This window comes from Antribacter sp. NEAU-D49, from assembly GCF_057158775.1.
The window spans coordinates 1-56,497 of the sequence record NZ_JBXTSN010000010.1 but is presented as its reverse complement, the minus strand read 5'-3'; the positions used below and the strand labels follow the sequence as shown (position 1 = coordinate 56,497).

Genomic DNA, 56,497 nt, shown 5'->3' with positions numbered 1-56,497 from the left:
GACCGGGTGGCGCGGTGGTCGGAGAAGTACCGGCAGGTCGCCTGCACGATCGTGATGCGTCGCGGCGACCCCGCCTCCGTGCTGCTGTACGGGCTCACCCCGGACGATCTGGTCATCGTGGGCGGGCGTCGGCACCAGCCGCTGATCGGCCGGATGCTGCGCAGCGTGGCTGACGCCGTGCTCCGGTCGGCACCGTGCCCGGTCGTGGTCGTGCACGCCCACCACGACGCGCACCGATGATCCCCGACGAACATGAGGAGAGGATCCCCATGAACCAGACGGGGCAGCAACCCGTAGTGGTCGGCGTGGACGGCTCGGCCTCGGCCACGCAGGCAGTGCTCTGGGCGGCCAAGGAAGCTGACCGCCGTCGCGCTCCATTGGTGCTGGTCCACGTGTGGACGCCGATCCCCGTCGCACCTCTGCACGTGGGATCGCTCGTCCCGTATCACGACGCGCTCGTGGAGCAGGGTGGCCAGTGGCTCAGGGAGGCTTCCGCGGCGGCGCGGGAAGTGGCGCCCGGCGTCGTCACCAGCACCCAGCTGGTCAGTGGATCGGCGGCCGGCCAGCTGATCGCGAGCTCGGCCTCGGCCGGACTGGTGGTGCTCGGCTCACGTGGTCTCGGCGGGTTCGCCGGGCTCGTCGTCGGATCGATCGCCGTGGCGGTCGCCACCCACGGGCACTGCCCCGTCGTGGTCGTACGAGGAGCCGATCCGGATACCGCGCCCCGGCAGGACGGGCCGGTAGTGGTCGGTGTGGACGGATCGCCGAACAGCCGAGCCGCGCTCGACTTCGCGTTCGAGGCGGCAGCCCTCCGCGGTGCACCCCTGACAGCCGTGCACGCGTGGAGCGACCTGCCTGTCGTGACCGTCTGGGAACTGACGACGGACTGGCACCTGGTCCAGCAGAACGAGTCGGAAACGTTGAGTCAGTGGCTCGCCGAGGGCCGCGCACACCACCCGGACGTTCCCGTCGAAGAGGTGGTGGTCCGCGACGGCCCGGCCCACGTGCTTCTTGAGCACGCCAGGACCGCCCAGCTGGTCGTGGTCGGATCGCGCGGACGCGGTGGATTCCGTGGGCTCCTGCTGGGATCGACCAGCCAGGCCATGATCCAGCACGCCGCCTGCCCGGTGGCCGTCGTCCCACCGTCGCGAGCGCTGTGAGCTGGGCATCGACGTCGGTGTTCTCGGAGGAGTCGGTTCACGATCACCTAGCGGTTTTAGCAAGTGCTAAAGTCACGGGGTGGATACGCAGCCGCTGTATGCGATCAAGGCAGAGCTGTTCAAGGCCCTGGCCCATCCGGTCCGCATCCGGCTGCTGGAGGTGATCGCGGCCGACCCGGACCTGGCCGCCCCGGTCTCTCGCCTGCTGGACGTGACAGGTGCTGAACCCTCTGCGCTCTCCCAGCACCTGGCGGTCCTCAAACGCGCGGGAGTCGTGGACTCGACCCGCACGGGCAATGCCGTGCTGTACCGGCTGACCGAGCCCTTGGTCGCAGACCTGCTCGTCGTCGCCCGCGCCTTCTTGCTGCGTCGCCTGGCCGGCCACGACACGGATGCCGACCGGCTCGCGGCCGCGCAACATCTGCCGACACTGCCCGGCGCAAGCGCCCGGGCCGTGCTCGAAGCCGCCCTGGCCAAGAGCCCCACGGCCGAGAGGACGGCGAAGCCGTGACGGTCCGCGACGTGCTGTTCCGGCTGGACGTGCGCGACCTGCTGCCTCGGCGTGACGACTACGACCCGCGCCCCCGGGCGATCGGGGCCGACCTGCTCGCCGGGTTGACCGTCGGCGTAGTCGCACTGCCACTGGCCCTGGCGTTCGGTGTCAGCTCCGGTGTCGGGCCGGCCGCAGGGCTGGTGACCGCTGTCATCGCGGGCGTGGTCGCGGCCGTGTTCGGCGGTTCTCGGTTCCAGGTCTCCGGCCCGACCGGCGCGATGGCCGTCGTCCTGGCGCCCGTCGTGGCCGCGTACGGGCTGCCCTCTGTCGCCCTGGTCACGATGCTCGGCGGGCTGATCGTCCTGGCTGCCGGGTTACTGCGGCTCGGTCGGGTGGTCACCTTCATCCCGTGGCCGGTGGTAGAGGGGTTCACCCTCGGGATCGCCGCAATCATCTTCCTGCAACAGGTCCCCGCCGCCATCGGGCAGGCCGCCACCGTCGGTGGCAACACCCTGGTGACAGCAGCCCGCGCAGTCGCCGACGCCGCCGGAGCCCTCGATGCGCTTGCCCTGGACGCGACCACGTTGTGGTCGCTCGCGACGGTGGCGCTGGTCGCCGCACTCATGCTCGCCCTTCCCCGGCTGCATGCCGCGATCCCCGCCTCGCTGGTCGCTGTCGTGGCCGCCACAGTGCTCGCCGAGGTCACCAGGACGCCGGTCGCCCGCATCGGGGCCCTGCCCGACGCGCTCCCGGTCCCGGCAGTGCCCGGCGTCAGCGCGACCGGGCTGGGCGACCTGCTGGGCGCGGCCGTCGCGATCGCGGCACTGGCCGCCATCGAGTCCCTGCTGTCCGCCCGGGTCGCCGCGTCGATGGTGCCCGGAGGCTCCGTCTACCACCCGGACCGGGAGCTGGTGGGTCAGGGCCTGGCCTCACTCGCCTCCGGCCTGTTCGGCGGCATGCCGGCCACCGGCGCCATCGCGCGCACCGCCGTCAACGTGCGTTCCGGAGCCCGTACCCGCCTGGCCGCGGTCATCCACGCGCTGGTCATCCTCGCCGTGATCTACCTCGCCACCGGGCCCGTCAGCCGCATCCCGCTGGCAGCGCTGGCCGGTGTGCTCATGGTGACCGCGTTCCGCATGATCGGCGCGAGCACGATCCGCGCGGTCGTGCGCTCCACGCGCTCAGACGCCGCCACGTTCATGGTCACGGCCGCCATCACTGTCGCGTTCGACCTCATCGAGGCAGTCCAGATCGGGCTGGTCGTCGCCGCGTTCTTCGCGCTGCGGCGCCTGGCCCACGCCTCGTCCGTGCACCGCGAGCCGCTGCCCGGCGTCGCACACGAGGGTGACGAGCACATCGCGCTCTTCCGGCTGGACGGCGCCATGTTCTTCGGAGCCTCGGACAGGATCCTCACGGAGGTCACCGATACCTCGGTACGGGAGAACGTCCTGGTCGTCATCCTGCGCCTGTCCCAGCTTGGCATGGTCGATGCCACCGGAGCGCGGGCGCTGGCAAAGCTTGTCGCCGCCCTCGAGCAGCGCGGCATCACGGTCCTGGTCAAGGGCGTGCAGCCCCGGCACCGCAAGCTGATGACCACCGTCGGGGTGCTGGACGAGCTCCGCCACGAGAGCCACCTGTTCCTCACGCTGGACGACGCCGTCGCCCATGCCCGCTCCCACGCACGACGCGCGGACGAAGGCACCGACGTCCCGCAACCGGACAGACCACACTGACGCGGCGCGGGTCCGCACCCCGACCGCCGCCTTGGTTCGTCCGGACCCGCCGTTACCTGTCGAGACGTAGGTCGCCGACCACCTCTACGACGCGGGCTCGCTGATTCTCGCCCAGGCCAGCCAACCGTTGAAGCAGGACGTCCGCAGTCGATGCCGGTGCCGTTCTTTGTTGCATTCTGTAGCTGATCCCCGTGGAGACGTTCCATGGAAGCGACGCGGCTACGACCGTGGGCTTGGCAGGTCGCAGGCGGTGTGGCAACGATGGCCGCTGGGTCCTTTGCGTTGGTCCTGCTTGCGTTGGTCGCGGCCTGCATCTCGCCGGCAATACCGTTGCACTGGAACAACTGGTTCGAGGGGCCGTTCCGCTTGCGCCTTGGTCGGTGCGAGCCATCGGCCTCCTTGCGTGGAGCGGGCCTCCACGCGCGCTCAAGAGACTGAGTGGTCTGAGATCGCCCTCACGACGGGACTGTGACACTGGGAGCGGCCCGCGCGGAAACGAACAGCAACCCATCGGCACGGCCGGGTGATGTTGCTTTGGGGCCGCGAGCGGATCGCACTGGATCAGCGATGCCCGATCTTGGCAAGACTAGATCGAACCGTTCAGATCGGGATGACCGCTTGAACGGGTACACCGATCTCCTGGGCGATTGGCGTATAGATGTCGATGCCGGTTCCCCGAGTACGTAGCGAGACCACGAGCCCGTAGCGTACGGGCACGTCAAGGCGGTCTCTGAGATTCTGGTATTTCCACCAGCCGCCCACGGGATAGACGGCGAGCGCGTCGCTTCGGGCGAGCTCACGTGCGGTACCCACCCAGATATCTTGATGCAGCGACCCATGATGGCGATTGGTGCTGCCAACAATCCACTGATCGCGGCCGGTGCTCCGTCCCGGGCGGCCTGTCTCGTCGTCGAGAGCAGCGGTGTTCATCCGGTCCAGGAAATCCCTGCGGCTTTCCGTTGGCGCCTGGAGGTCGAACCGGAGACCGTGCGACTGATAGGAGAACTTGTGACGCCAGCCCCGACGGGATGCTGACGGCTCGATGTAGTAGGAGAGCGTCACTCGCAGTTCGACCTCTTCATCTCCTAGTTCGTCGAGTGCCTCCATCGGCCACGGGAGTGAGTGCATGCGAAAGGTTCGCATCGCGTATTTGGAGTCGAAGGGCTTGAACTCGTCTTGCGTCACCAAGGTCACCGCTTGGCGAGTCGAGGAGATGACGTTCTCGATCGTCGGCACGCCCCACCCATAGCGTCGCAGCGTGGCCAGCTTCGCCTTCGTACGGCCGTCCTGGGGAACGATCGCTGAGCGCATCGCGGGAGTCCAGTCGGCTGCGTGAACGATAAGAGCCCGGATTGTCTCTGGCCAGTATTCGGGGTACCGCGCCATTGCGAGAGCGCACAGGCGAGCAGCTTGAGCAGTCGCCGCACTGGTCGCGTGGGCGCGCCCCAGGCTCTGATCACTCCGAGCATCCGTTGTCAGGAGAGATAGCATTGGGTGGTTGCTCGCGAAATTCCCATCGCTTAGAGCGTTACCTCCCTCCATGCAAATATCGGGCTTGTTGGGCCATTTAGATGGGAACATCACAGCCGTGCGGCTATACGGAGAGAGTTCGCCGGCCGCCGCCACCGGCTCGAAGCCCGCAAACTGCGGATCGCTGGGCACATCCTGCAGCTCGGTGTAGGCCGCAACAGTGAGCGCGTTCCACGCCTGGGCAGGATCTTCGATCGGTGACGTGTCCGACTCATCGAGGTGATTCGTGACAGCCGCCGCAATGTTCCCCGCAGCGATCACAAAGAGTCGCCTCGCTGAACTGTCGGGACGCGAAATCAAGCGGATATCACCGCCGTCCCGAACGACGTCGGTTCCTACAGCAAGCGCGTCTACAGTCGCAGACCAGAGTGTTGGCTCACCTGATGAATCTGGCGGTGTCGAGACTGGCATGCAGAAGACACGTGGCCTGTTCGCCGCGATCTCCGGTGCCAACGCAGCAGCTGCAGTCACCGATCCGTAATCGAGCGGATTGTGAGCACGTTCGCCAGGCCCAGGGAGGATTCGGACAGACTCCAGCCGATGCTCCAGGCGTATCTGGGCAGATGAGAGCAGGGGAACGTCGAGCGGGCCGTGTAGTGCCAGTCCAGCCATCATCGTGCCGTGACCATGGACGTCTGCCCCCGATACGCCCACTACGTCGTGGAGATCTCCAGGCGCCAGCGAGTCCCTCAGCAGCAAGTGTTCTCGCAAGACGCCGCTATCAAGATGGCAGACCGCAGGAGCGTGCTCTGGAGCCGGCTGAAGCCGTTGTGCCAGATCATGGACGTACTCGGCCTGTTCACTGTCGGACAGGTCATCGATCGCTTCGACGAACGAAGGACGACGAATCTCGGTCACGGGAGCTTTGGTGAACGGCAGCGCCTCCATATCGGGGAGTCGAGCCTCGATCCAGACCACGATGCGCCCGCTGACCTGAAGGGAGCGCTCTAGCAATCGCAGTCGTCGCACGGCGGCGAAATCTTGCACCTCAGCCAGTGCGTCTTCTGTATCGCGTAGCCACACCTCCCACCAATGAGTGCCGGACCGGGGAAGGTCGTCCTCCGACTGCCACAGATCTTCGAGTACTGTGTCGCGAACTCGGCCGATGTTTGCAACCAGGCCCTGATTCTTTGGTTTTCCGCCCTTGGTGTCCTCGTTCAGGTAATCCTCGAACAGTTCGAGGAACTCGGAGCGAGCGTTGTCGGAGACCCACACGACAGCGCGTTCCGGACCCTCGTTGGTTCCTGGGTGTGCGGTCGCCATGAACCACTTGCGGTCGATCGCCGACGACTTAGGTGCCTTGCGCTCCAGCCTCTCAATCGCCAGGAGATGCTGCGCCTCCGCGCCTTCTACGGTCACGAAGACGCCGTGAGCACGGAGGGCAGGTTCGATCGCCTGTCTCCTGTCGTCGGCGACGGCAAGCGCGGAATGGGACTGTCCGACGAGGGTAGAACCATGTGCACGCCGGTCAACGTTTCGTGTTCCACCATCACGGGCGTTGGACTTGCGCGAGTATGGCTTGTCCTCGGCTCGACCAGCGATCCAGATATGCGGGAGCCTCTCGCCCGTGTCAGGCAATGCTTGCTGCCCGTCTCACGTCCAGTGAATGTGCCAGGTCACCGGCCGTTACCTGGGTGTCACCGCGCATCAGGGCCGTCTTTGCGGCCGACTCAGCAGCTTTGACAAGGTCCGCATGGCTCAGTCCGACCGCGCTCGACCGCAGTTCTTCCCAGTCGATCGCGGGCATCAAGGCCCCCAACCGTTGCCGGACAACCGCGAGAGCCTGATCCGGTTCCGGCAACTTGTACGAAAGGACGGCGTCGAATCGGCGAAATAGCGCACGGTCGAGCAACCCGCGGTGGTTGGTCGCGGCGACCACGATGCTGTCAGGGTCAGCGTCTTCAAGGAAGACGAGGAAGGAGTTCAGGATCCTCCGGGCCTCCCCGACATCGTTGGACGATCGATCTGCACCCAGCGCATCAAACTCGTCGAAGAGATACACCCCGCGCCTCTCGGCGACGCTCTCGAAGACGGCTCTCAGTTTCACAGCCGTCTCACCCATGTATTTGCTCATGAGCGCATCGAGCCGGACCACGAGGAGCGGCATCGACAGTTCGTGCGCGATGACCGAAGCGGTCATCGTTTTTCCCGTCCCGGGCGGCCCCTCGAACAGCAAACGGTGCGCCGGGACAAACCCGTGCTCACGCAGCCGTTGCCCTTGCCTGTGCTCAGCAAGAACCCGAGCCACTTGCTGTGCTAGCGGCGTCGGCAGGACGATGTCGCGCAACGAGACTTCCGGATGGAGTGCGATGACAAGGTCGTCCAGGTCGCGTCGCGGCCTGACTAGCTGAGTAACTGTGCCGACCGGCTTGGTCTTGCGTGACGCGTCGACGGCTCGTTTGATCTCGGCCGCTGCTTGGTGATGGCCTTGTCGTGCTTCTCGTGCCGCGACCTGGAGCGCGACCGAATAGAAGGCGGCGTCGTCGCCGCCCGCATGTGAGCGGACGAGCGCCGAAATGTGCTCGCTCGTGCCAGCCATCGCCCCTCCTTCGCGCGCACGGTACAGGTCACGGCCATCGTAGGCTCAAGAGTGCGGTCGAAGCGGGTGATTCGAGGGCGATCCGCACCACAGGTGGCGGATCCGACTCCAGATCGAATGCCGCCACCGAACTCAGGCATCAGTGCGTGCGCATGTGTCCGGAGCTTCTGACGCTCGCTCCCTGCCTCGGTGTCTGGGGTTCTGAAGGCAGCTCGCGCTGATGTCTCGCAACAAGTCGAATACCGCCCGATCGAGGTTCAGCAACGTCCTGCACGGCTACCGTTCCCTCCCCCCACTGGAGCACCACTTCTACCAGTCACGGCTGATTACACGCTCACGTTCCCGCTCGGCGTGGTCACGGCGAGCGTATTCGTCGACGTCGCGGCGGATCTGGGCGGCGCGGGCTCGCGCGTCGTCCAGGACCACCGGGACACGCTCCATCGGACGCAGCCCTGAACGACCGAACTGTCGTATCCCGGGTTCCTGGTTGGTCGTGATGGCTTCTAGGGCACGAGCGGCAGCTGTGTATGCCTCGCCGCGCTCCCTTTCTGACACCCGCTGTCCGAGCGGGTTGGTGGGATCGGTGACCTGGTAGCGGTCTCGGAATGCCACCACCTGCCGCATCGCCGCGCGCCATGACTCCCGTGCAGGACCGTCCGGGGGTGGAGGGTCGATGCTCTCCATCCACAGCTGCGGGTTGATCACCGCATCGTCGACCAGGGCGTCCAGGCGGGTGGCGATCAGGTCGGCGTGCCGCGCGAGCCATCCCCGCACCAGCCAATCGGTCACTGGTCGATCCCCCCGGACTGGTGCCGAGCCGAGCTCGGCGGCGCGATCGGCCCCGGTGCCGGCGTCGGTCTGGGCCTGGTTGGTGATGCGGTCGGCGAGGTGGTCGGTCATGACCTTGCGGACCGAGCCGACATCGAGCTGCTCAGGGTTCTCGGCGCCTGGTGTGTGGCCGACGGTCCGGGCGACGTGCTCGATCAGGGGCCACCACTGGTCCAGCTCGACGCGCCCGTAGAGATGGTCGACCAGCGCACGCAGCATCGGGATCTGCCGCTCGAAGTGGTCCAGACCCCGGATGGTCTGCAGGTTGGGTTCCATCGCGAACCACGCCAACGGAACGGTCTCTGCCAGCGCGCCCGCCAGGGCATCGGGATCGTTGGTCGCAGTCTGGGCGGGATCAGTTGGCAGGTCCAGTGCTTGGGCGTGGGCGGCTTCCTCGGGGGTGAGCATGGCCCAGACCCGGGCGGCGGCAGTGCGCCCGGCGGTGTCGGGGTCCAGGGCGACGATCAGGTCAGTGAGATTCCGGCCGGTCGCGTCCCGCAGGGCTTGCAGCTGCTGTGTGGTGATGCCGGTACCGCCCGCGGCGACCGGCACGATCTGGACCCCGGTCTGCTCCGCGAGACGGGAAGCGGCCAGGTGCAGGGCGGCGTGGTCGGTCGGACCCTCGACCAGGACCGGTCGCGCCCCCGCCGCGAGACGCATGACAGCGTCGGGGTCCAGGCCGTAGACAAGCTCGCCCTTGCGGTACGCCGCTGTCTCGGGAGTGTTCAGGTACTTCGGGGCACGCCCATCGCCCGTCTCCGCCTCGGCGGGGTTGATGCGCCCGGTGACGCCGACGACCTGCCCGGTCTGATCGCGGTAGGGGAACACGATCCGGTTGCGGAACTTGTCGATGATCCGCCCTGTCTTAGTGCGGGTCGCGACTCCTGCGATGACGAGCTGGTCGGCCGTGTACCCCAGGGACTGCAGATGGTCAGTCAGGCTGGTCCACGTGCCGGGAGCAACACCCCACTCCGCGTCAGTCAGACCGCGGCGGGACATATATCGGGTCGCCCAGTGCTGGGTGGCCTTCTGCTGAGTCCACCAGATCCAGGCGCGGCCGGTGATCTCGACCACCGGGTCCCGCTCCCCCACGTCAGCGGCCATGGGCTCCTGGGCGTCACCGACCCCGCTCGCTTCGCGATCCGTGCCGGCCGGGACGCTCTGTGCATGCGTGGCGCCGCTGTCGATCCCGGCCTCGCGGGACGATGCGTCATGCGACGGCGTGGTCGCGACCGGGGCGCCAGGGCCGTCCGCGCCAACCGTCGGCGCGGCAGTGGCCCAGAGAATCTTGTCCGTGATGTCGGGCGCGGTCGTGACCCAGGCCGGCAGGCCCCGCTCGTCGTTGTCATGGGTTCGGGGCAGGCCGATGCGGTGGTGCAGGACCTTCGCGATCGACCGGGCGTCCCCGAACCCTGTCCCGGCTGCGCGCCGGACCACGGCCGCGGGGTCGGCACCCGCGGCCTCATGCATGGACAGCCGCTTGGCCAACACCGGCCAGACCTCGTCGGCCAATACCCGGTCCGAGACCCGCTCAGGAAGCACCGACCGCACAGCCTCGGCAAGACGCCCGCTACGGTCCGGCTCGAGGAACGTCATGTACGCGTCCTCGTACTCCGGGACCAGGCGCGCCAGCGAATGCGCGTAGTCCCACTCCTCCTCGATCACCCGCGAGGCGGACTTCTCCTCGCCATCCCGGTCCAGCACCCCCTTGAGCGCGTTCAGCACCGCCCGCTCCAGGTCCGGCTGCCGGTGCGGGTCCAGGTCCAGAACGTCGTCGGTCTCGACGTACACCCGGTTCGAGACCCGGCCGCGGGTGATCGCGGTGTAGAGCTCGTTACGGGTCATCCCCACCCCGACCATCGCGTGCGAGGTGTCCACGGTCATGCCCTGCACACGGTGGATCGTCGCCGCGTACCCCAGCTCGACATGCGCCGCGACGTAGTCGCCCGGAAGCGCCACCGTCGCCCCAGACTCCATGTGCCGGGCCTGCAAGACACCGTCCTCACCACGAGCGACGACGCGCCACAAGTCGCCGTTGCGGACCCAGTCCCGGCCCCAGTCGATGTGCCCGTCGTCGTGCTCAGCGCGCAGGTGGCGGTTGTTCAGCCGGGTCACGATCACGTCGCCGATCCCGGCCCGGTTCTCGTCGTGCAGGGTCACGCCGTCGTCTTCGACCTCGCCGCGCGTGACGCGGTGCAACCGAGCCCTAGCCGAGAGCTCGGTGACCAGGGTGTTGGTCGCGGCGATCATGACCGTCCCCAGGCCCTGGTCGGAGTCGGTCTGCCAGTTCGCGAACATCTCCTCCGCCATCTGCGCCGCCGACCCACCCTGGGTGCGGTGATGGGTGATGTAGAAGTCCAGACCCCGGTGGTCACCGTCACGGATCTGGAGGGAGGCGTCTGCTTCGCCTCTGGTGTCGAAGCGGTGGATCTGCGTCAGCTCGACCGCACCCGCCTGCTGCGCAATCAGGCGCAGCGCACCGCCAGCGGCGACAGCGCCGAGCTGGGCCGGGTCCCCCAGCAGCCGAACGCTCCCCCCGGCGGCATGGGTGATGGCCAGGACGTCGGCCAGGGCTAGGGTGCCGGCGAGACTCGCCTCGTCCACCAGCACCACCGTCCCCGGCTCAACCGTGAGGCGTTCCCGGAGCCGTTCCCCGCCAGCGCCTTGGTTGGCCAGGAGGAACATGTCCAGGGTCTCTGCGGCGATTCCTTCGCCGAGGTCGGCGCCGAGGACTTCCGCGGCGGCGGCCGACGGGGCGAGCGCGATGAGCTTGCCACCCGACTCCAGGACGGCGCCCGCGAAGGCGCGCATGGCGGTGGTCTTCCCGGTCCCGGCCGGGCCGATCCCTGCAGCCAGAACCGTGCACGTCGCGAAGTGCGCCACCAGGTCCCGCTGCCCACGGTTCAGCACCTGGCCCTTGTCCACCCGAACCTGCTCGATCGCGCCCTCCACCACGGCTGGGTCGGTGACCAGGCCACCGGGTGTGCGGGCGGCGGTCAGGAGCTGGTCTTCGGCTTCCAGGACGGCCAGGGACGTGTACCGGGTCGAGCCGTGCACGAAGTACACGCTCTCGCCGTCCTTGCGGCGCATGACGTCCGGCGGCTCGTTCAGGTCCGGGGGCGTGATCACGAGACTGTCGGCTTCGGCGTGCCCGGCGATTGTTGCGGCCAGGGCGAGCAGGTCAGTTCCCTTCGGGGCGTGCTCCCTGGCGAGGCGCGTGGCCTCGGCCTGCAAGTGGTAGGTCGTCCATGTCGCCCGCCTCCCCGCCACATTCGTCAGACAGGCATGCACCAGGTCGCCTCCGGCCAGTACCTGCGCGGCCAGGTCCGCGAGCACGGTCTGGCGGCCGGTAGTTGTCCTCCGCCGCAGCGGCCGGAAGACCTGAGCGTGCGGCGACGCCGCTGCGAGACGCTCGACCGCGTCCCTCACGTCCTGCATCGCCCACCGAGCGATCCCACGCCCAGTTAGGTCCTGCGCGACAGCCCGCCGCAGGTCACTCGGCTCGTTGACCACGACCTGTCCGGTGCTCGGGTGGGGGTTGAGTGCGCGCGCGAGCATCCGTGTCACCGCCTCCAGGTCGCCCAAGACCGCGGCTGCCATCTGCGCCCACTGTGGGAGCCGATGGCTCAGCCCGACGGGAGAGCCCTTGCCCTGCCGGGTGTCCAGGTTGGCCTGCTGCGTCAAGCTGTAGGCGGCCTTCGTGCCCGGCTCGTGCCCGTACTTCGCGCGGTAGGCGGCTCGGAGGTTCTCATAGGACTCCACGATCACGGCCCGTCGCCGGGAGAACGCGTCGCGGAGAGATTTCGGGATACCGACAATCTCGCGCACGCCTTGCTTGCCCCGGCCCCGGGACTCGGTGTGGAACGCGACCCCGAGACGCTCGACCAGGAGCTGTTCGATCCGGGTGTTGTACCGCTCCGACGCCGCGACCTTCAGCCCCAGCAGCACCCGACCGTCCAGGGAACGCCAGATCCCGTCCACGCCGAGAACCTTGGTGGAGACCGCGACGTGGGTGTGCAGATTCGGGTCACCCGCCCGGGAGTCCAGATGGTCGAACGCCACGGCGGTCAGGCCGTGGGTGTCGATCTGCCTCACCCCACCCGCGCCGCCACGCGTGAGCGCTCCCTCGGTCTCGATCCACGCCAGCGTGTCCCGCCAGGCCTGGGTATGCGCATTCGTGATCGCCTCACGCGTGGCCGCGTCACCCAGACCCCACAACACGCTGATCGACTTCGACGGCGTGAACACCAGGTCATACCCCGCCACCGCCTTGCGGGGCTGCTGCCCGCGCTTGGCCAACCACGTGGCGACGTCCTGGTCCGAGAGCTCGCCCGAGGCGCCCTTGTCGGTGTGCTCCCGCTGAGCGAGAGCGCGGGCGACGTTCCAGCGGATCAGGTCCCGCTCGATCCCCGCCTCTGGCGGACGATCGTTCTCGGCAGCGAACACGGCGAAAGCGGCCTCCAGCGCCTGCCGGTAGCCGTCGTCGGGCGGGGCCTTGAACTCCGGAAATGCTCGCCCCAGGCGGCCGGCGCGCTCCGCATCCTGCTTCGACAAGCCACGGGCCAGCGCCTCGACCTCGAGCCGGTCCGCGTCGGGGTGCCGGCCCTGCCCGAACAACGACTTCATCTGCTTCTCGAGCACCTGACCCGAGACCCCGAGCTGCTCCAGCCCCGACCCGACCCACTGCCCAGGCGGGTTGCCGTGCTGCATGTAGTAGTCCGTCAACGACATCCCGCGACCGCGTGGCACGTCCCCGCTGGCGACCTGCTGGTTCAGGTACGTGTAGCCGCTACCAGCGCTAAGCACATGGGCCGTCATCACGTCCCCCACCCCTCCCGGTCACGGCTGGGAGCGGGTCAACTCGGGTTGGCACAGGACCGCTCACAGCGCTGTGCATTAGGTGTGTTGCCCTTACCAGGGCGGTCCGCGGAACCTGCCGTCCTCTGCTCGCCTGCCCTAGCTACGCAGCCGCGTCCGTCGCGCCGCTGTGTCCGTCGCGCGTGCGTCGTCGCGTGCGTGTCCGTCGTCGCGTGCTCGTCGGCCGTGCGCACGTGCTGCCTGGCGGCGGAGGAAACGCGGGTGTGGGTCCCCGAGCATGCGAAGAGCCGCCCATACCCGAAGGGATGGGTGGCTCTTGGTGTCTGCCTGCCAGACACCGCCGGTCAGGTTCGCCCTGGGCCCGACCTAAACCGGTCGAGCCTGCGATCGAATGGCCGATGACGGCAGCGCCCGGACCGCAGTCAATGTGCGACACGAACGCCACAAAGGTGCAGCAGTGATGCTCTGGGATGCCTGTGTGCGGGGCGGTTGGATCGGAATCGGGCAGGCGTGGCGCCTGCTGGTCGTCGACATGGGAGGTACCTGATGGAGATGTTCGAGCTGCCGCGTAAGCCTGACCTGGGCTTCGAGACGCTGTTCTGTTCTCGGTCCGTGCGTTTCGTGCAGTCCCCCGAGGAAGCGCACGACTACAAGAAGGTCTCCGGGTCGTCCGACGGCGCGAAGACCTACGACACCACGGCCGTCTGACGAGAGGGGCCGAATCTCATGCTGCGGATGCGTATCGATACTCGTGCTGCCGGTCCCTTGATGTGGACCGGCACGAGCTACCAGAGCCAGGACGGAGCGACCCGGATCACTCCGGTCGTGAACCCCGCCGTCGAGCAGGTGGCCGTGACCGACCGGACCCGGACCCTGGTCGTGGTCCGCGAGAGGGCCTCCGGAACCAGGGCAACGTCGGCGGCCGTCGAGACCGTGACGCATGCGGTCTTCGAGCGCATCCGCAGCCTGGCCGTGCAGTGGCCCCTGGACTTCGTCGCGATCGAGCTGGCCGACGGCGAGCCGGTACGGGTAACGGCCGGGGCCGCTCGAGTCACGCCCTTGTATCTCGCCCATGACGCCCACGTCCTTGCCGGGTCGTGGGACATGGCCGACCTGGCCGGCTACGTGCGCGGGGTCAACGTCCGCGAGGCCGCACGGCTGCTGGTGTACCGGCCGCGCTACAGCACCGACACGTTCTTCGCTGGCATCTGGCACCTGACCGAGCGCGCCACCGCGTACTTCGCCGGCCACCTGGTGATCCGCTACCCGGAACCCGCGTTCCACCTCCGCCCCCGCGAACTATCCCAGGACGCAGCGGTGATCGACGCCTTCACCAGCACCATCGACGCCGTCCTGGACAAGCGCCCCCTCGACCCCGAGAGAACCTTGTTCCACCTCACCGGAGGCTTCGACTCCGGCACCATCGCGGCCCGCGCCGCCGCGCGCTGGCCCGGCCGCCTGACCACCGCGGCACTCCTGATCGGTGGCCCCGGCCGCGACTCGCAGATTCGACGTCGGACCGAGATGCGCACCGCCATGTCGTACGCCGAGACCGACATCCTGGTCGACGCGATGCAGCACCAGCCCCTGGCCGCCGACTGCCTGCGCACCCAGGGCGCGCGTATCAGCCCGGCCGAGGAACCCCTGCACCACCCGTTCACCCTCATGGCCCGCGCCACGGCCCAGTCCGGGGCGACCAGCGTCGTCACCGGCCTGGGCGGGGACGAGATGGTCGCCCTGTCCGTCGAGGAGTACCCCGACAAGAAGCTCCCACCCCTCGCCACGGCGGCGGATCTTCCGTGGATCGGAGTGCGAACCCGGGCTGCGCTGGAGTTCGCCGACGATGGCATCGCGCCACCGGCTCAGATCAACTCCATGACGCTCCTGTCCCTGGAGACCACCGCACCCGTCCTGCTCCGCGAAGGACTCTGGCCCGTCCACCCGTTCGCCGACCCGGACATGGTCGCGCTCGGCGAACAACTCCCCTACGACTGGCGGATGCTGAAGCAGCTCCAGCGCCAGCACCTGGCCTCGCACGGCATGTCCGGCGACGTCACCCACCCCACCGCGCGCGAGTCGTTCGCCGAGGTCGTCCAGCACGCTCTGACCACCCAAGGAGTCGCCTTGCTCAAGGAGATGCTCGACGAGGGATCACTCCTGTTCGAGGAGAAGTTCGTCGACCCCGACGGCATCACCTCTGCCGTGGACCGCCTCCAGTCCGGCACCTACGGTGAGGACCACGACGCCAAGCTCCTGGAAGTCCTCACTCTCCACCACGCAACCACTGCCTACTGCTGACCGCCCATGGCACTGCAAGGAGTCCCGACCGTGTTCACGATCCGACCCAGCACCACAGCCGACCGCCCAGGAGTGCGGGACCTCATCCTGGCCCGCTCGGACTGGCTCGAACAGCGAGGACTGGAGAGCTGGCGCGACGCTGGTGAGTCGGTCGCCAACCTGGCCGGCGAGGACGGAGGAGGGATGTGGGTCGTGCAGGCCGACCAGGAGATCATCGGGACGACCACCTTGCAGGACCAGGCTCCGCCGGAGTGGACAGCCGACGAGGCCGCACAACCAGCCCTATATCTGTTCACCACGGCGACCCACCCGGACTGGCGGGAGCACCGGGTCGGCACCCAGATCGCCTGGTGGGCCCTCGACCACGCCGCACGACGTGGCCTCGACTGGGTGCGCCGCGGGTGCTACTTCGACGGTCTGGCGAACCTCTACCGCGAGCAGGGCTACACCCTGGTGCGCACGACCCAACGTAAGACCCGCACCCTGCACATGTTCCAGCACCGCGCACAGTTACGCGGCGACGTCACCCTCACCGAGACCGCGAACGTGCCAGCAGCGAGCTGATCGCCGCCACTACCCATAGATCAACCGCGCCCGAGCGGTACGTCGGCGACCGTCTCCCATTCATACATCTGGTTGTCGCGGTTGAGGCGGATGAGCTGGGCGGCAGCGATCGGGATGGTTACGGGCTCGGTCTCGCGCAATGCTGCGACGCGCTCGCGGACGGGGCCGGGCGGGACGTCGGCGTTGCTGTAGGCGATCGAGACGTGCGGGTGGAACTGGGGGTCCTCGGGGACCTCGTCCCAGACCTCTGCGATAGCTCGGCGGATGCCGTCACGAACCTCCGTCACGGCTGCCCAAGGGCGGACGAGCAGGCCGGTCGCCTCGTCATCGGCTTCGATCGGACCAAGTGTCAGGTCGAAGGCGGGGACGGTGGCCAGGTGCTTGGTCGCGGCACGTGTGATGGCGTCCACGTCGGCGTCGGAGACCTCGTCGGTGAAGCCGAGCCCCTGCATCGTCAGGTGCAGCCACCTTTGCGGTATGAGGTCGAGTCCGTCGACGCCGGCAAGCCCGTCGTGGAGACGGTCGACGAGATCGTGCAGCGGCGCTGCCGAGGTGTCGTCGAACGTGAGGTGCCACGTGTAGAACGATCGGCCGACAGCCCATCCGGGCCGCCACCACCAGTGGTCGACCAGCCGCTCCAGCCGACCGAACTCGTCCCAGCGAGCAGTGAAGCTGTCCAACTCAGGTGTCGGCATCCATACCCTCCAAGGTGGTCCGTCCAGAGACGAGTTCTCGGACATCGCGGATCGCGGGCAGAGCCTCCCACGGCGCCGCGACTTCGACGAACTCCGCCACACGCTGCCGCACCGGGAACAAGGCAGCCCCACCGATCCGGAACGCATCGGCAACCAGGCTCGCAGCACGTTCGACGTCACCGCCGGCCGGGTTCAGGAGTGCTGTAGCGACATCGATTCGCGTCATGGCCTGCGGCCCAGCAAAGCCTTCAGCGTCAAATGTGTCCAGTGCGAGATTCGCATACTGCTCGACGCGCGCGGTGTCCCCAAGAGCGAGGTAAGCGGTGGCGGCGTTGCCTGCGGCGCGGGGCTCGCAGTAGACGACCGTAGTCAGGCTCGCAGTGAGAGCTACCTCCGGGTCGGGATGTTCGCTGCGGACGGTCCAGGCGTGACCAACGGCGTGGTCAACACCGGCGCGGTCACCCATCCGGGCCAGTGCGCGGGCTCGGCCGTTGACTGACAAGCGAACCGCGTGCGGTCCTCGGGGAGAGCGGGCGAGGCCATCGCTGGCCAGGGCGAGTGCATCGGGGTAGCGGCCTGCGTAGTACTCGACGAGGCTCTGCGCGGCGCGCGCCCAGGCCATGAGGTCCGGGTCTCCCGTGGCCTCTGCGAGCTCGAAGGCCTCGGCCGCGTGCGCGCGGGCGGAAGGAAGACGCCCCAGGTCGAGGCTGAGCGCGGCCTGCGCGCCCGACAGGTGGGCCGCGACCGCAAACAGGCGCATCGCAGTGCCCGGTCGCTGTGGGGCCTCCAACAACGGATGGAGATAGGACCGCAGGTCACGCGCTCTGGCCTGGAGGTCAACGGCCGGGATGCGTTCGTCCTGGTCGATGATCCACTCGACGGCGGGTGCCAGGTAGTCGATCTTCGCTGTGCTCACGTCCAACGAGGCGAGCCAGGACCGACGCTCGGCGACGTCGAGCAGCTCACTGTCGTCGAGCGGATACGGCGGGTATGCCGAGCCCTGGTCAGGCGCCGACAGCTGGCGATGGGTGACGTCCGTCCCGAAGACAGGGGGCGTCAGGAGCGCGGCAAGATCATCGAGAGTCACCGAGAGCGCGTTGGCTAGCGCGGGCCGCACCCAGGCGAGCGGTTCGACTTCACCCGCCTCCCAGCGTGTGACCGTCGTGCGCGCCACGCCGAGGCGCTCAGCGAGCGCTTCCTGACTCAAGCCCTGCAATCGGCGGCGCTCGGCCAGCCCGGTCCGTGGAGTGCGCACGCGGTTTCCCCTCCCGATCGTGCGGCCTGGTGACCTGGGTCACGATCGTACCTAGGTTGTCGCCTTTCTTGGCGGAGATGCCCGGTACATGGCGCTGACCGGGACGGGTCAGCGAAACGGTCCCGGCCAGCGCTTCCCGCCGGGCGGGGTATCTGGGCGTCTGGATGCGAGTTCATCGCCCCCAGAGCGGCAGCTCATAAAGGGGCGGTCCGTCGCCGGCCTCGATCCTGGTCCATCGAGCCCGAAGACCCAGGTCCGTGGTCGGGTACCCGAGCCCGGCCTGATCGGCGGCGTCGGTCATGGCTAGCATCGTGCCGGCGTCAGCGGCGGGAATCGGGGCGTGGCGTACCCAGGCTCGCGCAACGGCGGAATGGATCTCGGCTCCGGCGAGGTCAGCCCCGGGCCCGTACCAGCAGCGCAGTTTGGCCACACCCGGTGCGGACTCGACAGCGACCGCAAGCTGGGCGGCCAGGTCGGGTAGGGGCGTCGTGTCGATGTCTGGGAGCAGCGAGTCGAGTGCCGTCGCCGCTCCGTGCTCGTCGATGGTCCCGGTGACCTCGTCGGCAGCGGCGCGTACCGCCGAAGGCGCGTGACCCATGCTGATCCCACGCCCTGCCCAGACGATGGCGTCAAGGTCGTTCTCAGAGTCACCGACTGCGACTGTCGCCTCCGGCGGGATGTCGAGCCTCTCCCGCAGGGCTTCGAGCGCACTCGCCTTCGTGACCTCCGGCCCGGTCACGTCCAGCCAAGACTCCCCTGCCGGAGTCACCGTGACCCCGGTTTCTCGCAGCGCGTCCAGATGCCGTCGCAGCCCTGGTGCGGCCAACGCCACGCGCGTTGCCGGGCTGGAGCACAGGTCCGCGACTGATGCGGTCTTCTGTTCACCGTTGACTTGCCCCGGCTCGAACAGCGTGTTTACTCGCCAGCCCCACCCTGGCTCCTCGACCGCGACCCGTGCCGCTGGCTCCAGTTCCAGGATGCGACGGATCACAGCGGTCGCGTCGAACAGCTCGCTTCGTGCGAACCGGTAACCGCCCGGCGCGCCAGGGTCTAGACGGATCGTCAGGCCTCCGTTCGAGCAGACGACGTACCCATCAGTCAGACCGAGGCGCTCGATCAGCAGCAGAGCACCGGCCAGTGACCGCCCTGTCGCGAGCACGACCTGATGTCCCGCCGCGCGTACTAGCCCGATCGAACGAAAGACAGGGGTAGCGATGGTGCCATCGGACGACATGATGGTCCCGTCGATATCCAGTGCGACGAGCAGCCGGGCGCGGCTGCCGACGGCGATCACGACCGGCTCCCGAGGCCGACCAGGACACGTCCGTGGTGAGTTACCGGATGCGGATCTCCCAGCAGGATGCAGCGCATGCCGTGCCGCTCCAGTTCGTAGGCCAGTCGGGTGTATGCCTCGGCAAGCCTCGCTTCGGCCGGGATCACGACGACGTCCGCGCCATGGCTACGGGCAGCCTCGGAAACCTGGCTGATCGTGAGCCCGTCACGCGTGTCGTCGAGGACATTCGCGAGCGCCAGGCCCTCCGTCGCCGTATACGAGATGACCTTGTGGCGCTGCCGGTCGATCTCAGCGGCGGTAGGTGCCGCAACGTATCCGAGAGCGACCGGACGCGGCCCGGTCATCGGGCAGCTCCAGCCCGTGAACGGACGTGGCACTCCAGCCCGGCAACGGCCCCGGACCAGGTCTCGATGAGGGCGACGAACATGTCGCGCAACGACTCATTAACTGGGGGTCTGGTCTTGGCCTGCATGGTTCACGCTCCGGGTCTGGTGCGAGCCCGCTGGAGCACGGACCCTCGTACCTTTCCCATCGAACCCGGAACACCAACTCATCTGTAGCGCACGGCAGACGCGGCCATGACGCACCCTTGTCGCACCGGCATGCACCGCGCAGCCGGATAGGACTTCTCGCCCCTCTTTGAGCCGGAAGGCGGTGCGCTTACAGCCCGGGGGGCTTCCACACCTCCACAGTCGGGCCGACGCGGCGGGCCCACCGACGAGGGCCAGGGCTCGGCCTTCGTCGGTGTGGGCTTCGCGGGCCTCGTGGCACCTCGAGGGTGTAGCCCGATGCCCACTGCGGAAGCTCCGTGGCGGAGAGACACGACGAAGTGGTGTGCGCACTCTGACCTGCACAGATATGGCTGCACACCCTGGTGTGCGGCCATCTTGGTGTGCGCAGAGCGTGCGCTCGTTCGTCACCATCGACGTATGGATCCGTACGCGCGGGCAGGCCGCCCGGCGGAGGCCTGTGGACGGAGCAAGCTGGTCCAGCCGCCGTCGGGCGCCCGTGCACGAACGCGCTCCGATTCCCACGTTCCGCCTCTGAGCAATTCTCACGAGTTGGGGGACATACGTTCGCCCTGTTCACCGCCATGTCCCCCACCTGGAACGTGCCTGAAAGGGCTGCTTGGGGGACGTCAACTAGTACCTCGACGGGTACAGGTGGCGTGCACAATCGCAAGCATGAGGCAGGTAGGTGCAGATGTATGCGGGCTAACTCGGACATCCGCGGTGGTGGCAATTTGCCACCACCGTGCGACCTGCGGGTTCGCTCCGACATGCCGCGTGGTCACAGCTGGGCCGCCACCAGCCTCAGGGCTAATCCGGACAGCTGCGGTGGTGCCAATTTGGCACCACCGCGTGACCTGGGGTTCTACCGAACGAGCGACGTGCCACAGGCCCGTTCCGGCTCTGGAGAACAAACCGGACAATTATGGTTCTGCCAAATTGGCAGAACCATATGACCTGGGCAGACGTTCCAGGCCCAGCGCCGAAATTCGTGAGCCCGGGTGTCGATATCGGGCATCGGCCACCGCACCAAGACAACCGCCGACCGACCCGAGTTCCGGAAACGATCCGCATCGCGCCCTCGACGGACCCGAGGAACAAACCGCACAAGTACGGTCCCGCCGATTTGGCGGGACCGTACGACCTGCGCAAACGCTCCGGCGCCAATCGCGCACACGTCAGTGTGCCGACCGGATCTTCACCACTAGCGCCGACCAGTTCCGGCTGGAGATACCTCGCACGGGACATCACCGTCGCCGGCGTCCGCGATCCCGCCCTCCTCCGCTACGTCACGCAGCTGTGTCAGGCACCGCTCTTGGCGCGAGCGACTCCAGGATCTCGGCTGTCGCCTCGTTCACGGCATCAGCCCGGGCGATGTAATGCTTCTTGGTGATCACGGTCGACGTGTGACCGAGCATCTCTGCCGCGAGCTCTGCGCCCGCTTCCTTCTCGAGCGTGGTGGCGACGGTCCGCCGGAACGCGTGAGGCGTCACCCGGTCGAGCCCCGCCTCCTTGAGCGCGGCTCGCAAAGTACGCCGCACGTTGTTCCCCGAGAGCGGGGTGCCGTTGCGAGAGAAGAAGATCAACTGCTCCGGATCCGCGGGCACCTCGGCCAGCCGCTTGCGGATGACGTCCGCCGTGAAACCCGGGACCGTCACCTTTCGGCTCGACTCCGAGGTCTTCGGATGGTCCTGCCGGAACTGCGGCCGACTCATCGGCGTGATGATGGTCCCGTCCAGATGAACGGTCATCCGCTTGCCCGTGTCGTCGATGTCGCGCCGGCGGATTGCCAGCGCTTCGCCGATGCGACCGGAGGTGCCGATCATGACCTCGATGACCGCCTCGACCTGACCGTCTGGCTTTGGCCCCGGGCGCTTGGCAGCGGACCATGCCCGGACGGCTGCTCGTACCGCTTCGAGTTCCTCGATCGTCAGGGCGTTGACCGCCTTCTTGGGCTTCCGGAGCCGCTGCACGCTGCGAACCGGGTTGCGCTCGATCGCCTCGTACCGGACGGCGAGGCCCAGGGCGAGGTTGAGCACGACCTTGGCGTGCTGAGCCTTCGACAGGCTCTCCTTTGCCAGCTTCTTGAGGAAGCGGTCGACCATCATGATCGAGATCTCGCGCAACGTGTAGTCCTTGAAGGCGGGCACGACTAGCGTGCGCATGTCGCGCGCATACAGCTCGCGGGTGCTGAACGCGAGGTCTTGGAGGTCAAGGTCTTCGAGCCAGATCTCTACCAGTCGTGTGAACGTGCTGTCACCGCTCAACTCGGTCGAGCTGAAGGCGATCCGGCTGCGCCGTGCACAGACCGCCTTAAGCTTGTGCTCAGCCTTCTTCTCCGTGCTTGCCGTGGCCTGAACCGGGCGCAGCCGGCCGTCGTAGTCACGGAATCGGGTGTATGCGGTGACCGTGGTGGTCGTCTCGGAGGAGAAGTTGATCTCACCGAACGTTCCGATGGGGGTACGGGGCCGTGCCATCGCCGCTCACCGCCCCTCGGTGATGCCGTGTCCAGGCGACGTCTCGCGCCGTCCGGCGAGCCACGCCTGGACGTCCGAGGCGTAGAACTTCACGTGCTTGCCCAGAAGCACACCGCGAGGGCCCTTGCCCTCGGTGCGCCAGGCGTAGATCGTGCGAACCGGCAGACCGAGATAGTCCGCGAGCTCGTCGATGCTCAGCAGCGGGTCCAGCCCCCGCTCGGGCGTCTGCTGTGTCTCCATGGCCGTCAGGTGAGCGCGGAACACCTGAGGAATGGGCAACGATCGGAGACGACCGTCACGCTCTGCGAACCATGTCGCCGGGCGGGTCTCCAGGACACCAAAGTGTCGGGTTTCTGTCGGGGAGTTCAAATCTCGGGTCCGTTCTGGCCTGGCGAACCAGAGGCTCACCAGGCCAGACGTGTCGGGCTGACTGGATTCGAACCAGCGACCCTCTGCCGCTGGTGGTGTCGGCGGTGTCGCTGGATGGCGTGCTGCTGGAACGCGCCGAGTACACCTGGACCACGGACGACCAGCCAGGCTCCGTACCCGCGAGCATCCAGCGCTGGACGGGACCGGAGGGCCTGAGCGTACGCACCCGGACCTCCCGCGAGACCGAGGGCCTCGGCGACCTCCTTGCCGGCGAGGTGTTCGGCGAGCTGCTCGGCCGGGCCATGGTCGCCGGCTGGTCCAAGACCGAGATGCGGAGCCTGCCGGGACGCGCCGCGGTACCGGAAGAGGCCGACTCGGTCGTCGAGGTGGACGGCCGCGCCGTTCCTGGGGTCCGCCTCCCTCCCCTGGCTACGCCCCTCGGGGAGATCCGCGGCGCGGCGGCCCGCCTCGGCCGGGACACCCTGGTGGTCATCGTCGAGGGCGCGGAAGGATCGCGGGCCTCCGTGCGGACCACGCCTGCTCTGCCGGGCGAGCCCGCGGCGCACCTGCCCGCCGGCTAGGTTGCCGCCTCTGGGTCCGCTTCGAGAACGTCATCGGGTAGTGCTTCCTGGATCGAGGCACCACCTGATGACGTTCTCGAAGCGGACCGGCCGCCGCCGGAGCCCCGGTTAGGGTGTGCGCATGGTGCGAGCTGTGGTGTTCGACGTCGGTGAGACGCTGATCGACGAGACCCGGATCTGGGTCCGGTGGGCCGACCGGCTGGGCGTCCCCGCCCTCACGTTCCTCGGGGTGCTCGGCGGGTGCGCGGCGCTGGACCGGTCGCACCGCGAGGCGTTCGAGATCATCCGCCCGGGCATCGACCTGGACGCCGAGATGGCGCGGTGGGCGCTGGACGACCCGCACGGCCTGCGCACCGGGTTCGACGCCGACGACCTCTACCCCGACGTGCGCCCGGCGCTGGCCGCGCTGCGGGAGGCGGGCTTCGGCGTCGTCGTCGCCGGCAACCAGCCGCCCGAGGCGCGGGCCGCGCTGGAGGCGATGGACCTGCCCGTGGACGCGATCCGCACGTCCGACGAGTGGGGCGTGCAGAAGCCGGACCCGGCGTTCTTCGCGAAGGTCGCCGAGCTCGCCGGGCTCGACCCCGCCGAGATCGCCTACGTGGGCGACCGTCTCGACAACGACGTGCTGCCCGCCGCCGACGCCGGGATGCGGCCCGTGCTCGTCCGCCGCGGTCCGTGGGGCTACCTCCACGCGGAGCGGCCCGACGCTGCCCGGGCGACCCTGATCGACTCGCTGACGGAGCTGCCGGACCTCCTCGCGTCCTGAGCGCGCGTGGGTAGGGTGGCGTCATGTCCGACGCGCCGTCCCGCATCGAACCGTTCCTCCAGCAGACCGAGCCAGCAGCGCTCGACGACCTGCGTGCACGCCTCCGCGCGACCCGGTGGCCGGACGCCCCGGAGGACGCCGGGTGGTCGCTCGGCACCGACCTCTCCGCCCTCCGCGACCTCGTCACCTACTGGGCGGAGGAGTTCGACTGGCCCGCGCAGGAGGCGGCGCTCGCACGGCTCCCCCGCTACCGCGTCACGGTCGGCGGCCTCCGCGTCCACGTGGTGCACGGGCGGGCGTCGTCGGACACCCAGGCCACCCGCCCGGGGCGGGCCTTCCCGCTGATCCTCACCCATGGCTGGCCCGACTCGTTCTGGCGCTACACGAAGGTGGTCCCGCTGCTCACCGACCCCGGTGCGCACGGCGGCGACCCTGCGGACGCGTTCGACGTCGTCGTCCCGGACCTCCCGGGCTTCGGCTACTCCGACCCGCCCGCCCGGCCTCTCGACTCCGTGGCCGTCGCGGACCTCTGGGCCGAGCTGATGACCACGCTGGGCTATGAGCGGTTCGGCGCGGCGGGCGGCGACCTGGGCAGCCACGTCAGCCGGTATCTCGCCCTGAACCACCCCGAGCGGGTCGTCGCCGTCCACCGCACGGACGCAGGCCTGCCCGTCTACTCCGGCGACCTGGCGGACCTCACGCCCGAGGAACGGGAGTGGTTCGACGCCGTCGCGACCTGGGGCGCGACGGAGGGCGCCTACGGCGCCGTCCACCGCACCAAGCCGCAGACCGCGGCGTTCGGGCTGACCGACTCGCCGGCCGGCCTCGCCGCCTGGATCGTCGAGAAGCTGCAGTCGTGGAGCGGTGACGGCCTGGAGTCGTTCACCCGGGACGAGATCCTCACCAACCTGACGATCTACTGGCTGACTGGGACCATCGGCTCCTCGATGAGGATGTACAGCGCCAACGCGGCGATCCCGCCCGAGCAGCTGATGCGAAGGGTCGAGACACCCTCCGGGTTCTCGATCTTCGGCGGCGACGTGGTGCGGCCGCCGCGGGCGTGGCTCGAGCGCACCGCGAACGTGGTCCGTGCGACGGAGCCGCCCCGCGGCGGGCACTTCGCGGCGTTCGAGGAGCCGGAGCTCTACGCGGAGGAGCTGCGGGAGTTCTTCCGCCCGTTCCGGCACGCGACGGCCTGACCGACGGCGAAGGGTGTCCGGGCGTAACCTCGCAGGACCGAGCCCATGACGGACGACGACCGGAGCGGACATGACGAACATCGACCTCCTGACCGACGCCCACCTGACCACCGCGCTCGCCTCGCCCAACGGGCGGAGCACGGAGGTGGTCCTGCACGACGGACCGCTGCGCCAGTCCATCCTCGCCCTCAAGGCAGGCGTGGAGCTGGGTGAGCACAACGCGCCACCTGCGGCGTCGATCCTCGTCCTGCGCGGCCGTGTCCGGGTCACGGCTCTGGACGGCGACGAGGAGCTGGGACCGGGCGAGGTGCGTGCCCTGACTCACGAGCGCCACGGGGTCCTCGCGCTGGAGGACTGTGCGTTCTTCCTCACGACGGTCACCAGCATCCCGCGGCACGTCGAGGCGAGGGTGCGCTGAACCCGGTCAGGCCGGACCGGCCGCGGCCCGGTGGCCCGTCGGCGTTCAGGTCCAGGGCAGCGGCGCCAGGTCCTGAGGCCCGGCCTCGATCAGGGCGGCGAGGGTCTGGGTCGGTACGGGCCGACCGCCCCACGCGTCGACGCCGACGTTGAGCTGCCGGCCGCGCTGCCTCCACGTGGTGTGGACGTGCCCGTGGATCACCCAGCCGCCGTCGTCCACGGGGCGGTACTCCACGTAGCGGTCGGCGCCGTGCGAGTCGCCCTCGAACGGGAAGTGCGAGACGGCGGCCGAACTGCATGCGATCTCGAACCGGACCGGCTCGTCGAGGACCTCGTCGAAACCTGCGGCCAGGTACCTCTCCTTCGCCGCGGCGATCCGAGCCAGGCGCGCCTCCCCGGCGGCCTTGCGGATCACGGGGTCGCCCACCCAGCAGCGGTCGTGGTTGCCGGGGACCAGCACCTTGCGGCCGGCGAGCCGTGCGATCCAGGCCAGGGACTCGTCCAGCGCGCCGAGGGCGACGTCGCCGAGCACCCAGACGGTGTCGTCGTCGGTGACCGTCTCGTTCCAGAGCTGCGCGAGGCGGGCGTTCATCTGCGGGACCCCGGCGAACGGGCGGTCGCAGAACCGGATGATGTTGGCGTGCCCGAGGTGCAGGTCGGACGTGAAATAGGTCGTCATGTCAGGGGGTATTCAACAGGTGCCGGGTCCGAGGTAAAAGCCCGTTTCACGCCCGGCCCGACTTCGGTCAGTGCACCGAGGGACGCATGACGTCTTGCGTTAATAACGCAACACGTCATACTGTTGTGGGTGATCAGGTCATTCGCCGACCGCAACACCGAGCGGCTCTGGGGGCGAGAGCATGTCAGGTCTTACGACTCGAGGATCCTTCGAGCGGCACTGCGCAAGTTGGTGATCCTCAACGCCGCAGGATCCCTTGAGGACCTTCGGGTGCCACCAGGGAACCGACTGGAGGCCCTCAAGGGCGACCGGTCCGGGCAGCACAGCATCCGGATCAACGATCAGTGGCGAGTCTGCTTCACGTGGACCGACGCAGGGCCCGAGCACGTAGAGATCGTGGATTACCACTAGGAGGAGAGAGTCGGATGGACAAGGTTCTCCCGATCCACCCTGGAGAGGTCCTCATGGAGGATTTCATCGGACCGCTCGGGCTCACGCAGCACCGTGTGGCCGTCGCCATCGGCGTACCGCCTCGGCGGATCAACGAGATCGTTCACGGGCAGCGGCGTATCACTGCGGATACAGCTCTCCGGCTTGCACGGTACTTCGGGACGTCGGAGGTGTTCTGGATCAACCTCCAGAGTCACTACGACCTGGAGGTGCAGCGAGACGCACTGTCAGACCGGCTACGGGAGATCCGGCCGCTCTCGGCGTAGGCACGAACCATCCCGACCAGGCGGAGGTAGTGCCGTCCGTCGGACGGCACTACCTGGGTGTGTGCCCCACCGCCCGGTCCGCCAGCTCCATCAGGTCCTTCGCCCGGGCGCCCGGCCAGCCGTGCACGTCCTCGATCCATCGCTCCGGGATCGACGACGCGCCATGCACCGCCCCGAGCAGCGCTCCCGCGATCGACGCGACGGTGTCCGTGTCGTCGCCGACGTGGACCGCCGCCTCGATCCCCGCGACGAGCCCCTCGCCTCGCGCGTGCCGGATCGCCGACCACGCCGCCTGCAAGGCCGTCACGACGAAGCCGTTGGGACGGAAACGGAACGACGTCGGCTCTCCGGCCTCCGCCTCCGCGAGCCGGCCCTGCCAGAAGGCACGCCGGTCCTCGGGCAGGCGCTCGAGCCCGTCCCGCGGGTCGGGCAGCTCGCCGGTGAGCACCGCCTGCCGGATCGCGAGGCACCAGAGCACGCAGGCCTCGTGGGCCAAGGGGTCGCCGTGGGTCAGGGCGCTGACCGCCCGGGCTGCCTCGGCCAGCGCGTCGGGATCGTCCAGGTGCCGCAGCGCCACGGGCGACGTCCGCATGAGCGAGCCGTTCCCGGCCGTGCGGCCGGTCCGCTCGTGGAGGGCCTGGGCGACAGCGGTCAGGGCGCTCGCGCGGGCCCCCGAACCGGCCTCGCCGAGCACCGCACGGGTCTGGATCCCGACGTCGGGCGGGTTGCCGTCGAACCATCGGCCGAAGCCATGGGCCACCTGGTCGAGCGCCGCCTCCGCACGGAGGTCCGGGTGGGCGGCTGCCGCCTCGGCGACGGCGTACGTCTGCGCGGTGTCGTCGGTCCACTCGCCGGGTGCGAAGCCGCCGAGACCCCCGCCGATCATCGCCGGGCGCTGCCCCGGGGCGAGCGGAGCGGTCCCGAACTCGTACGGCGCGCCGAGGGCGTCGCCGCAGGCAGCGCCCAGGAGAGCACCCCGGGCGCGGTCGAGCTGGGCTGCGTCAAGGTCCATGCGCGCATCCTGGCACACACCGCCGGACACCTCGCGGACCGCCGCCGCGACCGTCAGCGCCAGGGGTCGAGAGCGTGCTTGCCGGAGCTGCGGCCCGCGCCGAGCTCCTGGAGCACCGCAGGCCCGTCACCCAGCGGGTGCACCTGCGGAGTCCCCGGCGGGTACACCCCTGCCGCGACGAGCTCCGCGAGCTCGTCCAGCACGCCGCGGTAGAGCGACGGGGCCGATGCCGCGAGCGCACCGAGGTGCAGCCCCTTGACCTGCACCGGATGGGTGAACACCAGGTCATGGGTGCTCAGGGTCGCGTCGCCGGAGGCGGCTCCGAGCACGACGACCCGGCCCACGAAGGGCTTCGACACGGCCAGGCTTGCCGCGAACGTGGCGCGCCCCACGGACTCGAGGACCAGGTCGACGCCGCCGGTCAGGCGCCGGACCTCCTCGGCAAGGTCGGGCCGCGTGCTGTCGACCACGTGGTCGGCGCCGAGCGCCCGGACGACGTCGTGCTTGGCGGGCGAGGCCACCGCGACCACCCGGGCGCCGTAGTGCCGGGCGAGTCGGACTGCCGCCTGCCCGACGCCTCCCGCCGCGGCATGCACCAGGACCGTCTCTCCCGCCACGACGCCGCCCAGCGGGCGAAGGGCGGCGAGCGCGGTCGCCCCGTTGAGCACCAGGCCGACGGCGGCCGCGTCGCTCCAGCCCGACGGGACCTCCAGAGCCGCGGCAGCCGGCATCACCAGGTACTCGGCGAAGGCGCCGGGACCGGTCCCGACGACGTGCGTGCCCACGGGGAACGGCTCGTCGACCCCGGGGCCGACGGCGACGATCTCCCCCGCCGCCTCGAAGCCCGCCACGTAGGGCGCCGTCGGCCCACCGCCGTAGGTACCCCTCGACCGCATGACGTCGGCGAAGTTGACTCCCGCCGCCCCGACCCGGACCAGGTACTCACCGGGCCCCGGTGTCGGGCGCGCCTGGTCGGACGTGAGGACCAGGTCGCCCGGCCCGCGGTGGGACCGCTGGACCAGGGCACGCATGGACTCGCTGCTGTCTGCTGCCATGCCCGGCACCGTAGAAGGGTGCCGCTTGCGGCAAGGTCAAGCCGTTGACGGGTCTGACCGGTCGGCCTCCAGCAGGAAGGCGTCGAGGGCGTCGTGCTGGGCGCTGAGGACGGCGATCCGGCCCGCCAGCCGGTCGCGGAAGGCCCGCACCTCGGCCACCAGGTCGGAACAGAGGCCGGCCGGCCCGGCCCCCGTCTCCGCCAGGTACGGCAGCACCTCCCTGATCAGGCGCAACGGCAGCCCCGACTCGAGCAGCGAACGGATCAGGAGGACGCGGTCGACGGTCGACGGGCAGTAGTCGCGGTACCCGTTGCTGCACCGGCCCGGCACGATCAGGCCCTCGTCCTCGTAGAGGCGCAGCGACCTGACGCTCGCACCGCTGACCCTCGCCGCGTCCCCGATCCTCACCTGTCCCACCAGTCCAGCGCCCTGGTGCCGTACAGCGTGAGCCACTTCGACCGCTCGCCCGGGGGCACGTCCACCTCGAACCAGGCACGGCCGGGGTGGCGACGCTCCTGGATCCACGTGCCGTCGGGCTGCCGGGCGGCGCGGATCAGCTCGATCGCGTCGGCCATCCGGGGGTCCGGGCGTCCGCCGTCGTGCAGCCTCGCCTGGCGGAAGTACTCGGCGGCGTTCAGCACGCTGTAGAACCAGCGGAACGGGTAGACGTACGTGTTGACCCAGTACTCCACCGGCTCGCCCGTGGACAGGCGGCGGAACAGCCCGCGCTCCAGCAGGTACTCCTCGGCCCCGCGCCTCGCCTCGCGCGTCTCGTCCGTCCCGCCGGTGGCCACGTCGTAGGCAAGGAGGCCCTTCAGCGAGTTCAGGGTCGAGTGGAACGACGACCGCGTGGAGCCCTCGACCCAGGCGCAGTTCCAGCCGCCGTCGGCCATCCGGTGCGCCAGGAACCACTCGACGAGCCCGTCGACGTCGGCACCGAGCCAGACGCCGTTCGCCACCGTGTACCCGTTGATGCAGCAGTCCACCTCGCCGCCCCAGTACGGCAGGTCGTCGTACTCCCACCGGCTGTTCTCGGCGAGAAGCTCGGCCGTGCGACGCTCCCGGAGCACCGCCCCGTCGAGCCCCCACTCGCGCAACGCGTTGAGCGACCAGGTCGTCGCGGTCCAGGGCTGCCCCTCAGCCGCCTCCTGACTTTCGACGTCGAGGTCGCCGGGAAAATAGGCGCCGCCCGCCCACTGTCCGTCGGGGTCCTGCAGCGCCAGGAGCTGCGCCCCGAAGCCCTCGGTCGCGATGCGCGCCCGGGTGGCCTCCCACACCTCAGCGGGCTCGACCAGCAGATCCCGCTCGACCTGCCACCGCAGCGCGGGGTCGGAGTCCAGGAGCCAGGGCACGAGCGCTTCGTCGACCATGGACCGACTGTAGCGACGGCCACCGACACGGGCCGGTCAGGCTCCACCCCGACGGTACTGTCTGCCACACGAAGCGGTCCAAGCCCCACCGGGCTCACAACCAGGAGGTACGCATGTCCACGACCACGTCCCCGATGCCGGGCGCCGCGTCGAAGCGCCAGATCACGCCCGCCCACGTCGCCGTCGTCACGATCGTCGCGCTCGCCCTGAACCTGGTCATCCTCTGGATCGGCCCGTTCGCCGGCGCGTCGATGAACGTCGGCCAGCCGGAACTGGTCGGCGCGCTCCAGGTCGCCCTCTTCACGGTCGTGCCGCTGCTCCTGGCGAGCGTCGTCGTCGGTCTGGTCGGCCGCCGCTGGACCGCCTTCCGCACCTTCGCGGCCTGGGCCGGCCTCGCCTTCGCGCTCATCACCTGCGGCGGCTCGTTCGCAGCCGCCGCGGACACAGCGACCGCCCTCACCCTCTCCGCCATGCACGTCGTGTCCGGCCTCGCCTGGTTCCGCATCGCCCACCCGGTCCGCTGACCTCCGGCGGCCCCGGGCCTGAGCCCCGCCTGGGCCTGAGCCCCGCCTGGGCCTGGGGCTGGGCCTGGGCCTGGGGCTTGAGCCCGCCCCTGGGGCCGCCACCGCGGCTCAGCGCCCCGCCCCGGGCCCCCCGCCGGCCTTCCGGTAGAGAAGGTGCGCCTGCGGGAAGCCACGCACGCGGTCCTCGCCCGGCGCGACGACCAGCCGTGCGACCTCCGCACACCTGTGCGCGGCGATCAGGCCACCCACCCGGTCAGGCGAGTAGCGCCACGCCGGGGACACCTTGTGGCCGAAGGCCTCGGCCTCACGCTCGGAGGTGTCCAGCGCCTGGAACGAGAGCAGCAGGTGACCGGCAGGAGCCACGACGCGGCAGAGCTCGGCGACGACCGACGGGAGACGGTCCGGCGGCGTGTGGATGATCGAGTAGTTCGCCAGCACACCGGCCAAGCTCTCGTCAGCCATGTCGAGGGACCCCATGTCCCCGACGTCGAACCGCACCCCCGGGTTCGTCCGCCGAGCCTCCGCCACGAAGGCAGGCGACAGATCGACGCCGAACGCGTCGGCCCCCCGCTCTCGCAGGTAGGCAGTGACATGCCCCGGACCGCATCCCACGTCGGCCACCGGGCGCCCGGCGCCCGCGACGAGCTCCGCGAACACGTCGATCAACGATCGGCTCAGCGGATCCGCGCGGAAGGCTCCACCGATGAACTCGATGTACGCCGCCGCCTTGGCGTCGTAGTCGGCGGCGACGTTCCGCCCGTGATCGGCTGCCGACACGATCAGCTCTCCGCCGCGAGCACCGTGAACCCTACCCGGCCGAACCGGACCCCGTTGATCTGGAGCTCGAGGGCGTGCTCCCCCGGGTGGTACCGGCGCGTGGTGATCACCCGGAACGAGTGCTCGCGTGCGATCTCCACGCTCTCCCCCGGGCCGACGACGCGAGTCGCCAGCTTGAAGGTCTTGCTCGTCGACGAGCCGTTCGCCTTGCGGTGGTGCACCACGTAGTCGATCGCCAGCCGCGTGGCCGCAGCCTCCTGGTTCCGGACCGACGCCGTGAACGCGAGCGCCTCGCCGATGGCCACCGTCGGCGACGCCAGCACGGGCCCGGTCACCTCGAGCCGGGCGGGCCGGAAGCCGAGCAGCTCCAGCGCACCCGGATGGCCCCGCTTCACCAAGGTCCGCAGCCCGTGGCGCACCAGCCGCGTGGTGCTGTCGGCGTCGTCCCCCGGCTCCGCCAGCCACGCCGCCGCCGTCTCGACGACCAGGTCCGGCGACCGGCGGCTGAGGTCGTTCAGGTGGTTCGCCACCGACCGGCGGACGTCCTCGCTCGCGTCGCGGTACAGCGCGTCGAGGATCGGCAGCGTCGACCGCGGCTCCGCCAGGATCCCGGGAACCTGCACCGCCCAGGGCAGGAACGGCCTGGTGCCCTCCGACGCGAGGCGGCGCACGGCCGCGCTGTCCGAGGCGGTCCAGCCCACGATCGTCCGCAGCGCACGCCCCAGGTCGTGGTTGAGCAGCGGACGCAGGGCAAACTCCGAGGTCAGACGGCCGGTCAGCTCGGCGAGCAGGGCGAGCGCGTCGTCGAACGCCTCGGCGCTCCCGTCGGTCACGGCCTTGCGCGCGACAGCGCTCGTTACCGGCCAGATCAGCCAGCCGGTGAACGACGGCGCCTCGTCACGCGCCGCACGCACGGTCGCCGCGAACGACGGGTAGTCCCCTGGGAGGTCCGCCAGGAGCGCGTCCCGCAGGAGGTCGCTGCGCTCGCGGAGCGACAGCGGCGCGAGCACGCTCTCGGCGGCTCGCACCCTGTCGAGGGGCGCACGGGGCGCGGCGATCTCCAGAGCGGAGACCAGCGCGCGCACGGTGGGCACGCCGATGATCTCGTCAGCAAAGGGCATGGCCGCTCCTGTCCGGTCCGCCGGTGTCTGTCCCCGAACTGTAGGCGCGGCGGCGCCGAGCAGCGAGGTTGGTCACGATCGGCCACGGGAGGTGGAGCGCACCCGGAAGCGGTTGATTGAATAGCGGGCCTGCCGCGGCGTGCGACCGCCCCGCGGCACCCCTCCTGCTCGAGAGTCCTTGTGCTGCCCCCTGCCTTCGGCGCGCGCCTTCGCGCGCTGCGAAAGACCGCCGCCCCCACGACCCCCTCCGCGAACCGTTCCCCGTGGCGCGCCCTGCGCCACCCCGCCCTGCGCTGGTGGACGGGCGCCAACCTCGTGTCCAGCGCGGGCACCTGGATGCAGATGACGGTCCAGAACCTGCTCGTGCTCCAGGTGACCGGCTCCCCCGCGTTCGCCGGTGTCTCGCTCGCCGTCCAGGCGGCGCCCGGCCTGCTCCTCGGCGTCCTCGGCGGGGCGGTCGTGGACCGGTGGCCCCGCAAGACGGTGGTCACCGTGAGCCAGCTGGCGCTCGGAGCCGTCGCCGTCGCGACCGCGGTGCTCGTCGCGGTCGACGCCCTCAGCCTGCCGCTCCTCCTCGGTCTGTCCGCGGTGACGGGCATCATCTCCACGATCGACGGTCCCGCCACGTCGCTCCTCGGCAACGACCTCGTCCCCGTCGACGACGTCCCCTCTGCGATCGGGCTCGGCTCGGTCACGCACAGCGCCGGGCGGCTTGTCGGCGTGGGCCTCGCCGGTGGCGCCGTCGCGCTGGCCGGCCCTGCCGCCGCGTACCTCGTGAACGGCGTCTCGTTCCTGCTCGTCGCGGCCGTGGTGCCGTTCCTGCGCCTCTACCGCGAGACCCCGAGGGCCGACGACGCCGCGGCCGCCCGGGCGGTCGCCGCACCCCCGGCGGTGGTGGAGGCCGCCGCGCCCCGGTCCGAGGCGCGCGAGGGGGTCCGCTTCTTCCTCGGCCGGCCGCGCCTCGTCGCCCTGATGATCGTCTCGGCGGTGAGCTCGGTCTTCGGCCGCAACTACACCCTCACCCTGACCGTCCTGGTCACCGGGGCGCTCGCCGGCAGCGCGCAGGACTTCGCCGCGGTCTCCACCGTGCTCGCCGTCGGCGGGATCGTCGGCGCGTTCCTTGCGGGCCGCCTCCGCAGGCCGTCGGTGCGCCTCGTGGTACTGCTGGTGGCGGTGGGCGCCACGCTCCAGGTGATCGCCGGGCTGACGCCGACCCTCGCGGTCCTGCTGGTCGTCGTCGCGCCCATGGCGATCGTCGAGTCGCTCTCGGACACGGCCGGCGCCACCGTGCTCCAGACCGACCCGCCCGCCGAGATGCGCGGACGCGTCCTCGGCGTCTGGCGCAGCGCGAGCACCGCCTGGGCCCTCGCGGGACCGCCGCTGCTCGGCCTGCTCATGGAGCTGATCGGCGTGCGGGGCGCCCTCGTCGCGGGCGGGCTCGTCGTCGTCCTGACGATCGGCGCGGGGCTGCTGCGCCACCGGCTGGTCCGGACGCGACCGGTCCCGGCAGAGGAGTCCCTGGCCCTGGCGGCCTGAGCTGCCGGTCGCGCGCCCCGGACCACGCCCTGGGACCTAGATCACAGCCCGCTCCTGTCACGAACAGGGGCCCCCGTTCGGTCTAGTGGGTATGAAGACCACCGAACGGCGCATCTCCACGTCAGTGCTCGTGATCGGTACCGGAGGCTCCGGCCTGCGGGCGGCGATCGAGCTCGCCGAGCAGGGCGTCGACGTGCTGGCCCTGGGCAAGCGGCCCCGCCTGGACGCCCACACCTCCCTGGCCGCGGGCGGCATCAACGCCGCGCTGGGCACCATGGACGAGGCGGACAGCTGGCAGCAGCACGCCGCCGACACCATCAAGGAGAGCTACTACCTCGCGAACCCCCGCACGGTGGAGCTCGTGGCCCGGGGAGCCGCCCAGGGCATCGCCGACCTCGAGCGGTACGGGATGGCCTTCGCCCGGGAGCGCGACGGCCGCATCTCCCAGCGCTTCTTCGGCGCCCACACGTACCGGCGCACCGCGTTCGCCGGGGACTACACCGGCCTGGAGATCCAGCGCGTGCTCGTGGACCGGGCGGCCCGCCTCGGCGTACCGGTCCTCGACTCCGTGTACGTCACGAGGATCCTCGTGCGCGACGGCGCCGTGTTCGGCGCGTACGGCTTCGACCTCACGGACGGCACGCGGTACCTGATCCACGCCGACGCCGTGATCCTCGCCGCCGGAGGGCACAACCGCATCTGGCGGCGCACGTCCTCGCGGCGCGACGAGAACACTGGCGACTCGTTCCGCCTCGCCGTCGAGGCGGGCGCCCGGCTGCGCGACCCGGAGCTGGTCCAGTTCCACCCCTCCGGGATCCTCGAGCCGGAGAACGCCGCCGGGACGCTCGTCTCCGAGGCGGCGCGTGGCGAGGGCGGCCACCTCCGCAACGCGCTCGGCGAGCGCTTCATGGAGCGGTACGACCCCGAGCGCCTGGAGCTCTCCACCCGCGACCGGGTGGCGCTGGCCGCGTACACCGAGATCAAGGAGGGACGCGGCACGGAGAAGGGCGGCGTCTGGCTGGACGTCTCGCACCTGCCGCGCGAGACCATCATGAGCCGCCTGCCGCGGGTCTACCAGACCCTGCTCGAGCTGCAGATGCTGGACATCACCGCCCAGCCCATCGAGATCGCCCCCACCGCGCACTACTCGATGGGCGGCGTCTGGGTGCGACCCGAGGACCACAGCACCGACGTGGCCGGCCTCTACGCGATCGGCGAGGCGTCCAGCGGCCTGCACGGCGCGAACCGGCTCGGCGGCAACTCCCTGATCGAGCTGCTGGTGTTCGGCCGCGTCGTCGGCCGCGCCGCCGCGGCGTACTCGGCAGGCCTGGAGTCGCAGCACCGGTCGCACGACGCCGAGGACCAGGCTCGCGCCGAGGTCGCCGACCTCCTCGCCGCCGACGGGAACGAGAACGTCCGCACCCTGCAGCGCGCCGTCCGCGACACCATGACCGAGCACGCGGGCGTGGTCCGCGACGAGGTAGGGCTCACGACCGGCCTGCGGGAGCTCGAGGAGATCGCGGGGCGCGCCGAGCACGTGGGCGTGCATCCCGACATCGCCGGCTTCCAGGACCTCGCGCACGCCTTCGACCTGAGGGCCGCGCTCCTCGCGGCCCGCGCCACGCTCGAGGCGGCGCGCGAGCGGCGCGAGACCCGCGGCTGCCACAACCGGTCCGACTTCCCCGACCTGGACCCGGCCCTCCAGGTCAACCTCGTCTGGTCCCCGGAGACCGGCGTCGTGCGTGAGGCCATCCCTCCCGTACCGGACGAGATCGCAGCGCTCATCCAGGACGTCTCGTCCGCCGGGAAGCTCGTCGAGTGACCCGAGACCGATCGGCACGACCACAGGAGGTAGAGATGCGAAGAATTCTCATCGTCGGCGGCGGCTACGCCGGCTTCTACACCGCATGGAAGCTGGAGAAGCGGCTCCGCCGCGGCGAGGCCGAGGTCACCCTCGTCGACCCGCGCGGCTACATGACCTACCAGCCCTTCCTGCCCGAGGTGACGGCAGGTTCCGTCGAGGCGCGCCACGTGGCCGTGTCCCTCCGGTCCCACCTGCGCCGCACCCGGCTCGTCACGGGCCACGCGACCGCCATCGACCACGCGCACCGCACGGTCACGGTCCGCACCCCCGACGGGCACCCGCACACGATCGGGTACGACACGATCGTCGTCACCGCCGGCGCCGTCACCCGTACCTTCCCCATCCCCGGGCTCTCCGACGAGGCGATCGGCCTCAAGCACGTCGAGGAGGCCGTCGCGATCCGCGACCGGCTGCTCCTCGCGTTCGACCGGGCGGCGGCGCTCCCGCCCGGCCCGGAGCGGGCCCGGCTCCTCACCGTGACGGTCGTGGGCGGCGGGTTCACCGGAGTCGAGACCTTCGGCGAGCTCCTCAGCCTCGGCACGAGCCTGCTGCGCTCGTACCCGGAGATCTCCTCCGACGAGCTGTCGTACCACCTCGTCGAGGCGAGCAACCGCATCCTCCCCGAGGTCACTGCCCGCCCGGGGCGCTGGGTGGTGCGCCACCTCGAGAAGCGGGGCGGGCACGTCCACCTCGACACCCAGGTCGTGTCGGCGGAGCAGGGCCGCGTCCTGTTGTCGACCGGCGAGTCCTTCGAGACCGGCCTCCTCGTCTGGGCTGCGGGCAACGGCACCAACCCCGTCGTCGCCCGTCAGACGGACCTGCCCGTCAACGAGCGCGGCCTCGTCCAGGTCCGCGCCGACCTCCGGATCGGCACCGACGAGGCACCGGTCCCGGACGCCTGGGCCGCAGGCGACAACGCGGCGGTGCCCGACCTGGCGTCGCCGGTCCCTGGCGCCCGCACGGTGCCGAACGCCCAGCACGCCGTCCGGCAGGGCAAGCTCCTGGCCGCGAACCTCGTCGCCGACCTGCGCGGCCGGCGGGTGCGGCCCTACAAGCACCACAGCCTCGGCACCATCGCGACCCTCGGCATGTGGCACGGCGTCTTCCAGTCCGGCCCGCTGGTGGTCAAGGGCCCGCTGGCCTGGCTGGTTCACCGCGGGTACCACGTGCTCGCGGTGCCGACCTGGGAGCGCAAGGTCCGTGTGCTGCTGGTGTGGACGGCGGCCTTCCTCTTCGGCCGTGACATCGTGGCCCTGCCCACGGTGCAGCAGCCGCGCGCGGCGTTCCTCGCCGGGGGCGACCCGGACGTGCTCAACCCGGCCGCCGTGCCCGAGCCGGTCGGAGCGACCGATGCGCGCTGACCGCCTCGCCGACCGCCTCGCCCGCCGCCTCGCCGACCGCAGGGTCCACCTGCACTGGACGCACCTCTTCGGCGTCGTCTCGTTCGCCTGCCTGCTCGTGCTGGCGGTGACCGGGATCCTGCTGGCGACCACCTACACGCCCTCCAGCGAGACCGTCGTCTACGACGGCAGCTACGCCCCGCTCGTCGGGACGGAGGTGAGCCGCGCGTTCGCCTCGACCATGGAGATCTCCTTCGAGCAGCCCGGCGGCCTGCTCGTGCGGCAGACGCACCACTGGGCGGCGATCGTGCTCCCGGCCTCCGTCATCCTGCAGATCCTCTCGATGTTCTTCACCGGCGGCTTCCGCGGGCCGCGGCGCCTGAGCTGGGTGCTGCTGGTCGGCGTGTTCCTCCTGGTCCTCCTGGGCGGCTGGAGCGGGTACGCGCTGCCCGACGACATGCTGTCGGGCACCGGCCTGCGCATCGTCGAGGGCGTCATGCTGGGCATCCCGGTGGTCGGCACCACCCTGGTCACCTGGCTGTTCGGGGGGCGCTTCCCCGGCGAGATCGTCGAGAACCTGTACCCGGTCCACGCGGTCGTGGCCCCCGCGCTGATCGCGGTGCTGCTGGTGGCCCGCGCCGTCGTCGGGCTGCGGAACCCCGCGCCTGCGCCCGCGCCGACCGTGCGCCCCACCCTGGGCCTGCGCCTCTGGCCCGACGCCGCGCTGCGCGCCGCCGGCCTGACCTTCATCACGGCGGCGGTGCTCCTGCTGCTGGGGGCCACGTCGACCATCAGCCCCATCTGGGCCTACGGACCCACGTCCGGGGGCGACGTCGGAGCGGGCAGCCAGCCCGACTGGTACATGGGCTTCCTCGACGGTGCCCTGCGGCTCGTGCCCCTCGGCTGGGAGACGGAGTGGCTGGGGTGGACCTGGACGTTCGCGATCCTCGCGCCGCTGGCGGTCGTGGGCGCCTACTTCCTGGCGGTGATCGTCTACCCGTACGTGGAGAGCTGGGTCACGCAGGACGTCGCGGACCCCCGCGTGCTGGACCGCCCCCGGAACGTCCCCGCGCGGACCGGGATCGGCGTCGCGGGCATCGTCTTCTACGGCGTGCTCTGGGGCGCCGCGAGCGCCGACATCGTCTCGACGGAGTTCCGGCTGAGCTTCGAGTCGGTCATCACGGCCCTGCAGGTGGCGCTCGTCGTCGGGCCGCCCGTGGCGTTCGAGGTGACGCGCCGCGTGTGCGTGGGCCTGCAGCGCAAGGACCGGGAGATCGCCCAGCACGGTCACGAGACCGGGCGGATCGTGCGGCTGGCGAACGGCGGGTACGCGGAGATCCACGAGCCGGCGTCGCCGGCGGAGCAGGCGGTCCTGACGGTCCGCGCGGTCGCGCCGCGCCCGGTCCGCCGGGCCGACGACGGACGCCTGTCGCCGCGAGAGCGTTTGCGCGCCGCGCTGGCTCGGGGCTTCTCGACAGGGCATGTGGCGGAAACTGGCCAAGAGAGCGTTTCCACGAAACTAGTGACAAATGGGAGGGTTCCTACCTAACATCGCACTGTCCGCTGACAGTGTGGTCATCACAGGAGGAATCCATGACCCGACTCCGACGTCTCCTCGGGGCCCTCGCCTCGCTGACGGTCGTGGCCGCGACGCTCGTCGCCGCCACCCCGTCCGCGACCGCGGTGCCCAGCACCATCCCGCTCACCATCACCAACGACTCCGGCCGTGCCGGGCCCGTGTACGTGTACGTGCTCGGCGAGACCGGGGGTCGCCTCGGCTGGGCCGACGCCTCCGGGACGTTCCACCCGTGGCCCACGGTCGGGGCCACCCCCGTGGACGCGCCGGACGCGTCCATCGTGGGCCCCGCCAACGGCCAGTCGATGACCATCCAGCTGCCCAAGCTCTCCGGGCGCGTGTACTTCTCGTACGGCAGCAAGCTCGTGTTCAAGATCGTCAACGACGGCCGGCTGGTCCAGCCCGCCGTGCAGAACCCGAGCGACCCGAACCGCAACATCCTCTTCAACTGGACGGAGTACACGCTCAACGACGGGGGTCTGTGGATCAACAGCACCCAGGTCGACTTCTTCTCCGCGCCGTACCAGACCGGTCTGCGCAAGGCCGACGGCACCGTCATCAGCACCGGCATGCTGAAGCCGGACGGCTACCAGGCGGTCGTCAACGCGCTGGCCGGCACCCCCGGCTGGTCCAACCTGGCGCAGCGCGCGCCCGACGGCAGCCTCCTCCGCGTGATGTCGCCGGGCCACGGCGTCGGGACCGGGCAGATCGCCTCCAACGTCATGGCGTCGTACGTGGACCGGGTCTGGTCCAAGTACTCCACCGAGACGCTCACCGTCGCCCCCTACGGGTACGACCCGAGCAAGCAGTTCTTCGGCCGCGTGCAGAACGGGGTCATGAACTTCACCAACACGTCTGGCGCGTTCGTCACGAGCTTCCCGAAGCCGTCGAGCGACTCGATCTTCGGGTGCTACCGCGACCTCGCCGCGCCCAACAACGACATCGGCGCGATCGCTCGCACCCTGTGCGCCGGCTTCAACCGCTCGACGCTCCTGCTGGGCACCGTGCACCCGGGCACGAGCACGTCCAACTTCTACCAGGACGCCACGACCAACTACTACGCCAAGTTCATCCACCAGCAGATGGCGAACGGCAAGGCGTACGCCTTCGCCTTCGACGACGTGCTGGCCCAGGAGTCGCTCGTCCACGACGGCAACCCCACCGCGGCGTACATCAAGCTCGACCCGTTCTCCGGCACCGCGACGCCGATCTCCGGGTCGGGCGGCGGCGGTGGCGCCTCGCTGCCCCAGGGCACCGGTCCTGTCCGCGCGTCCAACGGCATGTGCGTGGACGTGCCGTGGGCCGACCCGTTCGACGGCAACCCCCTCCAGATCGTGAACTGCAGCGGCAACGCCGCCCAGACGTGGACCCGCACCGGGACCACGATCCGCGCGCTCGGCAAGTGCATGGACGTCTCCGGCGGCTCCACCGCCGACGGCGCCGCCGTGCAGCTCTGGACCTGCAACTCCACCGGGGCGCAGAGCTGGACCTACCAGGCGAGCACGCAGGCCATCGTCAACCCGCAGTCGGGCAAGTGCCTGGCCGCGGTGGGCGGCACCCCGCTCCACGACGGCCAGCGGCTGGAGATCCGCACCTGCAACGGCGCCGCCCAGCAGCGGTGGACCTTCTGAGCAGCTGACAACCGGCGGCCCGGCTCCCTCCTCGGGGGGCCGGGCCGTCTCGTCGTCGGAGGGCGAGGTGCCGCGGAGCGGCGCAGGATGGCTTGCGAGGGGGCGCACCCATGCCGACGACACAGGAGGACCGGATGACACACCACGGCACGAAGAAGCGCGGCGGGCTCAAGAAGCTCGTCGGCCTCGTGACGATCGCCCTGACGGTGGCCGCGCTCGTCAAGGAGCTGCGGACCCCCGCCGGCGAGCGCACCTGGAACGGCAGGATCGCGAGCGTGGTCCCGTACGACTTCCGCATGCCGACGCTCGCCCGCGCCCGGGAGCGGCTCTGGAACCCGGACGCCGAGCACGTCGTCGGCCCGAGGGTCTTCGGGGTGGGCTGGGCCGTCAACGCCGGCAAGGTCACGGCCGTGGCCAAGGAGAAGATCGGCCTCGGGTCGGCGCGCTAGCCGCGGGCCCGGTCCGGCGGCGGGTAGGCGGCCCGGGCGGCCTCGACCTCGGCGGCCGACTCCTCCAGGAGGTCGGCCAGCGAGCGCAGCCGCTCGGCGACCTGCACCCCGAGCGGCGTGAGGGTGTACTCCACCCGGGGCGGGATCGTGGTGACGACCTCGCGCACCACCATGCCGTCGCGCTCGAGCGCCTGGAGCGTCTGCGACAGCATCTTCTCGCTGACGCCCTCCACGCGGCGGCGCAGGGCGTTGAACCGGTAGCCGCCCTCCCCGAGGGCGAGCAGCGCCAGGGAGGCCCACTTCGAGGTCACGTCCTCGAACGCGGCACGGGACGTGCACCCCCGGGCGAAGACGTCGGTCACCAGGGCCTGGGCGGGATCCCGGTCGGTGGCCATCACCCCAGGATAGCGCGGCACCGGGGAATGGAACGTACTGTGGATTCGTTAGTGCTTTCCGCTAGCCACTGCCCGATCCAAGGAGAAGCGTCATGACCACCTACGCCGTCACCGGAGCCACCGGTCACCTCGGGCACCACGTCGTCGAGGAGCTCCTGCGCCGGGGCGTCCCCGCGTCCGACGTGGTCGCCGTCGTCCGGACGCCCGGCAAGGCCGCCGACCTCGCGGCCCGCGGCGTCGACGTCCGCGAGGGCGACTACGACCGCCCGGAGACGCTGGCCGCGGCGCTCGCCGGGGTGGACCGCCTGCTCCTCGTCTCGGGCAGCGAGCCCGGGCAGCGCGTCGCCCAGCACACGGCGGTCATCGACGCCGCCAAGGCCGCCGGGGTGGGCCGCGTCGCCTACACCAGCATCCTCAACGCCGACCAGACCTCGAACCCGCTCGCCGGCGAGCACCAGGGCACGGAGCAGGTGCTGCGCGCCTCGGGCCTCCCGTTCACGCTGCTGCGCAACGGCTGGTACACCGAGAACTACACGGACCGGCTCGGCCAGTACCTGCAGAGCGGCGAGATCGTCGGCGCCGCGGACGGCGGCAAGGTCTCAGGCGCTCCGCGCGCCGACTACGCGGAGGCGGCCGCGGCCGCGCTCCTCTCCGACGAGGCCGACGGCAGCGTCTTCGAGCTCGGCGGCCCGGCCTTCGGCTTTGCCGACCTTGCCGCCACGATCAGCGAGGTCACCGGAACCACCGTGACGTATCGCGACCTCTCCGTCGACGACTACGCGGCCGAGCTGCAGCAGGCCGGGCTCGACGCCGGCACCGCGGGCTTCGTCGCCGCGCTCGACGCCTCCATCGCCGCCGGCGACCTCGAGACCAGCAGCGAGGACCTGGCCCGTCTGCTCGGCCGGCCGGTCACCCCGCTCGCGGACGCGATCCGCACGGCGCAGGCCTGACGGGTACCCCGAGCACCACGACCAGGTAGCTGTGGCCCGTCCGAGCGTCGGACGGGCCACAGCTACCTGGTCGGCACCGGTGAGGGAACACCTACCTGGTCGGCACCCCGCGCCCCGTCATCCGGCCGAACGCGCCCTCACTCCCAGCACGACCAGGCCGGCCGCCGCCAGGGCGACCACCGCGGCTGCTGGCACGGGAAGGGCGGAGACCCCCGCGACCCCCACGAGCGCCGACGCCAGGGCCGCGCCCACCGCGATGCCGCCGTTGAACAGCACCGGGATGAGGGCCCCGGCGAAGCTCCTGCGCTCGGGGCCGGCGATCCGCAGGATCAGCGTCTGGGCCAGCGGCGGCAGCCCGCCCGACGCCACGCCCCAGGCGACCACCACCACGAGCCCGGCCGCCGCGCCCGCGTCGACCCCCAGGCCCAGCACGGCCAGCGCGGTGGCCGCGACGCTCACCACCAGCGCCAGGCTCGTCCGCTCCCCGAACCGCCCGGCCAGCGCCACCCCCACGGCGGACGCGAGCCCGAACAGCAGCAGCACCGAGCTGGTCCCGCCAGGCAGTGCGACCGCGGCACCCTCGGTCAGCCGGGTCACGTAGGTGTACGCGCCGTAGTGCCCCACCAGGACGAGCGCCACGAGCCCCGTCACACCCAGGAGCAGCCCGGGAAGCCGTCGCCCGACGGCGGAGGGCCCGCCTTCCGTCGTCGGCCCGCCCTGGGTGGGGAGCACCGGGGCGACCACCACCCGGACAGCGACCGCGGCGACGAGGCTGAGCGCGGCGAGGAGGCCGAAGGCCGCGCGCCAGCCGGCGACGTCGGCCACGAGGCGTGCCGCCGGGGTCCCGACGACCATGCCGAGCGTGGCGCCGCCGAGCACCACCGACACCGCCCGGCCGAGCAGGCGGTCGGGGACGAGGTCGGCCACATGGGCGTTGACGGTGGCCCACAGCAGGCCGACAGCCGCCGCACCGAGCAGCCGCGCCCCGACCACGACGGGGTAGGTGGGAGCCAGGGCCGTCAGGGCGGCGGAGAGCGCACCCACCGCCATGGCGCCGGCGATCACGGCACGGCGGTCCCACCTGCGGGCCAGCCGGACCAGCGGGAAGCTTGCCACCACCACGACTCCGGCCCACAGCGAGACGAGCAGCCCGGTGCTCGACTCGGCCACGCCGAGCCCCGCGCTCATCGGTGCGAGCACCGCTGTCGGCAGCATCTCGGCGGTGACCATGAGGAGCGTCGTGGCACCGAGCACCAGCAGGGTGGGCCAGGGAAGCGCCTGCGGTGCGCGGGAAGGCTCGGCGCGGGCTGCGCCGGACTGCGTGGCGAGGTCGTGGGTCTCCATGTCAGCGACCGTAAACCTTGACACTGATGTCAAGGTCAACCCTCCGACACGCCCAGGGGCCCATTTCCCTGAATGGCGCGGATCACGGCGAAGACTTTCCCGACGGGCCGGACCTGGCTACCCTTTCGACCGGAATGTCACACCGATCGTCTCGGACGAAAGCAGGGTGCTCGTGAGGATTGCCATCGTCGGCGCAGGTTTCGCGGGACTGGCCACGCTCAAGACCTTGCTGGAGCTCGGTCACGACGTGACGGTGTTCGAGAAGGCGCCCGACGTCGGTGGCGTCTGGAGCAGGACCCGGCGCTACACGGGCCTCACCACCCAGAACAACAAGGACTCGTACACCTTCAGCGACCTGCGCATGCCGCGCGACTATCCGGAGTGGCCCACCGGCGAGCAGGTGCAGGCCTACATGGAGCGGTACGTCGAGCTGTTCGGCCTCGCGCCGAGCATCCGGCTGTCGACCGAGGTGGTCCGGGCAGAGCTCACCGACGCCGAGGACGGCTGGCTCGTCACGTCACGCCCTGCCGGCGGCGCCGTCGGACCCGCCGAGCCGTTCGACCACCTCGTGGTCGCGAACGGCATCTTCTCCGACCCGAGCTACCCCCGCTACGACGGCTACCCGGACCTCGTCCGCGCGGGCGGCAAGCTGATCGCGCCGTCGCAGCTCAACGACCTCGAGTCGGCCCGCGGCAAGAACGTGCTCGTCGTCGGCTACGGCAAGTCCGCGTGCGACATCGCCACAGCCCTGGGTCCGATCGCGGCGAGCACGCGCGTGGTGGCGCGCAACCTGCTCTGGAAGATGCCGAAGCGGATCGGCGGCTTCCTCAACTTCAAGTACCTGCTCCTGACCCGGCTCGGCGAGGGGCTCTTCAAGTACGAGCAGCCCGTGGGGATCGAGAAGTTCCTCCACGGCAAGGGCAGCTTCGTCACCCGCGGGATGGTCGCGACGGTCGCCGGGGTGACCACGCGGCAGCTGCGGCTGCGCAAGCTGGGCCTCCTCCCCCACGGCGAGTTCACCGACATCGCGCGGCACACCGTCTCGCTCGCGACCACCGGGTTCTTCGAGCAGATCGCGGCCGGCGACATCGTGGTGCACCGCGACGCCGTGATCGACCGGTTCGTCGCCGAGGACGGCAAGCCGTTCGCAGAGCTCTCCGACGGCAGCCGGGTCGCGGCCGACCTCGTGGTCTGCGGCACCGGCTGGCACCAGCGCGTGGGCTTCTTCGACGAGAAGCTCCAGCGGCGCCTGCACGACGACGACGGCAACTTCGAGCTGTGGCGCCAGATCCTTCCGCACGACGTGCCCAACCTGACCTTCGCCGGGTACAACTCGTCGTACTTCAGCCCGCTCAGCGCCGAGGCCGGCGCCGTCTGGATCGGCGCCTACCTCGCGGGCAAGGTCACGCTGCCGCCCGTCGAGGACCGCCGCCGGCAGGTGGCCGCGCGCCTGGTGTGGAGCGAGAAGCGCACCCAGGGACGGCACGCCCGCGGCACGTGCGTGATCCCGTTCTCGATGCACAACATCGACGAGACGCTCGACGACGTCGGCGTGAACGTCGGCCCGGTCACCAAGGTCAAGCAGTGGCTGCTGCCGGTGGACCCCACGGCCTACCGGGGGATGGTGGGCCGGTTCAAGGAGAAGGTGTCCAGCTGACCGGCAGGCTCGCCGGGTAGCGGGCCCAGGGCGACAGGCGGAGCTCCACGTCCCTCGGGTCGATCGCCAGGGTCATGCCGGGGAGGCGGTGCAGCACCCGCTCCACCACCACGCGGCCGATCAGGCTCCCCGCGCGCTGCGCCGGGCACCCGTGCGGGCCGGCGCCCCACATCAGCTGGAACCTGCTGCCCGCCGCGTCCTGGCCGACGGCCGCACCGTGCGCGCCGCCGCCCGCTCCCAGCACGGACGGCACGACGGCGTCGCCCGCCGCCACGAGCCGTCCGCCCAGCTCGGTGCTCTCACGGGCGTAGCGGGGCTGCAGGTTCGCGAACGGCGGCCGCTGCCGCGCCGACTCGTCGAGAGCCTCCGTCACGTCGAGGCGCCCGCCGTGCACCCGGGCGGCGAAGCCAGGCTCCGTCAGGAGGCGGTGGAGCGTCGCGGAGATCCACGCGATCTCGGCGTCGTGCGCCAGGTCGAAGGCGAGCACGACCGCGGCCTGGACCTCGAAGTCGTTGGTGTGGTTCGGGTGCTGCACCAGGGCCGTGGTGAGGTCGTCGCCGGGCTCGGCCCCGCGGCCGGCGACGTGCTCGATGAGGAGAAGCAGCTGGTCGGCGGCCGCCTCACGCCCCTCGTCGAAGGGCCGGTGCTTCGCGTCGACGAGGTCGTGCATGCGCTGGGAGTCGACGAGGCTGAGGCCGAAGAGCTCCCCCAGGACCATCACCGTGACCGGGACGACGAAGTCGCCGACCAGGTCCGCCCGGTCACGGCGCGCGAGCTGGTCCAGCACGGCGTCGACCGTGACCGCGACGGTGCGTGCGAGCACCGTCTCGTCCAGCAGGGCCAGGGAGTCGGCGAGCGCCGCTCGCAGGCGGCGCTGCTCCTCGCCGTCCAGGTGGTGGGCGTTGTCCTGCGGCCCGAGCCGGGACAGGAGCGGCGAGCCGGGTGGAAGACGGCGCTCGATGAGGTACCGCCAGGAGCGCGAGTCGCGGGAGTAGACCCGCTCGTCGCGCAGGACCGTCAGGATCTCGCGGTGGTCCATGACCAGCCACGCCGGGACGCCGGGCTCCAGGTCGACCGGGGCCACCGGGCCCCACATCGCCCGGAGCTTGTCGAGCGCCTCCTGCGCGTCGTCCGCACCGGTGAGGCCGGTCAGCGACACCCGGTCAGGGATGTCCTCCAACCTCTCGCGGTACGTGCTCGCCACCTGGGAGTCGCTCCTTGTCGAGATGTTCGGCGGGCTCGGCGCGAAGGCTGCCACACCGGCGCGACCGTCACGAGAGTACGCCGACGGGTGCCCCAGGCTCCACTCCGTGGTGGTGAAGGTTACCGGTATCTCCCCAGGTGGGCACCGTGGAGGGGACACGCCGAGAGCGGCGCGCCCAGCGGGTCGAAGCCGCTCGTCAGCCGTTTCACCCGCCTGGCTTGTCGCCATTTCTCTGCACAGGTCTCCCGTACCGGGCGGCACGCCGGTATCAGCGGTTCGAGACCGGGTCTCTCCACCAGTGCACAGGGCACCGGCCGAGGTGCCCGGCGAGAGGAGGCGAGAGACATGGCAGCGAAAGCAGAAGGTCCCGTCGACCGGGAGCTCGACGCGAAGGTGTCGGCATTCCTGGAGGGCTACGTCAAGGACCTCGGTGAGGTCGACTTCTCGATCAGCTTCAACTCGGAGTCGAGCGAGTCGTCCGAGTCGTCGGAGTCGAGCGAGACCTCCGAGTCGTCCGAGAACTCGGAGATGAGCGAGGGCAAGCTCTTCGACGACTACCTGGCGGTCATCGACCCCGACCCAGCAGTCTGGGCCGACATCCTGCGCGCGAGCGCCCCGGTGCTCGACCGGCTGCGCAACCAGGCGGCCCGAGCCGATGCCGGCTGAGCCGTTCATCCCCCCGGACGCCCGGCCCCCGGTCGTCCGCACGCTGGCCCACGACGCGTGGGCCGCAGCGCGGCTGCTCTGCGAACGGGCGGCGACCTCCAGCCTGCCGCCCGGACCGCCCGCACCGCAGCCACCCCAGAGCACGCATCATCCGAGAGAGAGGACGTCATCATGAGCACCAAGGACGAGAAGGTCGTGGCAAGCCGCGATCTCGACACGAAGGTTCAGGCCTTCCTGGAGAAGATCTCGGTCGACCTGGCGAAGGGCATCCCGGTCTTCGCCTCTGACTCGAGCGAGACCAGCGAGACCAGCGAGACGAGCGAGAGCAGCGAGTCCACCGAGGGCAGCGAGAGCGGCGAGAGCGGTGGCAGCGAGGACGGGGAGGGCTCGGTCCTGCTTAGGTCGCTGCTCGCGGTGAACCCCGCCGCCGACGAGTGGGGCGCGATCCTGGACCGCGCCGCGCCCGTGCTCGACCAGCTCCACCGGCGCTGACCATGCTGGCACTCGTCGCTGCGGCGCAGGACCCGGGGGCGTCGATCCTCGCAGGCCTGCTGCGCGACGCCGGGGCCGAGGTCGAGGTCGTCGAGTCGTTCACCGGTCTGGTGTGGGACCTCACCATCGCGGACGACTCGGCGACCTCGACCACGGTGCGCACGGCGGCCGGGCGGCCCGTCGGGGCCGTGGTGCTGCGGTCCCTGCCCCAGGACGAGGACCCCTTCTGCCGGGCCGAGCAGTCCGCCGCCTGGTGGGCGCTGCTCGCGTCGTTCCCCGGTCCCGTCGTCGGGCGCCCCACCCGGTCGGGCCTCACGCTCACCGTCGACAGGCTCCGGCTGGACCGCTCCCCCGTCTGGGCGGGCCGCTGGGCGCTCCGGCACCCGGCAGCCGCAGGCGACGACGGCCACCCGGGCGGGTGCGTGCGGCCGGGCCCGGACGGCACGCCGAGCCAGTACCTCGACGAGGCACCGGCGAGCGACGACGTCGTCGACCTCACGCCGTGCACGCCGGGCTCGACGGTCCGGGTGATCGTCGCCGGCCGGCGCACGCTCGTGCCGCGGCCGACCGGCCCGGACCTCGTCGGGGGCCGTCGCCGCGAGGTCGGCCAGGCTGTCGCGCGCGCCCTCGGCGAGAGCTCGCCGGCCTTGGCGAGCGTCGTCCTCGACCTCCGGGACGGGTACCGGGTGCTCGACGTCGGGCCGGTGCCGACGCACCTGCTGGGCACGGGCCTCGGGCCGACGATCGCCGCCGGGATCCTGGAGGCGGTCCGATGATCCTCGCGCTGGGATCTGCCGCCGACCCGACGTTCCTGCACGGCCTCGCAGCGCTGCGGCGCTCAGGGGCTGAGGTCGTCGCCGTCGACGTCGTCCAGGTGGTCCTGGCGGGTGCCTTCGTGCTCGACGCCGACGACCTCACCGCGAGCCGCCTGGACGTGGCGGGCACGGTCGTCCGGCTCGCCGACGCGACCGGTGTCTGGGTGCGCGTCCCGGACCTGGTCCACGAGGAGCTGGACGATGCCACCGCACAGCGGACGTGGGCGACGACGCGCGCGCTGTCCGCGACGCTGACAGCGGTGGCGACCACCGGGACGCCGGTGGTCAACCCGCCGTCGGCCGACCAGACGGGCTTCAGCAAGCCCGTCCACGTGCTCGAGCACGCGGTGCGAGCAGGGTTCCGCGTCCCCGAGACCTGCGTGACGAACGACCCCGGCCGGGCCCGGGCGTTCGTGGCCGAGCACGGCGGCGACGTCGTGTCCAAGGGCGTCAGCTCGGCGAAGACCTGGGCCAGGGCCTGGGACCCGGCGGTCGACGAGCCGCGGCTCGGCCTCGTCCGCCCGACCCCGGTCCAACTCCAGCGCCGCGTGCACGGTCCGGACGTGCGCGTGCACACCGTCGGCCACGAGCTGTTCGCCGAGCTGATCGACAGCGCTGACGTGGACTATCGCCGCGTCCGTGGCGGGAGCCGGTTCTCCGCGACGACCTGCCCCCCGGAGGTCGCGGCCGGCTGCCGCGACCTCGTGGACGCGACCGGCGCGCCGCTCCTCGGGATCGACTTCAAGGTCGACGAGCGCGACGGACGCTGGCTCTTCCTGGAGGCCAACACCATGCCGTGCTTCCAGGGGTACGACTTCCGCGCCGGAGGGGCGATCAGCGCGAGCCTCGTCCGCCATCTCCTGCGGGGACCATCGCTCCGGTGACTCAGTGCCAGTCGCTGATCCTGACGTCGTCGGGGGCAGGTGCGCCCTTGCCGGTCTCCAGGTAGGCCTTGAGGCTCATGAGGAACGTGGCCCACTTGGTGCTGCAGTGGTGCATGAACTCCACGGGCTCACGCCAGCCGCGGTGGGCGAACAGGACGACCGTGTACTCGCCCTCGGTCCGCAGGTCCCAGACGACCTCGGTGCCGACCCACTCCTCCGGACCGGCCACCACCTCCCAGAGCACCCGCTCGGACGGTCGCGCGTCGAGCACCTTCATGTCGAATCCGCCGCCACCGGGGACGGCCGGGAAGCGGAACTCGAGCACGCCGCCCGGCGTCCCGTCGCCCTGGGTCTCCAGGGTCCACCATCCCTTCAGCCCGTCGACCGAGGTCAGCGCTCCGTAGACGGCGTCCTTCGGTGCCGTGATCCCCACGCGGTGCAGGATGTCCACCATCGTTCTCTCCTTGTCGCAGTGCGCCGCGCCTCGTTCGGCCTAGCGCAACCAATTGGTTGCACATGAACGTAGCACCGGTGGGGCGTGAGGTGCAACCGTCGGTTGCGCTGCGGGCGACCAGGCGATCGTGCACCGTTTCGGGCCGGATACGGTGCACGATCGCCTGGTCAGCCCTCAGCGGAGAGCCGGCACCCTGCCCAGGGCCGCGACGATCCGGTGCACCGCCTCCCGCCCGGCGCGGTTCGCGCCGATGGTGGACGACGACGGCCCGTAGCCGATCAGGTGCAGCCGGGGCTCGCCGGCCACCTGCGTGCCGTCCATCGTGATCCCGCCGCCGTGGCCGCGCAGGCCCAGGGGACGCAGGTGGTCCAGTGCGGCGCGGAAGCCCGTGGCCCAGAGGATGACGTCGACCGGCTGGAGGGAGCCGTCGGCCTTCCGGACGCCGTCGGGCTCGATGCGCGTGAACATCGGGTGGCGGTCGAGGACGCCACGGGCAGCGGCGGCGCGCAGGGACGGCGTCCAGATCAGGCCCGTCACCGAGACGACGCTCTGCGGCGGCAGCCCCTGCCGCACGCGCTCCTCGACGAGGGCGACGGCGCGGCGGCCCGCGTCGGGGTCGAACTCGTCGTCACGCCACACCGGCTCGCGCCGCGTGAACCACGTGGTGGTCGTGACGTGCGAGATCTCCTCCAGGAGCTGGACGGCCGAGATCCCGCCGCCCACCACCGCCACGTGCTTGCCCGCGAAGTCCTCCGCCCGCTCGTACCCCGCGGTGTGGAGCTGGATGCCCCGGAACGTCTCCTGGCCCGGGTAGCGCGGCCAGAAGGGCTTGGTCCACGTGCCGGTCGCGTTGATCACCGCCCGCGCCGAGAACGTGCCGCGGTCCGTCTCGATCACGAGCGGGCCGGCGGGGTCGTCGTCGGCCCTGCGCACGGAGGTCACGCGGACCGGGCGCAGCACGCCCAGGCCGACCGTGCGCTCGTAGTCGGCGAAGTAGCGCGGCAATGCTTCAGCGCTGGGCTCCGCCGGGTCCACGACGGGCTGCGCCATGCCGGGCAGGTCGTGGATGCCGTTGACGGTCGCCATGCGGAGCGACCGCCAGCGGTGCCGCCAGGCGCCGCCGGGACCGTCCTCGGCGTCGAGGACCACGTAGGTGAGGGCAGGCGCGCCGGGACGGGGGTCCGGGCCGGCGGGCACGAAGCCGCGGCGCCGCAGGTGGTACCCGGCGGAGAGGCCGGCCTGACCGGCACCGATGACGACAACGTCAGCCGAGGTGAGGGGCTCGGGTCCCGCGCCAGGAGTGCTCACACGACGTGCAACGCCGCCACGCGACCGGCCGCTTCCGGGACGCCGGGTGGCCTAGGTCACGAGCGGTCCGCCCGCCTCCCGTGTGATCGGTAGTTCGGTGCGTGTTCGGCAGTTCGAACTGCCGATCACGCACCGAACCACCGATCACGCGGTCAGGCTCCTGGCTCCCGCTCCGCCTGCTCGCCGCGCTCCTGCGCCTCGCGCTCGCGCTTCTTCTTGGCCTGCTCCATGAGCCACAGGAACTCGGGGTCGTCCTCGGGGGCGTACGACGACGCCTCCTTCTCCCAGGTGCGCTCGCGCCGCTGATACTGGGCGGGCGCCGCCTCGCCGGCGGGGAACCCGGTCCCCCGGCGGACGCCGCGCCGTCGCCGGGAGCCGCTGCTCACCACGATCCACGCGATCGAGCCGACCAGGGGCAGGAACACGATGGCGAAGATCCAGAGGCCCTTGCCGATCCCGCCGGTGTCCTCCTCGTCCGACTGGACCACGTCCACGAGGGCGTAGACGACGAGCGCGACATACAGGAGCGGGATGAGGACGCGAACCATGCCGGGGAGCATAGCGGGCGAAATCCCCCACCCGAGGACACGGCGCCATCAGCTCCGCACGCGATCGCGTCCAGCTCCGCACGCGATCGCGTCCAGCTCCGCACGCGATCGGCAGTTCGGTGCGTGTTCGGCAGTTCGAACTACCGAACACGCACCAAACTGCCGATCACAGCGCCCGCGCCCGCGCACCGCCGGCACGGCTGCGCCCGGCATCAGCCGCCCGCCCTCACCTCATCCCGCCGCTTCTCCGCCAGCCGCTGCTGCCGCCGGGGCCCGCCCGGGACCCGGTGCAGCCGGTACGAGCCCGGCTTGCGCGCCTCCGCGGCGAGCTGATCGACAGTCCCCTTGACCACGTACGCCTTGACGTACGCCCCGGGTCGCCCGCCGATGTGGAGCCCGATCGCCTCGTCGTACCGGTGGGCGAACTGGAAGATCCCGGCGTGACGACCCAGGCTGATGCACTGCCCGGCGAAGATCTCGTTGAGGGTGCCCGGCTCCTGCCCCGCGATCCGGCTGAGCACGGTGTCGGCGGCCCGAGCACCCAGGGGCATCGCAGCCTGACAGCTCATCCGCAACGGGAGGCCCGACGGCGCCGCGGAGTCGCCCGCCGCGACGATCCGCTCGTCGTCCACGCTGGTCAGCGTCTCGTCGGTGAGCAGCCGCCCCGCCGCGTCGGTGCTCAGGCCGCTGCGGCGGGCCAGGTCGGGCACGCTGAACCCGGCCGTCCAGATCGTCACGGCGCTGGGCAGCGTCCGGCCGTCGCTGAGCTCGACGGCGTCAGGCGTCACGGCAGTCACGGTCGCACCGGGCCCCTGCACCACCGTCACGCCCAGGGCCGCCATCCGGCCGGCGACGGAACGTCGCCCACGCGCGTGCAGGTACGGGCCGAGGATGTCCCCGCAGACGAGGGTCACGGAACGACCGGTCTCGGCCAGCTCCGTGGCCACCTCGATCCCGGACGGCCCGGCGCCCACGACGGTCACCGGGGCCGACGCCGGGGTCGCGTCCAGCACCGCGCCCAGCCGCTCTCCCTCCTCCAGGCTCGTGACCGGGTAGGCGTGCTCGGCCGCGCCGGGCACGCCCTCCTCCTGCACGCCGCTGTGGCTGCCGACCGCGTAGACGAGGTGGTCGTAGCCGAGGGTCCCGCCGCTCGCGAGGGTCAGGCTCCGCGCCGGCGCGTCGATCCGCGTCACGATGTCGACGACGAGCCGCACGCGCTCGCTCAGCACCTCGCGGAACTCGGTGACCGCGTCGTCGGTCCGCGCGATGAGCTGGTGCAGAAGGATCCGCTCGACGAACTCCGGTCGCGGGTTGACGAGCGACACGGCGACGTCGTCCCGCTGCGCCAGGCGGTTCGCCGCCATGACACCGGCGTAGCCGCCGCCGATCACGACGACCTCATGGGTGGTGGGGTTGGTCTTCCGCGATTCCATGTCGGCTCCTGGGTACTCGTGACGGTCGGTCTGTCACTGGGATGACGAGCGGTCCGCGCCCGACGTAACAGGGCTACGCGGGGAGGGCCGGGAGGTCCATGGCGGCGAGGCGGTCCGGGTCGGTGGTCGACAGGATCGCGACGATCCGCCCGCCGACCACCGTGCACGCCATCACGCCACGTGGCGTGCCGTCCGCACCGTAAGCGAGGATGCCCGGCTCCCCGTTGACGAGGACCCGGCGTGCGACGGCGTTGGAGCGGGCACCCTTCTGCACCCGGTCGGCCACCGCGGCGGCCCCGCGCCGGACGATGACGCCCCGCGCCGAGTGGGTGCGCCACGTGACGTCCGGGTCGAGCACCCGGAGGAGGCCTTCGAAGTCGCCGGCCCGCGCGGCCGCCAGGAACGCGTCGACGACGGCTCGCTGCCGGTGGCGCTCGTCGCTGGGGCGGCGGGTGCCCTGCACCTTGCGACGAGCCCGGCTCGCCAGCATCTTCGACGCGTCGGTGGACTTGCCGACGATCTGGGCGATCTCGTCGAACGGCACGCCGAACATGTCGTGCAGCACGAAGGCGAGGCGCTCGTCGGGCCGCAGGGTCTCGAGCACCACCAGGAGGGCCAGGCCCACCGAGTCGGCGAGCACCGCCTCGTCCTCCACCCCGCCGTCGTCCTCGGTCACGACCAGGTCCGGCAGGACGTCGTCGTACGGTGCCTCGGGGTGCGCCCTGCGCGACCGGAGCATGTCGATACAGACCCTGCCCACCACCGTGGTGAGCCAGCCGGCGAGGTTGTCGATCGTGGCGGCGTCCTGTCGCGCGAGCCGCAGCCACGCCTCCTGCACGGCGTCCTCGGCGTCGGCCCGCGAGCCCAGCATGCGGTACGCCACCGCGACGAGGCGCCCACGCTGCTCCTCGAACGCCTCCGCCACCACCTGGTCCGGACCGGATCCGGTCATGCTGCTACCTCCGTCGTGCGTGCACTGTCACCCACCTGACGATCGCACGACGCCCGAGGTAACAGGCGGCCTACCCGGCGGGGAGGTCGTCCCGGCCGCCCAGCGCCAGCGCTCGCAGGATCGTCTCGGCGACCTCGCGCTCCGCGACGTTCCGGTGCTCGGACGCCGACGCCAGGATGTGCCGGGCGTCCTCGGCCGTGCACCCGTTGGCCTCCATGATGGCGCCCACCGCCTGCTCGATCGCCATCCGGTCGGACATGCTCTGGTAGAGCCCGGCCGCGGCATCGTCCAGGTCGGCAAACTTCAGGTGCAGGCGCACGGCGGACGCGACCAGCTCGGCGTAGGCCTCGGCGGCGCGCTGCAGGGGCCAGTCCCACCGGTCGACGGTCCGGGAGTAGAGGTTGAGCGCGATGGAGAGACCGGGCACCACCTCGGCGGGGACCGCGAGCACCGCCGCGTACCCCTCGCGGACGGTCTGCTCGCGCCACGCAGGCCACCGGTCCTCGTCCGCGAGGTCGGGGACCTCCTGCTTCTTGCGGAGGTCCATCGCGTCGTTGCACGGTCCGTCGTCGGCCAGCGCCTCGGCCTGGTCGCACCGCGCCGCGGGGTCGTTGCTGCTCCCGGCCCGCAGGGTCATGCCGTTCTGGCGCATCGTGATGCTGGCGTCCACGTCGGCGCCGAGCACCGCGGCGGCACGCATCGCGCACTCCTGGAGGTAGCTGGAGATGACCATGGCCCGTCCCGTCCGGCGCCAGGCGCCACCTTGCGTCCTGCCCTTCACCGACGATCTCACCGTACGCCCGGTCGCGCCTTAAACGATGAGAGGGGTTGGGGTCCCGGCCCGCGGTGCCCAGGGTGGGTCCGCGCCGTGGCGGTCTCCGTCAGGTGCGACGGCCCGACCACCTGGAGGACCCCATGCCCACCCCCGCCCGACTACGCAGGATCGGCTTCGCCGTCGTCCTGGCCCTGGCGGCGCCGCTCGCCGCGGTCGCGACCGTCGCGCTCGTCCATGCCGCCCCGCCCGCCCAGGCGGCGGAGTGCGGCACCGCCGCGCTGTGCGACGGCTTCGAGAACCAGACCGGCTCCACGCCGAGCGGCACCTGGGCGCTCCGGTACCCCGACTGCCAGGGATCCGGCACGGCGTCGATCGACACGACCGTCGCGCACAGCGGCACGAAGTCGCTACGGGTCAACGGCGCCGAGGGGTACTGCAACCACGTGTTCGTCGGTGCCACTCAGGACCTCTCCACGATCGGGTCACGCTGGCACGCGCGGTTCTGGATGCGGCACACCACGGCGCTGCCCACCGCGCACGTCACCTTCCTGGCCATGAAGGACGCCGACGACGGCAACCGCGACCTGCGCATGGGCGGCCAGAACGGCGCGATCCAGTGGAACCGCCAGTCCGACGACGCCACGCTCCCTGAGCAGAGCCCCGCCGGCGTCGCGCTCAGCCGCCCGCTGCCCACCAACGAGTGGGTCTGCGTCCAGTTCTCCGTGGACGGCGCCGCCGGCACCACGACCACCCGGATGAACGGCCAGGAGGTCGCCGGCCTCACCGTCGACGGCGTCCCCACGCACAACATCGACGGCCAGTGGCTCAACGGCGGGTCGTGGAACCCCCGCCTGACGGACTTCCGGATCGGCTGGGAGAGCTACGGTTCCGGCGCGGACACGCTCTGGTACGACGACGTCGCCGTCGGCTCGCAGCCCATCGCCTGCGACGGCGGGTCGCCGGAGCCGACGCCGACCCCCACTCCCAGCCCGACGCCGACGCCGACGCCCACACCCACGCCGAGCCCGACCCCCAGCCCGACGGTCGACCCGCCGCCCACCCCGACCCCGACCCCGACTCCCCCGCCGGCCTCCTGCGCCGCCACGGCGACGGTCAACAGCTGGGGCACGGGTGCCACGGTGCAGGTGACGGTGCGCAACAACACACCGCAGCCGATCAGCGGCTGGAAGCTGGTCTGGGGCTGGCCCAGCTCGGGCGTCACGATCAGCCAGATCTGGAACGCCCAGCAGGTGACCAGCGGCGGCATCGTCACCGTCACGCCGGTCTCCTGGAACCAGTCGCTGCCCGTGGGGGGCACCGCCCAGTTCGGCTTCAACCTCAACGGCTCGCTGACGACCATGCCGACCATGACCTGCTCGCCCGCCTGAGCAGCCTGGCAGTCCGGCTTCGGCCGAGCAGGCGGTGGTGGCCGGTGTTCCTCCGAA

The 56,497-nt window shown here is 70.9% G+C and carries 52 protein-coding genes (1 of these 52 cut by a window edge); 27 read left to right on the top strand and 25 right to left on the bottom strand.

Annotated elements, in window-relative coordinates; translation table 11 throughout:
• The 4 genes from AC060K_RS09925 to AC060K_RS09910 form a co-directional block, all read left to right on the top strand.
• Nucleotides 1-240, top strand: the 3' end of a protein-coding gene (locus AC060K_RS09925) for a universal stress protein (protein ID WP_483765277.1). The gene continues 636 nt to the left of window position 1, outside the view; the window shows 240 of its 876 coding nt (coding positions 637-876); the start codon falls outside the window, past its left edge; the stop codon is at nucleotides 238-240.
• 29 nt (nucleotides 241-269) lie between these two features.
• Nucleotides 270-1,160 (top strand): universal stress protein, encoded by an 891-nt coding sequence (locus tag AC060K_RS09920; RefSeq protein WP_483765276.1) that lies wholly within the window; start codon nucleotides 270-272, stop codon nucleotides 1,158-1,160.
• Between the two features lie 79 nt (nucleotides 1,161-1,239).
• Complete coding sequence (locus AC060K_RS09915) at nucleotides 1,240-1,671, top strand: ArsR/SmtB family transcription factor (protein ID WP_483765275.1); 432 nt, start codon at nucleotides 1,240-1,242, stop codon at nucleotides 1,669-1,671.
• Nucleotides 1,668-3,386, top strand: a complete 1,719-nt coding sequence (locus AC060K_RS09910) for a SulP family inorganic anion transporter (protein WP_483765274.1) — start codon at nucleotides 1,668-1,670, stop codon at nucleotides 3,384-3,386. The genes AC060K_RS09915 and AC060K_RS09910 overlap by 4 nt, the downstream gene beginning before the upstream one ends.
• 600 nt (nucleotides 3,387-3,986) lie before the next feature.
• On the opposite strand, the gene AC060K_RS09905 is transcribed toward AC060K_RS09910, so the two are convergent.
• The 3 genes from AC060K_RS09905 to mobF form a co-directional block, all read right to left on the bottom strand.
• Nucleotides 3,987-6,275: a S8 family peptidase gene (locus AC060K_RS09905; RefSeq protein WP_483765273.1), complete on the bottom strand. Its 2,289-nt coding sequence runs from the start codon at nucleotides 6,273-6,275 to the stop codon at nucleotides 3,987-3,989.
• Between the two features lie 211 nt (nucleotides 6,276-6,486).
• Nucleotides 6,487-7,455 (bottom strand): AAA family ATPase, encoded by a 969-nt coding sequence (locus AC060K_RS09900; protein ID WP_483765272.1) that lies wholly within the window; start codon nucleotides 7,453-7,455, stop codon nucleotides 6,487-6,489.
• 309 nt (nucleotides 7,456-7,764) lie between these two features.
• Nucleotides 7,765-13,101, bottom strand: coding sequence for a MobF family relaxase (gene mobF, locus AC060K_RS09895; RefSeq protein ID WP_483765330.1), 5,337 nt, complete (start codon nucleotides 13,099-13,101; stop codon nucleotides 7,765-7,767).
• Between the two features lie 546 nt (nucleotides 13,102-13,647).
• Between mobF and AC060K_RS09890 the strand changes: the two genes are divergently transcribed.
• From AC060K_RS09890 to AC060K_RS09880, 3 genes are read left to right on the top strand one after another with little or no spacing between them, the layout of a single operon-like run.
• Nucleotides 13,648-13,809 carry a hypothetical protein gene (locus AC060K_RS09890; RefSeq protein ID WP_182618014.1) on the top strand — a complete coding sequence of 54 codons (162 nt, stop codon included), beginning with the start codon at nucleotides 13,648-13,650 and terminating at the stop codon, nucleotides 13,807-13,809.
• Nucleotides 13,810-13,836: 27 nt separating this feature from the next.
• A complete protein-coding gene (locus AC060K_RS09885) occupies nucleotides 13,837-15,399 on the top strand; it encodes an asparagine synthase-related protein (protein ID WP_483765271.1) in 1,563 nt (520 codons plus the stop codon).
• Between the two features lie 30 nt (nucleotides 15,400-15,429).
• A complete protein-coding gene (locus AC060K_RS09880; protein ID WP_483765270.1) occupies nucleotides 15,430-15,963 on the top strand; it encodes a GNAT family N-acetyltransferase in 534 nt (177 codons plus the stop codon).
• Between the two features lie 20 nt (nucleotides 15,964-15,983).
• Here AC060K_RS09880 and AC060K_RS09875 read toward each other — a convergent pair whose 3' ends face one another.
• The 6 genes from AC060K_RS09875 to AC060K_RS09850 form a co-directional block, all read right to left on the bottom strand.
• The gene (locus AC060K_RS09875; RefSeq protein WP_483765269.1) at nucleotides 15,984-16,658 is read right to left on the bottom strand and encodes a 2'-5' RNA ligase family protein; all 675 of its coding nucleotides are present in this window, start codon (nucleotides 16,656-16,658) and stop codon (nucleotides 15,984-15,986) included.
• Nucleotides 16,645-17,913 (bottom strand): helix-turn-helix transcriptional regulator, encoded by a 1,269-nt coding sequence (locus AC060K_RS09870; protein WP_483765268.1) that lies wholly within the window; start codon nucleotides 17,911-17,913, stop codon nucleotides 16,645-16,647. The genes AC060K_RS09875 and AC060K_RS09870 overlap by 14 nt, the downstream gene beginning before the upstream one ends.
• A gap of 172 nt (nucleotides 17,914-18,085) precedes the next feature.
• Complete coding sequence (locus AC060K_RS09865) at nucleotides 18,086-19,207, bottom strand: HAD family hydrolase (RefSeq protein ID WP_483765267.1); 1,122 nt, start codon at nucleotides 19,205-19,207, stop codon at nucleotides 18,086-18,088.
• Entirely contained in the window at nucleotides 19,204-19,551 is a 348-nt protein-coding gene (locus tag AC060K_RS09860; RefSeq protein ID WP_483765266.1) for a hypothetical protein, read from the bottom strand. The genes AC060K_RS09865 and AC060K_RS09860 overlap by 4 nt, the downstream gene beginning before the upstream one ends.
• Nucleotides 19,552-21,005: 1,454 nt before the next feature.
• Nucleotides 21,006-22,193, bottom strand: coding sequence for a tyrosine-type recombinase/integrase (locus AC060K_RS09855; RefSeq protein ID WP_483765265.1), 1,188 nt, complete (start codon nucleotides 22,191-22,193; stop codon nucleotides 21,006-21,008).
• 6 nt (nucleotides 22,194-22,199) lie between these two features.
• A complete protein-coding gene (locus AC060K_RS09850; protein ID WP_483765264.1) occupies nucleotides 22,200-22,433 on the bottom strand; it encodes a helix-turn-helix transcriptional regulator in 234 nt (77 codons plus the stop codon).
• A gap of 233 nt (nucleotides 22,434-22,666) precedes the next feature.
• Between AC060K_RS09850 and AC060K_RS09845 the strand changes: the two genes are divergently transcribed.
• From AC060K_RS09845 to AC060K_RS09830, 4 genes are all read left to right on the top strand, one after another.
• Nucleotides 22,667-23,143, top strand: a complete 477-nt coding sequence (locus tag AC060K_RS09845; RefSeq protein WP_483765263.1) for a hypothetical protein — start codon at nucleotides 22,667-22,669, stop codon at nucleotides 23,141-23,143.
• 121 nt (nucleotides 23,144-23,264) lie between these two features.
• Entirely contained in the window at nucleotides 23,265-23,909 is a 645-nt protein-coding gene (locus AC060K_RS09840) for an HAD family hydrolase (RefSeq protein WP_483765262.1), read from the top strand.
• A 23-nt stretch (nucleotides 23,910-23,932) separates the two neighbouring features.
• The gene (locus AC060K_RS09835; protein ID WP_483765261.1) at nucleotides 23,933-25,108 is read left to right on the top strand and encodes an epoxide hydrolase family protein; all 1,176 of its coding nucleotides are present in this window, start codon (nucleotides 23,933-23,935) and stop codon (nucleotides 25,106-25,108) included.
• 70 nt (nucleotides 25,109-25,178) lie between these two features.
• Nucleotides 25,179-25,526: a cupin domain-containing protein gene (locus tag AC060K_RS09830; RefSeq protein WP_483765260.1), complete on the top strand. Its 348-nt coding sequence runs from the start codon at nucleotides 25,179-25,181 to the stop codon at nucleotides 25,524-25,526.
• 45 nt (nucleotides 25,527-25,571) lie between these two features.
• Here AC060K_RS09830 and AC060K_RS09825 read toward each other — a convergent pair whose 3' ends face one another.
• On the bottom strand, nucleotides 25,572-26,204 hold the full coding sequence (locus AC060K_RS09825; RefSeq protein ID WP_483765259.1) for a metallophosphoesterase: 633 nt from the start codon (nucleotides 26,202-26,204) through the stop codon (nucleotides 25,572-25,574).
• Nucleotides 26,205-26,333: 129 nt separating this feature from the next.
• Here AC060K_RS09825 and AC060K_RS09820 point away from each other — a divergent pair, with 129 nt between their 5' ends.
• The gene (locus tag AC060K_RS09820; protein WP_483765258.1) at nucleotides 26,334-26,615 is read left to right on the top strand and encodes a type II toxin-antitoxin system RelE/ParE family toxin; all 282 of its coding nucleotides are present in this window, start codon (nucleotides 26,334-26,336) and stop codon (nucleotides 26,613-26,615) included.
• Between the two features lie 14 nt (nucleotides 26,616-26,629).
• Nucleotides 26,630-26,920 (top strand): HigA family addiction module antitoxin, encoded by a 291-nt coding sequence (locus AC060K_RS09815; RefSeq protein ID WP_483765257.1) that lies wholly within the window; start codon nucleotides 26,630-26,632, stop codon nucleotides 26,918-26,920.
• Between the two features lie 49 nt (nucleotides 26,921-26,969).
• Here AC060K_RS09815 and AC060K_RS09810 read toward each other — a convergent pair whose 3' ends face one another.
• The 4 genes from AC060K_RS09810 to AC060K_RS09795 are packed head-to-tail and all read right to left on the bottom strand — an operon-like array spanning nucleotide 26,970 to nucleotide 30,357.
• On the bottom strand, nucleotides 26,970-27,932 hold the full coding sequence (locus tag AC060K_RS09810) for an ADP-ribosylglycohydrolase family protein (RefSeq protein WP_483765256.1): 963 nt from the start codon (nucleotides 27,930-27,932) through the stop codon (nucleotides 26,970-26,972).
• A 53-nt stretch (nucleotides 27,933-27,985) separates the two neighbouring features.
• Nucleotides 27,986-28,987, bottom strand: a complete 1,002-nt coding sequence (locus AC060K_RS09805; RefSeq protein ID WP_483765255.1) for a zinc-binding dehydrogenase — start codon at nucleotides 28,985-28,987, stop codon at nucleotides 27,986-27,988.
• Between the two features lie 36 nt (nucleotides 28,988-29,023).
• Entirely contained in the window at nucleotides 29,024-29,395 is a 372-nt protein-coding gene (locus AC060K_RS09800; protein ID WP_483765254.1) for a MerR family transcriptional regulator, read from the bottom strand.
• Nucleotides 29,392-30,357 carry a prenyltransferase/squalene oxidase repeat-containing protein gene (locus AC060K_RS09795; RefSeq protein WP_483765253.1) on the bottom strand — a complete coding sequence of 322 codons (966 nt, stop codon included), beginning with the start codon at nucleotides 30,355-30,357 and terminating at the stop codon, nucleotides 29,392-29,394. Before AC060K_RS09795 ends, AC060K_RS09800 begins: the two co-directional genes overlap by 4 nt.
• Nucleotides 30,358-30,470: 113 nt before the next feature.
• Here AC060K_RS09795 and AC060K_RS09790 point away from each other — a divergent pair, with 113 nt between their 5' ends.
• Nucleotides 30,471-30,881: a DUF6069 family protein gene (locus AC060K_RS09790; RefSeq protein ID WP_483765252.1), complete on the top strand. Its 411-nt coding sequence runs from the start codon at nucleotides 30,471-30,473 to the stop codon at nucleotides 30,879-30,881.
• Between the two features lie 108 nt (nucleotides 30,882-30,989).
• Here the strand turns inward: AC060K_RS09790 and AC060K_RS09785 are convergent, their stop codons facing one another.
• Nucleotides 30,990-31,658: a class I SAM-dependent DNA methyltransferase gene (locus tag AC060K_RS09785; RefSeq protein WP_483765251.1), complete on the bottom strand. Its 669-nt coding sequence runs from the start codon at nucleotides 31,656-31,658 to the stop codon at nucleotides 30,990-30,992.
• 2 nt (nucleotides 31,659-31,660) lie between these two features.
• Complete coding sequence (locus AC060K_RS09780; protein ID WP_483765250.1) at nucleotides 31,661-32,779, bottom strand: DNA alkylation repair protein; 1,119 nt, start codon at nucleotides 32,777-32,779, stop codon at nucleotides 31,661-31,663.
• A gap of 180 nt (nucleotides 32,780-32,959) precedes the next feature.
• On the opposite strand from AC060K_RS09780, the gene AC060K_RS09775 reads away from it, so the two are divergent.
• The 6 genes from AC060K_RS09775 (at nucleotide 32,960) to AC060K_RS09750 (ending at nucleotide 41,175) form a co-directional block, all read left to right on the top strand.
• Complete coding sequence (locus AC060K_RS09775; RefSeq protein ID WP_483765249.1) at nucleotides 32,960-34,315, top strand: MFS transporter; 1,356 nt, start codon at nucleotides 32,960-32,962, stop codon at nucleotides 34,313-34,315.
• Nucleotides 34,316-34,406: 91 nt separating this feature from the next.
• On the top strand, nucleotides 34,407-36,137 hold the full coding sequence (locus AC060K_RS09770) for an FAD-dependent oxidoreductase (protein ID WP_483765248.1): 1,731 nt from the start codon (nucleotides 34,407-34,409) through the stop codon (nucleotides 36,135-36,137).
• A 35-nt stretch (nucleotides 36,138-36,172) separates the two neighbouring features.
• The gene (locus AC060K_RS09765; protein ID WP_483765247.1) at nucleotides 36,173-37,540 is read left to right on the top strand and encodes an NAD(P)/FAD-dependent oxidoreductase; all 1,368 of its coding nucleotides are present in this window, start codon (nucleotides 36,173-36,175) and stop codon (nucleotides 37,538-37,540) included.
• A complete protein-coding gene (locus AC060K_RS09760) occupies nucleotides 37,530-39,068 on the top strand; it encodes a cytochrome b (protein WP_483765246.1) in 1,539 nt (512 codons plus the stop codon). The genes AC060K_RS09765 and AC060K_RS09760 overlap by 11 nt, the downstream gene beginning before the upstream one ends.
• 44 nt (nucleotides 39,069-39,112) lie before the next feature.
• Nucleotides 39,113-40,726: a beta-1,3-glucanase family protein gene (locus tag AC060K_RS09755; protein ID WP_483765245.1), complete on the top strand. Its 1,614-nt coding sequence runs from the start codon at nucleotides 39,113-39,115 to the stop codon at nucleotides 40,724-40,726.
• 134 nt (nucleotides 40,727-40,860) lie between these two features.
• Entirely contained in the window at nucleotides 40,861-41,175 is a 315-nt protein-coding gene (locus AC060K_RS09750) for a DUF5808 domain-containing protein (protein ID WP_483765244.1), read from the top strand.
• Here the strand turns inward: AC060K_RS09750 and AC060K_RS09745 are convergent.
• Nucleotides 41,172-41,570: a winged helix-turn-helix transcriptional regulator gene (locus tag AC060K_RS09745; RefSeq protein ID WP_483765243.1), complete on the bottom strand. Its 399-nt coding sequence runs from the start codon at nucleotides 41,568-41,570 to the stop codon at nucleotides 41,172-41,174. The two genes, AC060K_RS09750 and AC060K_RS09745, sit on opposite strands and share 4 nt — an antisense overlap.
• Before the next feature lie 92 nt (nucleotides 41,571-41,662).
• Between AC060K_RS09745 and AC060K_RS09740 the strand changes: the two genes are divergently transcribed.
• Nucleotides 41,663-42,520, top strand: coding sequence for an SDR family oxidoreductase (locus AC060K_RS09740; RefSeq protein WP_483765242.1), 858 nt, complete (start codon nucleotides 41,663-41,665; stop codon nucleotides 42,518-42,520).
• Between the two features lie 117 nt (nucleotides 42,521-42,637).
• Here the strand turns inward: AC060K_RS09740 and AC060K_RS09735 are convergent, their stop codons facing one another.
• The gene (locus AC060K_RS09735; protein ID WP_483765241.1) at nucleotides 42,638-43,864 is read right to left on the bottom strand and encodes an MFS transporter; all 1,227 of its coding nucleotides are present in this window, start codon (nucleotides 43,862-43,864) and stop codon (nucleotides 42,638-42,640) included.
• Nucleotides 43,865-44,036: 172 nt separating this feature from the next.
• On the opposite strand from AC060K_RS09735, the gene AC060K_RS09730 reads away from it, so the two are divergent.
• The gene (locus AC060K_RS09730; protein WP_483765240.1) at nucleotides 44,037-45,521 is read left to right on the top strand and encodes a flavin-containing monooxygenase; all 1,485 of its coding nucleotides are present in this window, start codon (nucleotides 44,037-44,039) and stop codon (nucleotides 45,519-45,521) included.
• Here AC060K_RS09730 and AC060K_RS09725 read toward each other — a convergent pair.
• Entirely contained in the window at nucleotides 45,499-46,725 is a 1,227-nt protein-coding gene (locus AC060K_RS09725) for a cytochrome P450 family protein (protein WP_483765239.1), read from the bottom strand. The two genes, AC060K_RS09730 and AC060K_RS09725, sit on opposite strands and share 23 nt — an antisense overlap.
• 345 nt (nucleotides 46,726-47,070) lie before the next feature.
• On the opposite strand from AC060K_RS09725, the gene AC060K_RS09720 reads away from it, so the two are divergent.
• The 4 genes from AC060K_RS09720 to AC060K_RS09705 all read left to right on the top strand — a co-directional run bounded on the left by AC060K_RS09720 (nucleotide 47,071) and on the right by AC060K_RS09705 (nucleotide 49,582).
• Entirely contained in the window at nucleotides 47,071-47,391 is a 321-nt protein-coding gene (locus AC060K_RS09720) for a hypothetical protein (RefSeq protein WP_483765238.1), read from the top strand.
• A 171-nt stretch (nucleotides 47,392-47,562) separates the two neighbouring features.
• Complete coding sequence (locus AC060K_RS09715) at nucleotides 47,563-47,883, top strand: hypothetical protein (RefSeq protein WP_483765237.1); 321 nt, start codon at nucleotides 47,563-47,565, stop codon at nucleotides 47,881-47,883.
• 2 nt (nucleotides 47,884-47,885) lie between these two features.
• The gene (locus AC060K_RS09710) at nucleotides 47,886-48,659 is read left to right on the top strand and encodes a hypothetical protein (protein ID WP_483765236.1); all 774 of its coding nucleotides are present in this window, start codon (nucleotides 47,886-47,888) and stop codon (nucleotides 48,657-48,659) included.
• Nucleotides 48,656-49,582: an MvdC/MvdD family ATP grasp protein gene (locus AC060K_RS09705; protein WP_483765235.1), complete on the top strand. Its 927-nt coding sequence runs from the start codon at nucleotides 48,656-48,658 to the stop codon at nucleotides 49,580-49,582. Before AC060K_RS09710 ends, AC060K_RS09705 begins: the two co-directional genes overlap by 4 nt.
• Nucleotide 49,583: 1 nt before the next feature.
• On the opposite strand, the gene AC060K_RS09700 is transcribed toward AC060K_RS09705, so the two are convergent.
• The 6 genes from AC060K_RS09700 to AC060K_RS09675 form a co-directional block, all read right to left on the bottom strand.
• Nucleotides 49,584-50,036, bottom strand: a complete 453-nt coding sequence (locus AC060K_RS09700; RefSeq protein ID WP_483765234.1) for an SRPBCC family protein — start codon at nucleotides 50,034-50,036, stop codon at nucleotides 49,584-49,586.
• Between the two features lie 174 nt (nucleotides 50,037-50,210).
• Complete coding sequence (locus tag AC060K_RS09695; RefSeq protein WP_483765233.1) at nucleotides 50,211-51,344, bottom strand: NAD(P)-binding domain-containing protein; 1,134 nt, start codon at nucleotides 51,342-51,344, stop codon at nucleotides 50,211-50,213.
• A gap of 152 nt (nucleotides 51,345-51,496) precedes the next feature.
• Entirely contained in the window at nucleotides 51,497-51,892 is a 396-nt protein-coding gene (locus AC060K_RS09690; protein WP_483765232.1) for a PLD nuclease N-terminal domain-containing protein, read from the bottom strand.
• 212 nt (nucleotides 51,893-52,104) lie between these two features.
• Nucleotides 52,105-53,325 carry an NAD(P)/FAD-dependent oxidoreductase gene (locus AC060K_RS09685; RefSeq protein ID WP_483765231.1) on the bottom strand — a complete coding sequence of 407 codons (1,221 nt, stop codon included), beginning with the start codon at nucleotides 53,323-53,325 and terminating at the stop codon, nucleotides 52,105-52,107.
• Nucleotides 53,326-53,398: 73 nt separating this feature from the next.
• Nucleotides 53,399-54,277, bottom strand: a complete 879-nt coding sequence (locus tag AC060K_RS09680) for a sigma-70 family RNA polymerase sigma factor (protein ID WP_483765230.1) — start codon at nucleotides 54,275-54,277, stop codon at nucleotides 53,399-53,401.
• 70 nt (nucleotides 54,278-54,347) lie between these two features.
• Entirely contained in the window at nucleotides 54,348-55,010 is a 663-nt protein-coding gene (locus AC060K_RS09675; RefSeq protein WP_483765229.1) for an ANTAR domain-containing protein, read from the bottom strand.
• 182 nt (nucleotides 55,011-55,192) lie between these two features.
• Here AC060K_RS09675 and AC060K_RS09670 point away from each other — a divergent pair, with 182 nt between their 5' ends.
• Entirely contained in the window at nucleotides 55,193-56,440 is a 1,248-nt protein-coding gene (locus AC060K_RS09670) for a cellulose binding domain-containing protein (protein WP_483765228.1), read from the top strand.
• Nucleotides 56,441-56,497: the final 57 nt, after the last annotated feature.

Bases quoted from the DNA above. Each gene is read 5' to 3' on its own strand.
- AC060K_RS09920 (WP_483765276.1), top strand. From the start codon at position 270: ATGAACCAGACGGGGCAGCAACCCGTAGTGGTCGGCGTGGACGGCTCG.
- AC060K_RS09900 (WP_483765272.1), bottom strand. From the start codon at position 7,455: ATGGCTGGCACGAGCGAGCACATTTCGGCGCTCGTCCGCTCACATGCG.
- mobF (WP_483765330.1), bottom strand. From the start codon at position 13,101: ATGACGGCCCATGTGCTTAGCGCTGGTAGCGGCTACACGTACCTGAAC.
- AC060K_RS09890 (WP_182618014.1), top strand. From the start codon at position 13,648: ATGGAGATGTTCGAGCTGCCGCGTAAGCCTGACCTGGGCTTCGAGACG.
- AC060K_RS09885 (WP_483765271.1), top strand. From the start codon at position 13,837: ATGCGTATCGATACTCGTGCTGCCGGTCCCTTGATGTGGACCGGCACG.
- AC060K_RS09875 (WP_483765269.1), bottom strand. From the start codon at position 16,658: ATGCCGACACCTGAGTTGGACAGCTTCACTGCTCGCTGGGACGAGTTC.
- AC060K_RS09860 (WP_483765266.1), bottom strand. From the start codon at position 19,551: ATGACCGGGCCGCGTCCGGTCGCTCTCGGATACGTTGCGGCACCTACC.
- AC060K_RS09855 (WP_483765265.1), bottom strand. From the start codon at position 22,193: ATGGCACGGCCCCGTACCCCCATCGGAACGTTCGGTGAGATCAACTTC.
- AC060K_RS09850 (WP_483765264.1), bottom strand. From the start codon at position 22,433: ATGGAGACACAGCAGACGCCCGAGCGGGGGCTGGACCCGCTGCTGAGC.
- AC060K_RS09840 (WP_483765262.1), top strand. From the start codon at position 23,265: ATGGTGCGAGCTGTGGTGTTCGACGTCGGTGAGACGCTGATCGACGAG.
- AC060K_RS09835 (WP_483765261.1), top strand. From the start codon at position 23,933: ATGTCCGACGCGCCGTCCCGCATCGAACCGTTCCTCCAGCAGACCGAG.
- AC060K_RS09830 (WP_483765260.1), top strand. From the start codon at position 25,179: ATGACGAACATCGACCTCCTGACCGACGCCCACCTGACCACCGCGCTC.
- AC060K_RS09825 (WP_483765259.1), bottom strand. From the start codon at position 26,204: ATGACGACCTATTTCACGTCCGACCTGCACCTCGGGCACGCCAACATC.
- AC060K_RS09815 (WP_483765257.1), top strand. From the start codon at position 26,630: ATGGACAAGGTTCTCCCGATCCACCCTGGAGAGGTCCTCATGGAGGAT.
- AC060K_RS09810 (WP_483765256.1), bottom strand. From the start codon at position 27,932: ATGGACCTTGACGCAGCCCAGCTCGACCGCGCCCGGGGTGCTCTCCTG.
- AC060K_RS09805 (WP_483765255.1), bottom strand. From the start codon at position 28,987: ATGGCAGCAGACAGCAGCGAGTCCATGCGTGCCCTGGTCCAGCGGTCC.
- AC060K_RS09795 (WP_483765253.1), bottom strand. From the start codon at position 30,357: ATGGTCGACGAAGCGCTCGTGCCCTGGCTCCTGGACTCCGACCCCGCG.
- AC060K_RS09790 (WP_483765252.1), top strand. From the start codon at position 30,471: ATGTCCACGACCACGTCCCCGATGCCGGGCGCCGCGTCGAAGCGCCAG.
- AC060K_RS09780 (WP_483765250.1), bottom strand. From the start codon at position 32,779: ATGCCCTTTGCTGACGAGATCATCGGCGTGCCCACCGTGCGCGCGCTG.
- AC060K_RS09770 (WP_483765248.1), top strand. From the start codon at position 34,407: ATGAAGACCACCGAACGGCGCATCTCCACGTCAGTGCTCGTGATCGGT.
- AC060K_RS09765 (WP_483765247.1), top strand. From the start codon at position 36,173: ATGCGAAGAATTCTCATCGTCGGCGGCGGCTACGCCGGCTTCTACACC.
- AC060K_RS09760 (WP_483765246.1), top strand. From the start codon at position 37,530: ATGCGCGCTGACCGCCTCGCCGACCGCCTCGCCCGCCGCCTCGCCGAC.
- AC060K_RS09755 (WP_483765245.1), top strand. From the start codon at position 39,113: ATGACCCGACTCCGACGTCTCCTCGGGGCCCTCGCCTCGCTGACGGTC.
- AC060K_RS09750 (WP_483765244.1), top strand. From the start codon at position 40,861: ATGACACACCACGGCACGAAGAAGCGCGGCGGGCTCAAGAAGCTCGTC.
- AC060K_RS09745 (WP_483765243.1), bottom strand. From the start codon at position 41,570: ATGGCCACCGACCGGGATCCCGCCCAGGCCCTGGTGACCGACGTCTTC.
- AC060K_RS09740 (WP_483765242.1), top strand. From the start codon at position 41,663: ATGACCACCTACGCCGTCACCGGAGCCACCGGTCACCTCGGGCACCAC.
- AC060K_RS09735 (WP_483765241.1), bottom strand. From the start codon at position 43,864: ATGGAGACCCACGACCTCGCCACGCAGTCCGGCGCAGCCCGCGCCGAG.
- AC060K_RS09720 (WP_483765238.1), top strand. From the start codon at position 47,071: ATGGCAGCGAAAGCAGAAGGTCCCGTCGACCGGGAGCTCGACGCGAAG.
- AC060K_RS09715 (WP_483765237.1), top strand. From the start codon at position 47,563: ATGAGCACCAAGGACGAGAAGGTCGTGGCAAGCCGCGATCTCGACACG.
- AC060K_RS09710 (WP_483765236.1), top strand. From the start codon at position 47,886: ATGCTGGCACTCGTCGCTGCGGCGCAGGACCCGGGGGCGTCGATCCTC.
- AC060K_RS09705 (WP_483765235.1), top strand. From the start codon at position 48,656: ATGATCCTCGCGCTGGGATCTGCCGCCGACCCGACGTTCCTGCACGGC.
- AC060K_RS09700 (WP_483765234.1), bottom strand. From the start codon at position 50,036: ATGGTGGACATCCTGCACCGCGTGGGGATCACGGCACCGAAGGACGCC.
- AC060K_RS09690 (WP_483765232.1), bottom strand. From the start codon at position 51,892: ATGGTTCGCGTCCTCATCCCGCTCCTGTATGTCGCGCTCGTCGTCTAC.
- AC060K_RS09685 (WP_483765231.1), bottom strand. From the start codon at position 53,325: ATGGAATCGCGGAAGACCAACCCCACCACCCATGAGGTCGTCGTGATC.
- AC060K_RS09680 (WP_483765230.1), bottom strand. From the start codon at position 54,277: ATGACCGGATCCGGTCCGGACCAGGTGGTGGCGGAGGCGTTCGAGGAG.
- AC060K_RS09675 (WP_483765229.1), bottom strand. From the start codon at position 55,010: ATGGTCATCTCCAGCTACCTCCAGGAGTGCGCGATGCGTGCCGCCGCG.
- AC060K_RS09670 (WP_483765228.1), top strand. From the start codon at position 55,193: ATGCCCACCCCCGCCCGACTACGCAGGATCGGCTTCGCCGTCGTCCTG.